Here is a 57,671-nt window from a genome sequence, read left to right as displayed (position 1 = left end):
ACCAAATTCCAGACGCTGCTTTTTCAGCAAGCAATTCTATTTGTTCACCGCCATTTAAATAAGCTTCAACGGTACCCTTTGAGTTGTTGAAGGTCATGTTCAGCACATCGCCTTTTTCGTTTTTTACCTCTAAATCCACTATATCATCGGCATATTTATAAATTACTTTCCCATCTTTTTTGAGTTCAATATCGTTGCCCTTTCCCCTTAATTCGTAGCGATCGTTTTTATACCAAATGCCAGATGCTGCTTTTTCTGCAAGCAATTCAATGGCTTCTCCGTTTATATTAACAGTTGCCGTTCCTTTGGTGTTATTAAACTCCAATTCCAATTTTTCACCGTCTTTGTTGGTCGACGTCGTTACTACAATATCGTCATTAATATGTTCAACGGTTTCTGTTATTGTCGAATCTGTATTTTCTTGTTTGGGTTTTTCTTTGCAAGACATTAAAATGAATGCTGCGAATAGTGTTGTCAAAATTTTTTTTATCATTTTTAGTTTGATTTTAATTATAAATAGTGTGTGTTTTATTGTTTTATTTGGCCTCGGAATGACCACAATAGGCTAATCAAAAACGTTGCCAAACAAGATGAAAAATTAATAAAAAAAGCTAATAACAAAAAAGGTTTGAGTGTGTACCCAAACCTTTTAATGCTACGTTTAAAATTGGTATTTTTATTTTAGATTTTTTATCTGAACAATTACCAATTAACGGTATGTATTCAACTTAAGATTGCTTAATGAATTGCACATCAACCACCAATTTTACCTTGTCTGAAACTACAATGCTTCCGGCTTCTGTTACGGCACTCCAAGTAAGATTAAAATCTTTTCTGTTAAGTTGTCCGGAAATTTCAAAACCTGCCTTTGTTTGTCCATAAGGGTCTACCGCTATTCCGTTAAAATCGGCATCTAACACAACTTCTTTGGTGACATCTCTTATGGTTAAATCACCAATTAATTTTTCGCCATCAAATGATTTTGAAACAAATTTAAGTTCAGGATATTTTTCGGCATTGAAAAAATCATCGGATTTTAAATGGGTATCTCTATCCTTGTTCTTGGTATTTATAGACCCCGTTTTTGCGCTAAATTGAAAATCAGCATTTACAAAATTATCGCCATCTGTTTTAGCAGTTGCCTGAAAATCTTCGAAATGTCCTGTTACTGTTGAAATCATCATGTGCTTTACCTTAAAAGCAATTTCTGAATGTGCGTTGTCGATTGACCAATTTGTGTTGTTACTCATTTTTATATGTTTTAATTGTTAATAATTATTGTTTTATGTTTTTTAAAGATACGTTTAAACTTTCGTTTAAAGCATTCTAGCATTTTTGCTGTTTTATATTAATGCTTTCGGCTTCCAGCTATCAAATAATCCAATGAATATTTACCTGCGCCCAAAACCGCAATGGCCATATAAATAGTCGTATAAACAAGTGGCAACTCTTGTCTTCCAAATCCATCGGCGCTATGTACTATAATTGCGGCAACCAACATGGTTATGAATAGTGGAATTGCTGCCAATCGTGTGCCCAATCCTATAATTAATAATACGGAACAAAACACCTCCGAAAATACGGTTAGCGCTAAAGAAGCTGTTGCCCCTACTCCAAGCGGATCTGCAAACTGAATGGGGCCATCGCCAAACAATCTTTCTAATTTGCCAATACCGTGCGTGAGCATAAAAATACCAACTACCAAACGGAGTATTAAAAGCACTAAGTTTATGTTGTTTGTATAAGTGCCTGGATTGAAAATGTTTTTTGTTATTTGATTCATTGATTTAATTGTTTATTTATACTTGTTTTAAAATGTTTATTTAATGTCCATTGCAGGGTTATTGCAATCTCCTTTTATAGACATTTTTGTTTTTACGTTTTTTTGATATTTGATTATCTGTGAAATAAATGCATGTTATTACACAGACATTGGCACTTCCATTAAAAGCACACGTGCATTTTCGGTAGCTTTAACGGTAATACTGTTTGTGTCCCAAATACCCATACCATCTCTTTTAGATAGTTTTTCGCCATCAATTTCCACATCGCCTTCAAGGATAAAAGCATACACTCCGTTACCTTCTTTTTTAATTTTATATTCGTCTGAATTTCCTTTTTCAAATTTCCCTATATGAAACCAAGCATCTTGATTTATCCATACGCCTTGATCATCTTTATTGGGCGACAGTACTTGGTAGAATTTATTTTCTTCTGATATTTCCCGTATTGAAATCTGATCGTAACGCGGTGTTAAATCCTTCTCTTTTGGAAATACCCAAATCTGAAGAAACTTCACTTCTTTATCTTTATTTTTGTTGTATTCGGAATGCGTAATACCCGTTCCTGCGCTTAAAACCTGCACATCACCTTCTTTAATAACGGCCACATTTCCCATACTGTCTTTATGCTCTAAATCGCCTTCCAAAGGAATTGAAATGATTTCCATATTTTGGTGCGGATGTGTTCCGAATCCCATTCCTGCCTGTACGATATCGTCATTCAAAACGCGAAGAACTCCAAAGTTCATTCGGTCTGGGTTGTGATAATTAGCGAAACTAAAAGTATGGTGTGAGTTTAACCAACCGTGATTTGCTACGCCTCTTGTTGCTGCTTTGTGAATTACTGTATTCATAGTTTTTATGTTTTTATTAGGTAAATGATTAAATCCTACTTGTTGCATCAATGTATCGTAAGTCGATGTTTTTGGTTTGCTGTTTTCCGCTTTTAATATTTGCGGCGCAACGGTACCAATAACACCTGTTAATAATGCTTTTTTTATAAATTTTTTACGATTCATATGGTTTGCTTTAAAAGTATGGTGCAAATATATAACCGATTAGTACCCTGTGGAATATGAAAAAAGGGACTAAGCTTATGAAAATCCGATATTTAACTTCAAACTAGGATTTAATCTCGTTTTGTTTGAAGCTCGAAGGCGATAATTGGGTGTGTTTTTTAAAAAAAGCACTAAAATTAGCAGGTTCGTTAAAGCCCAATTCATAGGCAATTTCTTTGTTCGATAAATCGGAAAAATACAGTAGCCTTTTCGCTTCGGTTACTATTCTAGCTTGAATGTAGTCTTTTGCGGTTTTACCTATTCTGGCTTTAACCGTACGGTTTAAATGGTCTGGGCTAATATGAAGCGCATTGGCATAAAACGTAGTAGAATGCTCTTTTTTGTAATGGTTTTCAACACCTTTTTTAAACGCTCTAATCAGGTTGTCTCCAGTAGTATCAACATCGGATTCGATGGGATTTATGGAACAAACATTATTACACTCAATAAGCAACAGCTTTAAAAACGCCCCTATGGATAGCAGCTTCATGTTTGCATCACTGTTGAAGAGATTGTATATCTGATTTGCAAAATCACCTATAGTTTTAAATTGGGCTGCATTTGGGATTAATGGCGGACTTTGACCATAATTTTGAAAAAGGTTTAAACTATCGATAAACGATAAACGGATAGAATTTTCAACCAAAAACTGATTGGAAAAAACCATGGAGAACCCAAAAGATTTTTCGGTTTCCAATACTTGGTGTACTTGCCCAGGAGCCACAAAAAAAATTTGATTATCGGATAACTCATAGGTGTTAAAATCTATTTTGTGTTGCCCCCTTGCTTTATTGATAATTAAAACTGTATAGTAATTGTGTCGGTGCGGTTCGTCAACTTTTCCATGTCGTTTTGTATAAATATCTTCCATTTTAGAGATTCCAAAACTCAGGCTCTCCTGTTCGACATTTACTTTTTGATATGTTTTGACGGTGCTCATTTTCAACTATTCTTCACTTATAAAATTACATGAAACGTTTTTCAATTTCGTTTTCCGGTGCCTTTGTATTTGCCCAATAATATAACAAATAGCACCGGCTTAAACATTATTGATTATTCGAAAAAATCCAATTCTGCAATGGCCGCTGTTTTTTTGCCACCTGCAATTACTTGTGATTCAATTCTTATGTATCGTGTGGTTATTGCGGATTGAAATTGGTGCGTACGCATTACGGGATCGTTGATTAAATTTCCGAATTCAAAACTTTCAAAAGCTTTCCAAGTTTTACCATCATTACTCACCTTGATAACGCCTTTTTCAATCATGCCATTTCCATTTTCCTTTTGAGGTGTGTACGCAAAAGCTTTTAAAGTATAAGCTTGTCCTAAATCCAACTCTAAAAAATGAGGACTTCCTTTTTCGCCAGACCTCCAATACGTATTTGGATTTTCGTCAATAGCCAATTCGCTTTTATGGTCAGAAGACCAACTATCTACTTTTATAATTTTCCAATCACTTTTAAGAATTCCTAATTTTTTAGACACCACACTTCCTTTTTGATCTTTTGAAAATGCCACTGCTTTAATGTCACCGGAGGTTGCCAAGAAAGATCCGTTAAATAACTTTGAGTCTTTTGTTGGTTCGCTACCATCGGTGGTATACCTAATTTCTAGTTCTGTATTTAAATTTCCAGCACTGTCTTCGCCATGAGGTTTCCAACCAAAATCGTGTTTTTTAGGCTGTATTGAAACTTGGCCATCAATAGTTCGTGTGATGCTCAATTGCGGGGGACGCGTATTGTAATAGTGCGCTGTAATATATGAAATGGCTGGATTTAAACGCGATTCCAAAACACGAATTCTAAATTTATTCGATGTGGTTTCCGGGAAACGCAAAATGCGTTTGTACCCAATATTGGTTGCTGAAACCAGCTCTTTCCACGTGTTATCAATCCATGCATCAACCGCATGCTTTTCAACACGTTCGCTATGTGTTGCAATGGCTTCCTGAATAACAAGCCTATTAATCGTTACAGGCTTTTTGGTTTCAATAATGATTTCTTTTATATCAGAATTTAACAATTCAAAAGTATTAACATCATCATCTAAAACATTTTTAAGCCCAGAAGCATCAGCAAATAAATTAGTCGAGTAAGTTTCGTTTATGCGCTCGCCTACTTCATTTAAAACACGAACATCTTCCGGCGAAAACTTGCCCTCTCTATTTGGTGGAATGTTCAACAAGAAGGTTGTATTGCCTCCAACTGAACGTTCGTACATATCAAAAACATCATCAACGCTACGCACTTTTTGCGAAGTATCATCTCTGTAAAACCAGCCTTCGCGAATGGAAGTATTGGTTTCTGCCTGTTGGTAGTGCAAATATTTAGCGTCGTACAATTTTTCCCTGCTTCCAATATCTTCGCCAGTGATATCCGCAAAACTATTCATTTCAAGCGGATTGCTTTGATACGGAATTACATTCCATTCGGTATCCCTAGTGGCTCCCGCTTCGTTACCACACCAACGTATGTCCTGTTTGCCAAATACCACGGCCTCAGGTGCCAATGCCGAAATCAATTCTTTCCAAGCTAAATAATTATATTTTTGTCCGCCTTTGCGTTTGGGGTGTGCGCCATCAAACCACACTTCGTGAATGGGACCGTATTCGGTCAACAATTCGAATAATTGATTTAAAAAATACTCGTTATAATCATCAACATTAAACGTAAAAGTAGTTTTGTTTTTAAACGGTCTGCCGTCAACGCGTCTCGGAATAACACGGTCTGAATATGTACTTAAATTACCGTACAAACCATCTTTATTTTCAATTTGAAATAAATCTGCTGGCGATAAATACACGCCTAATTTCAATCCGTATTTTTCGCAAGAAGCCGATAATTCCTTTAATATATCGCCTTTTCCATCTTGAAAACCAGTGGACATAATACCGTGTTCGGTGTAACGGCTTTGCCAAAGCACAAACCCATCGTGATGCTTAACGGTAAGAATCACCATTTCCATATTGGCGGCTTTCATGGCTTTGCACCATTGGTCGGTATCCAAATTTTTAAGGTCGAAAATTTTAGGGTCTTCAAAACCACTGCCCCATTCCATTCGGGTAAACGTGTTGGGACCAAAATGAATAAAAGCAATAAACTCGTTTTTTAGCGCCTCGTACTGGTTTTTTGTGGGCACCACATGAGCGGCTTTAACAATGATGGAATCTTTGGTATCATCAGCATCTATTTTAATAGTTGAACTGGTTGGCATTAATAGCCCATTGCCATTGCTGTTAGAGCATGAAACAATTAACAAAGCTAAGGTGAAATACGATAAAATGGTTTTCATATTGATTTTATAAACTATTTAGTGATTTTAATAACATACGCATATTCGTCGGTTGTTTTGAACAAATTGGGCTTGTATTCAGGCAAGGTAATTACAAAATCGTTACCTACCTGCTTACCTTTTAAATTTTGTTGTGTTGCCAACAATGTGATTTTTGCATCATTTGAAGCTTTGAAATCCCTTATGGTTATTTCGGGTTTCCATTGTGGTATTATGGTGAAATAAGCCTCGTTGTTTTGTGTAAAAAACAACTCTTTAACGGCAAAGTCCGGTTCTGGGTCTATGGTTTGTTTTAATATCACATCGCCCCCTAAATAATGCTGTTTTGGTTTATAGTTTTTCTCGCCCATTAAAGACCATTGAAAGGAGTTGTTCCATAATCTTGTACCATAAATGGCTTCTCCATTTGTGTTTAACCAACCGCCAATTTGCAATAGCCGTTCTTGCATAATTACCGGAATATTGCCACGTGCGTCTGGACCAATGTCCAACAATAAATTGCCGCCCGTACTTACAATATTTACCAAGGTCAGTACCAACGCTTTGGGCGAATTATAGTCTTGTGCATCCTCATTTTGATTGTATCCAAATGAAAACCCCATACCACGACATTCTTCCCACGGACGTTTGAATTCCGGGGCTTCAGTTTCGTATTCGGTTGTAAAATAACCGCCGTGGTGCTTTCTAACGCCTTTTCCCCATCTGTCGTTTATTACAATATGATCTTTGGCAGCCGACTCGTTGAATAACCAAGCTAAAAATTCTTTCGATTTCCATTTTTCAGCCTCCATATCCCATTCGCCATCAGCCCATAAAATATCTGGTGAATATTTGGTAACCAAGTCTTTTATTTGAGGTAAAAAATGTTCGTCTACAAAACGCTTTTTATCACTTTGCCACAATGGATGATACCATTCGTAAAGCGAATAATATAAGCCCATTTTAATATTGGTTTTCTTAACAGCCGTGGTTAACTCACCCACCAAATCGCGTTTAGAGCCTACTTCCATACTATTCCAAGCAAAACCTCTGTCGTTGGCTTCTTTATTGGGCCATAAGGTATAACCATCATGGTGTTTAGACGTTAATACAATATATTTTGCGCCCGCTTTCTCGAAAAGTTGCACCCATTCATCAGGTTCGAATAAATCTGCTTTAAACATTTCCCCGAAATTGTAATAAGGAAAATCTTTACCGTAAGTTTTCTTATGAAACTGAACTACCTCATCACCCTTAAATTTTCCATTGCCAAAAAGCGATTTGCTCTGTAACCAATATTGATACCATTCGGAGTAAGTCCCTTTTGGCGACCACGCAGGCACCGAATATGGTCCCCAATGAATAAAAATTCCAAACTTGGCATCTTGAAACCAATCTGGAATGGGGCGTGCATCCAATGATTCCCAAGTTGGTTGATAAGTGGTTTGTGCCGTTAGCAAGCCATTAAAAATGAGAAGAGATACTACAAATATTTTTACCTTCAAGTTATTCATATTTTAATTTTTATCAATCGCAAAAGTCCATGCATCATGCGATGGCATTTCTGAATACTTTATCGATTTTGTATCAATATGCATCTTTCCGTTGCTATATTTCCAAGTTAGGTTTTTGTCTAAGCCTAACAATTTAACCGTAGCCTTGTCACCCGGATTCAGAATACTTAAAATCAGTTCGTTTTCTGGCCATTCAAAACTAATGGCATAAATTTTACCGTGGTTTTGCGTGTAACACAGGTAGGTTTTTAATGATGAATAACTGCCAGTTATGCCATGTGCCAATTTTTCTTTATCTAAAAACAACGCTGAAGTTGGAACCAATTGCTTCGCTTCGTTTTTTGTATTCCAGAATAAAGAGATTGAAGCATTTTGCTTTTTCTCTCTGTATTTTATTTGAATAGGATACAATTCGCCCGCTTTTAATTTTATTTTTCCGGTTGATGACACGCTGGTATTGGCGCCCATAACTTCGGATTGCGATCCTTTTGCCGTATAGTTTTGATTGATAACCAATGTGTTGTTTATAAAAACTGCTGCTTCATCATCGGCTTTAACTTCAAAAGTATAAATATCGGTTTTTGGCGCTTCAATGTAACCGTTCCATTCTACTGTAAAATCATCTTCTTTGATGCCTTTCATTGGTGAATTTCTAACCCAATTAAAATCTATTTGATCATCAATTCGGTCAATCGTGATTTCTTTTTCTTCTTCTTTTATAGAAAAAGGTTCTGCGCCATAAATGGCATCGCCATTAATTTTTAACCAGTTGCCCAATTGAATTAAACGTTCTTGCTGAATAAGCGGAATTTGGCCATCGGCTTTTGGTCCCACGTTTAAAATCATGCCGCCACCATTGGCAACCGTTTGCACAAAGCGATGAATGAGGTCTTGCGAGGTGCCATAAGCCTCTAATTTTTCATTTCTATTCAACCCGAAAGAGCGCCCCAAACCACGCACTTCTGCCCAAGGTCTATCGGTTACTTTTATGCCCGAACTGTATTCTGGTGTTAAATAACCCACATCCAAGCCGTGGCCCCAGCGGTTGTTTACGATGGCCTCGTCGCCCACTAAATTGTAATACCAATCTATCAATTCTGCCGAGTGCCATTGTTTTGCCGTATTGTACCATTCGCCATCGGCAAAAAGTATAGATGGTTTATATGTGGAAACCAATTCTTTAAACTGCGGAATCATATATTCTTCAACATATCGACCAATGCTATCGTGCGGGTCGGTGTACCAACGGTGCAAGGGGTGGTTCCATTCCGCAAGCGAATAATACAGCCCCATTTTAAGTCCGGCCTCTCTAACAGATTTTGTTAAGTCACCAACCAAATCGCGTTTTGGTCCCACATCGACACTGTTCCAGTTTCTGTTGTACTTACTTGGCCAAAGTGCATAACCATCGTGATGCTTTGAAACAAACATGACATACTTTGCTCCGGCGTTTTCAAATAAAGTTGCCCATTCGTCCGGATTAAATAATTCCGCTTTAAACAATGGCGCAAAATCTTTGTATGTAAAGTGCTCGCCGTAGGTGTTTTTTACAAATTCCATACGCTCGGGGCTTTCGGTTTGCATACCGCGTAAAAACCATTCGGCATACGATTCCTTGCTTCCGTAAGATGGTACCGAGTAAAGTCCCCAGTGAATAAATATACCCAATTTGGCATCTTTAAACCATTGTGGATATGGACGTTCGGTAATATTCTTAATATACTCTGCTTCTGTTTTCTGTTGTGCAAAAGTTGATGCTGTCAATAAAAAACAAGCACAAATCAATAACATTCTATTTTTAATCATTACCCATTTAATTTTATAAAACCACCATCTATTGGGAAGTCTGTTCCCGTAATAAACGAGGCTTCGTTTGAACATAAATATAAGGCTAAATTTGCGATTTCCTCAGGTTTTCCCATTCTGCCTATAGGCTGGGTTTTTGATAGGGCTTCGAACATTTCATCTTCTTTTCCCGGATAATTCTTTTTAATAAAACCATCAACAAAAGGCGTGTGTACACGTGCAGGCGAAATACAGTTACAACGAATGTTTTCGTTTACATAATCTTTAGCCACAGAGTACGTCATCGTTAAAGCGGCACCTTTAGACATGGAATACGCAAAACGATCGGAAATTCCAACCGACGATGCAATGGATGCCATATTGATTATTACGCCACCGCCTTGGGCTTTCATTTTTGGGATGGTGGCATAAATGCAGTTGTAAACGCCTTTTACGTTAACGTTGTAAACACGGTCTAAATCTGATTCTTCGGTCTGTTCAACATTTCCAACATGGGCAATGCCTGCGTTATTGACCAATATATCGATATTATTATTTTTGGCAATAGCACCAATAATTTCCTGCACTTGCTTGTGATTGGAAACATCGCATGCGTAAAAATTTGCTTTCCCGCCGGCATTTTTAATTTCTTCAATCGTTTGCTCGCCACTTTCTTTATTAAATTCCAAAATATGGATATGTGCACCCTGTTGTGCAAATGTTGTGGAAATAGCTTTACCAATACCACTTGCGCCACCGGTTATTATAGCCGATTTTCCTTTTAAACTAAACTTTGACATTATTTATTTCCTTTTTATTTTAATGTAATTTCTATAATGGTATCAACAGCTTCCTTATTGTTTTCAGGAAGATGAATTGTTAATTGTTCTTGTTTTAATACATATTTTATTTTGCTTTTGTCTTTAAATAATACGACTTTTTTAATCCGTGCTTTAAAATTATCGATTTTAATCGTATCAACGTCATTATCTAAAACATGTAAATAGAGTGTTTTGCCTTTTTGTGTGGACACATAATTTTCGGTAGATGCAATAATACCACCACGAGTACCGTAAATGGTTTCGCCGTTTTCTTTTAACCAAGTACCAACGGCCCGTAACCGTTCTATGTGTTCTTCTTGAATTTTCCCGTTAGGCATCGGGCCAACATTCAATAAAAAATTAGCATTGTTCCCTGCCGCTTTAACCACATATTTAATTAAATCTTCTACAGATTTATGTTTTCCATCTTGCAAGCTGAAACCCCAAGAATGGTTAATGGTTTCACAGGTTTCTAAAGGTAGTTTTCCTATTTCCGCACCACCAAAACCTGTGGTGTTTTTTCCCGGCAAATCTTTTTCGAACATTTGAAAATCTTCTCCGGGAAATGGCAATTCGTGATGGTTATTACCAATTAGCAAAGCCGAATTTACATCGTGAATCATCTTATAAGTCTCCTCCAACTTCCACTCTGTGCCTTCTATCCTATATTTTACGGCTTTATGCCAGTCTTTTTTATCCGGCGCTTGATCCCACCACCCATCAAACCAAAACCCTGCAATATCATAGTTTTCGGCAAGTTCTTTAATTTGTGCGTTCTGATATTTTAAGTAATTATCCCAATTTCCAGACTCTGGTCGGTCAACGTTTCTGCCCGTCCATCCTCTTGGGTAATAATCTGGATGATGCCAATCGAGTTGCGAATAATAGGCGTATAATTTTACGCCCTGTTTTTTACACTCTTGCTCAAGTGCCCTAAAAATATCTTTACCATAAGGCGTTGCCTTTACAATATTATAATCGGATATTTTGGAATCGTACATCGCAAAACCATCGTGGTGTTTTGTGGTAATGGTAATGTATTTCATACCTGCATCTTTGGCGAGCTGTACGATGGCTTCGGCGCTAAAATCCTGAGGATTGAAAAACGTGGGCAATAATTCGTAACGGCTTACCGGTATATTTTGGTAGTGCATGACCCATTCGGCATCGCCTAAAATACTGTAAACGCCCCAATGAATAAACATCCCAAACTTATCGTCTTGAAATGCTTTTCTGGCTTCCAAATTTTCTTTTGAAGGCACATAATGGTCTTGGGAAAACATGAAATGAACACAGAACAGTAATATGACACAAACAAATAATTTTAACGTATTCTTCATTTGAACCTAGGTTTTATAAGGATTTATAGCGATACACCTCTTTTCCACGGAATAAAATCATCTTGACCTAATTTTGTGGCGCAAGTTAGATGTCTTCCGCTAGCCACTTCAATAATTAAATCGATGAGTTCTTCTGAAAGCTCTTCTTGACTGGCTTGTTCAGAAATTAACCGGCCCGCATCAAAATCTATAATATCTTTCATTTTTGCAGGCAACATCGAATTGGATGAAATTTTGATAACCGGACAAATGGCATTGCCCGTTGGTGTGCCCAAGCCTGTAGAAAACAAAATAATATTGGCGCCAAAACCTGCTAAACCTGTTGTAGATTCTACATCGTTTCCTGGCGTACACAATAAATTCAAACCTTGTTTTGTAGCATATTCGCCATAATCAATTACATCTGCAATTGGGCTTCGTCCGCCCTTTGTGGCTGCCCCAGCAGATTTTATGGCATCGGTAATTAAACCATCTCGAACATTGCCCGGAGACGGATTCATATCGAAACCCGAGCCCACTTTTTCAGCTTGGTCGTTATAGCTTTCCATAATATGGATAAACTTATTGGCTATTTCTTCGGTTGGACATCTATCGATTAAATCTTGCTCCACGCCGCACAATTCTGGAAATTCCGATAGAATGCTTCTTCCGCCAATAGCATTGATTTTATCCGATACTACGCCCATTAGCGGGTTTGCTGTAATGCCGGAAAACCCATCGGACCCGCCGCATTCCAATCCTATACTTAACTTGCTTAAAGGCGCTGGCTGCCTTTCAATTTTATTTACTTCTTCCAATGCTTTATAGGTGTCTTTTATGGCCTTTGAAAGCATGTCGTTTTGGGTGGCATATTGTTGTTGCTCAAAATACAGCACGGGCTTATCGGTTTTAAAACGTTCTTTCAAGGCCTCTTCCAACATGCTTATTTGTGCATGCTGACACCCTAAACTCATTACCGTTGCGCCTGCTACATTTGGGTTTTTAATGTAACCCGCCAATAAATTCACTAAGGCTTGTGCATCGTCTTTTGTGCCTCCGCAACCGCCTTCGTGGGTTAAAAATTTTATGCCATCAATATTTTTAAAAACTTTTTGCGACAGCTTTTCTTCTTCATAAGAAGCGTCGTCACCGCCGTGAACCAAACTCCTTAATTTTAGTCGGTACGGATTTTCTTTTTTAAAGCCCAACTCTGCTTCAAACGCTTCTTTTAACACCTTTAAATTTCGATTTTGGCAGAATACCATGGGTATAAATATCCAATGATTTGCCGTACCAACTTGCCCGTCATTTCTATGATAGCCTAAAAATGTTTTTTCAGATAATCCATCAATCGAAGGTTTTTCATATTGATAATCAAAGTTTCTAAATTTATAGGGCGCCGCACTATGTTTTAAATTTTCGGTGGTAATTAAAGCCCCTTTTTTTATGGAAGTTGTGGCTTTTCCAACGGGCACACCATACATGGTTACCTCATCGCCTTTATTTAGAGCATGTAAAGTAAATTTATGTTTTACGGGTATATCTTCAACAAGACTGACTTGTTTTCCTTTTATTGATAATACTTCGCCTTTATTAATATTGGATAAGGCTACCGCAACATTATCTGAAGGAGATATGATTAAATTATTTTTCAAAGCTTATAATTAAAGTATTCGTTTCTTTGTTTTGCTAATAAATAGAATGTATTAACATTTAGTGCATAAACAAAAATAAACATCTTGTATGCATCAAACTAGCATTTAAAACACCTTAACCAATACTTTTTTTGCAAGGAAACAGCCTTTAAACCTTTTAAATGATATTATTCTTCATAAGTTAAATAGGCAGATACCAACCAATGGTTTAATTTGTCGCCATCTACAGGTGTTGCCGGTATTTTTATTTTAAGCTGATGTTCACCTTTTTCTAAATCACCCAATGGAACAACCATAGGTTTTACCGATGATCCAGGGCACCAATTTGAGCGCGATAAATCGGATGATGCAATGCGTTCTTCAATCACTTTAATGGCCCGTTTTTGGGTTTTATACTCGTAGTATGCCGCCGAATCTTTTTTAATCCATACGCCAGCGGTTGGGTTGAATCTTCTAAACGATGCGCAATCATCTCGCCACGGAATGGTATCCAAAACTAATGCATTATCAAAATAAACACTGTTTTTAATTTTGATGAATTCGTCGCCACCACTATGTCCGCCATGGCCTGTCGTGATGTAATGCAACTTTACATTTTTTGCATTTTTATTCATATTGAAATTATGAATTAAAGGTTCTTTAGCAAAAATGTCCGGAATAGGCTGCCCATTTACATAAGGTATCGAATTTACCAATGGCAACACTTTAAGTGTTTTTCTCTCTCGGTTGGAATAGGATAATTGCAAGTCGAAATTATAACCTTCAGCCGTCCAAGAATCTATCCAAATACCGATGTAAAAGGTGTTGGAAACCAAATCTTTTAACTGCGAAATATCATGCTCCCAAACCACTTCCTTTTCCCAACTTGGGATATACACCGGTCGGCGGTATTTTACTCTATTATCGCTATAAAAACCAACGCCAAAAGGTGTCATAAACCGCATGAGTTCCACAACCGGCTGGTAAGTTTCCCCTGAAACGATACCCGCGTGATTTTCGGCTTTATAAGAATCTTGAGGAAACTCTTTATCACCTTTTGAAACATCTAAAATTGAAATAAGTTTGGGGTCTGCAACCACAAAACAAGACCCCGATTTATCCCAACGGTCGCCATTGGAGCGAACCGTTAGCTTTATACTTACATCGGTCCCGTTGGGGAAATTTGGTACGGTTACTTTTTTATAAACTATACGTCCGCTTTGCAGCATGTGCGCTTCGGTATCAGTACCTTTTTCACCTCCAAAATTTAAGGGTTGTTTGTTAAATACCTGAACAACGGTGTTATTATCTTGTGCAAACATACTGATGCAAAACACTAAAAAGCAAGCTTTTATAATACTTTTAAATTCCATTTTTTTATTAATTATTTTGAGAGGTTATAAATTTTAAATTAATGATAACGGGTAAATGATCGGACGGATATTTACAATCTTTTGAGTCGCTTAACACCGCATATTTTAATACTTTAATATTTTGTTTACTTGTAAAAATATAATCGATTCTATCTGAAACCGGTTTGTTAAACTTAAACCCATTAAAGGTTCCCGTTGGCCCAAAAGGTTTTGATATACTTACTTTTTCAGAATCATTTAAAGCCTTTGAAAGCAATTTTATAGGTTCTTCTTCAGGTTTTAAATTAAAATCCCCCATAACGATTACTGGCAAATTATCGGGATTCAGAGCTTTTGTTTTTTCAAGAATCAACGCCGCACTTTTTGCTCTTGCCAATTTTCCAATGTGGTCAAAATGTGTATTAAACACAAAAAACTGTTGCTTTGTTGCTTTGTCTTCAAACCAGCCGTACGTGCAAATGCGCTCCATGGATGCATCCCAACCAACCGAAACTTTATTGGGCGTTTCCGATAACCAAAATGTCCCTTCTTTTAAAATACTGAATTTTTCTTTATTATAAAAAATGGCGCTGTACTCACCTTTTGTTTTGCCGTCATCACGTCCAATTCCAATATAAGCATTATCAACAAAAAGACTGTCTAAAAACTGCACTTGATGATGCAAACCTTCTTGTATTCCGAAAACATCCGGATTATTGTACGCGATTTGATTACTTAAAAAATCCTTTCTTAATGACCATTTATTTTCGCCACCATTGGGGTCGTCGTACTTTATATTGTACGTCATTATTTTATAGGATTGCGCTATGGCTGTCTGAAAAAAACAAATCGCTATCACTATTATTACCTTTTTTAAAATCATCGCTTTTTAATTTACAATAACTTCATCTGCAAAAATCCACGATGGCAAACCTGCACCATGGTGCCAATACGGAGCATGTTTTAAGCTTTCTGCCTTAATTCTTAAATACCGCCATTGAGATGGTTTTATGTTCAAATCAAAATACTGAATATCGTTTATTTTGCTCTTTTTGTTTAGCGGAAATTGATTTAAAACCGTTCCTAATTTTGAATAGTTTTTCCCATCAACCGAACCGTAATAGGTTACTTCTTTAGGAAAAAACACGATATGATTGGTAACTTGCAGAAAGGCTGTTGAAATCGATTTCACTTCCTTTTTTTCATCCAAATCGATAATAGCCTCTAAATGATTGCCCTCGAAACCCAACCAATTGGAATAAAAATTACTGCCGCCCAAAGCGCCATCGGTTAATGCCTGCGGATCCTCATTGGCATACTTTTTAGGCTTGGTTAAAAGCGTTACTTTTTTGCCCGAAGCTATGTTGGGTTGCAAAGCCACTTCAATAGATTTTAAATAGGCATTGCCGTAATCTGTAACCGTGTAACCCATCTCGTTCATTAAGGTGATATTGGCTTCGTTACAAACAGACATGAAATTTTCAACCAAAGCTTTAGTGGTTTCGGTAATGGTAAAATCTTCAGAAACACTTTTTCTACACGCTTCTAAAACCGCATAATCAATGCTCAATCGTGCCACTTTTACTCGCTTTAAAATGTCTTGTATATTGGCTACCGCTTTTTCGGCATCATTAAAAAAAGTGACGTATTGCTTTAATAAATCAGGATTTAAATAGGCATCAAATGCTTGCGACGGATCGCCATATAAAAACAGGAAAAAATCCGGGTAATTTTTGAGTTCCATATGAATTAAATCGACATAAGATTTTACAAAAGGACCGGCTTCGTGATAATAGCCATTGGTGAATTCCGTGATGATATCATCGACATTGGCATCGGGATTCCAAAGCAGTTTCGCCATCACATACGACCGCAATTCGAACAACTCGCTCGGGTTGCTACTGTGCTGTTCAAAAACCCATTTGGTGTTATGGTCTCTAAAAAACTGAATATTGGGCTGTAGCGTATTAAAATTAGGAAATGGCGCTAAAAAATTGGTGAATTGTGTGGTGTAATCCCAAATTCTAATGTTATCGGTAAGTTTGCTCCAGCCTTTTAAATCATCAGCAAAATCGGTGCATTTTTGGGTAATTGGCGCGCTTCTGTCGCATTCAATAGAACATAAAGTAATCAATACATTTTTTAAAGGCTTTGTTTTACAAGGTTTTCTGGTGTATTGATAGGCTAAAGTTGAAATGGTTTTCTCTGGAAATGTCTTTGCAACCTCGTTTACAAAACGAATTATGGTACCGGCATGACTGCCTTCTTCGTCATCTATTTTTTTACAATTTCCGCATTCGCAAAATTGGGTATTGTCATTGCCACTTACCGAAATCACCGAAGCTTCAGGGTATTGTTTAAATAAACTCTGTACCGAGTCTTTAACCATATCCAGCACCTTGGCATTGGTTAAACACAATTGCGTTGGCAAGCGTTTGTTTCCGCGAAGCGCAAAATATTCTGGGTTCGATTTATAAAATTTTTCTTCGGGAATAAACTTATTAAACGTGTGCACTCTTGCCGATGGCACGTAATACGGAAATGCCTTTGTGGTTACTTTATGTTGCGCTGCAAATTTTTCGTTTTCGTAAAACAATCTGGAGTGAACTGTTCGGGTTGTTATTTGTGGTGTGTAGGTGTAGTTTAAATTTTTGTTTAAACTGATTGTTGATTTCTTTGGAACATCCTCAACATTTGGCGCGTACCATTTACAGCCTAAAAACCGTTCGAGAAATTCGTAAACCGCATTTCTAAGGGCTTCATCTGAACCGCCTGAGATAAAAATATTTTCTTTGTCGGATTTTATTTGAATTTGATGTTTGTTTAGATTTTCATTTGAATTATGGCCAACATATATTTTATGTTTATTCGTGTTTTGAGAACTTTCGTCAACAATGTCTACGGAAACATCTGAAATTTTTTGAATGTACTCTTGAAGAGTTTCGGCAGATTGATATGCGCTTTGAGTGGCTTCACCCAAAAAAACAATCTCATAATTGGATGCTCCATTATTGACTAAAGTGATGTTTTTGTCTTCGCAAGAAAACATAACAAACACAATCAACAAGCAATGAACAGCCTTCGATAAATATGCGTTAAACGATTTAAACATCCATCATTCTTTTAAATTAAACTGAATTTTTGGCGCATTGGTAAGCGCTTCATGGCTCACGAAAAAGGACTTATTGGTTTTACCGTTAATAGTATACGATTGTAATTTTCCGGTGCCGTTTTTCTCAATTATCAATGTGTTATTCTTGTAATATCTGGTATCTAAATGAATGGTTATTTTATCAAATCGCGGTGTAGTTATGGTGTACATAGGGTCTGCGGGCGATACGGGATAAATTCCCATCATGCTGTAAATTAACCACGCACTCATAGTGCCTGTGTCGTCATTTCCGGGTAAACCTGCGGCCTTATTGGTAAAATATTCATCAATTAATTGCGAAACGCGCTCTTGGGTTTTCCACGCGTAGCCGTTGGCATAATTGTATAAATACGGATAGGCAATATCGGGTTCGTTTGCCATATCAAACTGGTTTTTATCAAAAACCTCATCCAATTTTGCAACGTAGTTTTTTTTACCACCCATAAGTTTCATTAAATACTCGGTATCGTGTGCCACCATAAAGGTATATTGCCACGAATTGCCTTCAATAAAGCCTAAATTCTTTTCGAAATTGGCACCTTTATTCGGGTTAAATGGCGAAAGCCATGAGCCATCATCGTTTTTGGGGCGTAATAAATTGAATTCTTTATCAAACAGGTTTCTGTACGTCACCGAGCGTTTTGAAAACATTTTATAGTCCTCCTTTTTACCCAATGTTTTCGCCAATTGCGCTAGGGCAAAATCACTGATATTATATTCTTGCGTGGTAGAAACCGAGCCGCTTTTTGTGGTTTTTGTGGTTAAATAACCTTTTTCAATATAGTCTTTAATGCCTGGGCGCAATGGGTTATTTTCTAGTTGTGTGGCACTTTTTCGCATGGCTTCATAGGCTTTTTCAATATCAAAATCCTGAATACCGCGCAAATAAGTATCGGCCAAAACAATGCCCGCGGGATCGCCTACCATGGTTGTGGTTTCGGTGGCATTGAGTTCCCATTTAGGCAACCAACCGCTTTCATCGTAAATATTGAGCATGCTTTTTACCATATCCGATTGTTGCTTCGGATAGACCAACGACATCAATTGATGCAGATTTCTGTAAGTATCCCAAAATGAAAACACGGTAAATCGCGTACCATCCGTTTTAGCGGTTTCGCGTTTTGCCATAGTTGGGTATTCGCCATTCACATCATTCAAGGTATTTGGGTGAATTAAAGTGTGATATAATGCCGTATAAAAAATAGTTTTATCATCTTTTGTGCCGCCTTCAACTTCTATTTTAGACAATAAATCGTTCCATTTTGAAGCGGTATTTTTATAAATCTCGTTAAAGGTTAACGATTGGGTTTCTTTTTCAAGATTTTCCCGGGCGTTTTCAATACTTACGTAAGACACGCCTATCTTTACCTCTACTTCTGTAGGCTTTTCAAAATGATAGGTAAAATAGCTTCCAATACTATCGCCAATCACCTCTTTTCGATAGTTTTTGTACAAGCGCGTTTTTCCGTTGTAAGGCATCCACTGTGCTTCAACACCATCGTATGTTCTCGGGGTTTTCCAAACGCCAAAATCATCGGCAGGTTTACTGAATTTGGCCACAAAATACACCGGATAGGATTCTTCTGGTTTGTAATAACAAAATGATCCAACATTGCGCATGCCTTCAATTTCGGTGGGCGATACAATTTTAACCGTGGCGCCTTCTTCATTGGTCAAACCCAATCCTAAATTGATTAAAATATTAGATTGCCCTTTGGGGAATGAATACTTGCTCACACCAACACGTGTTGTAGCCGTAACCTCGGTTTTCACCTTATATTTTGATAACATAACGCTGTAATAACCTGGTTTTGCAAGCTCAAAATCATACGTACTCCCATACTCCAAATGATTGGTTTTAAGCTCGCCAGTGGTTGGCATCGTTAAAATAACACCCAAATCGGGGCAGCCCACACCACTTAAATTCACATGGGAAAAACCTGTTAAAAACGTGTTTTCGTTAACATACGGATTGGATAACCAACCGCTATCTTTTTCAAGTGGTAAATTTTGCGGTCCCGCCACATTAAAAGGCGATACACTTGCCATTCCCCTTGGTGCGATGGCACCTGGATTTGTGGCTCCAAAATTGGACGTGCCTATAAACGGATTGACATAATCGACGGGGTTTTGTGCTTGACTGCTTAACAAAAATCCGATTGCAAAAACCAATAGCCATCTGTATTTATTCATAATAATCTGTTATATTTTTTTATTCTTTAACTGATTTGCTCATTGAAAACGGCGTGTTTTCCGGCTTGTTGGCCCAGTCCTTATTTGGTGTACTATTCATATCAAATTCCAAATGACCGCCATTCTGAATATCTTCAAAATTGACAAAACTGTTGTTCCACGGTTTTCCGTTCAATAAAACACCTTCTATAAAAACACTGTCTTTTGAATTGTTAGGGGCTGAAATTTTAAAGGTATTTCCATTTTCCAATTGAAGGGTCGCTTTTTTGAACAACGGACTGCCTATAACATATTGATTGATTCCAGGCGTTACCGGATAAAAGCCTAAAGCGCCGTACACGTACCACGCCGATGTTTGCCCATTATCCTCATCACCACAATACCCATCGGGTGTAGCGCTGTATAATTTAGTTAACACATCCCGTACTTTTTCTTGTGCTTTATACGATGCATTGGCGTAATTGTACAGGTAAATCATGTGCTGAATGGGTTGATTACCGTGCGCATAATTGCCCATATTGGCTATTTGCATTTCGCGGATTTCGTGAATGGTGAATCCGTAATACGAGGCATCAAAATCTGGTGGCATATCGAAAACCTCATCTAATTTAGCTTCAAAATTTGCTTTGCCGCCCATTAAATCAATCAAGCCTTGGGTATCGTGAAAAACCGACCAAGTATAGTGCAAACTGTTTCCTTCGGTAAAGGCATCGCCCCATTTTAAAGGATTAAATGGTGTTTGAAATGTGCCATCTTCATTTTTGCCACGCATCAAGTTTGTTGACGGGTCGAACAAATTTTTATAGTTATTGGATTTGCTGTAAAAATCCTTAGCCAGATTTTGTTTCCCTAATTTTTCAGCCATTTTTGCAATGGTAAAATCGGCGAATGCATATTCCAATGTTCGTGCGGCATTTTCGTGAATACCCACATCGTAAGGCACATAACCCAACGTGTTGTAATAGCTTAAACCGGCACGACCAACAGAATTTTCCGGACGACCATCGCCCACATTTGCATTTTTTAAAACAGCTTCAAACAAGACTTCTACATCTTTTTTATTCATATTTCCTTTTAAAAAGGCATCGGCAACAATAGTGGCGGAATTTGAACCAATCATGCAATCGCGATGTCCGGGGCTTGCCCATTCTGGCAGCCAACCAGACTCTTTATAGGTGTTTGCCAAACCTTCCATAATTTGGGTGTTTAGCTCAGGATACATCATATTAAAGAATGGGAATACGGCTCTAAAAGTGTCCCAAAACCCGTTATCGGTAAACATGTAACCCGGTAAAACCTCGCCATTGTATGGGCTATAATGCATAATATTACCGTTGGCATCGTATTCGTAAAACTTCCGTGGAAATAACAAAACACGGTATAAACAGGAATAAAAAGTTCTGATATTATCGATATTATCGTCTTCAATAACGATTCTCTGCAACTCTTTTTCCCAAGCCGCTCTAGCTTTTTCCTTAGTGTTTTCGAAGGAATCGTTACCAATTTCGGTCTTTAAATTTAATGCCGCTTGCTCATGACTAATAAATGACGAGGCTACTTTTACATGAACCTGCTCGCCTTTTTTGGTTTTAAAACCTATAATGGCGCCCACATGTTCGCCTTCATTATTTATTGAGTTTTTAACGAGATTCCAATCGTCGCCCCAAGTGTGGTTTAGCTCAAAATCCTTATCAAATTCAGCTACAAAATAGTTGTGGAAATTATCTGGCACCCCGCCACTGTTGTTACGGCAATAACCAATTATTTTACGCTCCTCGGGGATAATCTTTACCATCGAGCCTTTAAAAAAAGCATCCAACAAAATAAAAGACGAATCAGATTCTGGGAATGTAAATCTGAAATGCGCCGCACGTTCGGTTGGCGAAACCTCGGCTGTTACATCATAATCTGCGAGATAGACGCTATAATAATTGGGCTTAACCACTTCTGCTTTATGCGAAAAATAAGAAATGCGCTCGTCTTCTTTATATTTTAAATCGCCCGTTACCGCCATTAACGAAAAAGCTGCGTAATCGTTAATCCAAGGACTTGGTTGGTGGGTTTGTTTGATGCCTCTAATGGTATAGTCGTCGTATTTGTAAGCCCATCCGTCGCCCATTTTGGCGGTTTGCGGCGTCCAAAAATTCATGCCCCACGGGGTTGCAATGGCTGGATAGGTGTTTCCGTTGGATAAGCTAAACTCTGAATCTGTACCCATAAGCGGATTTACATGGTCAATCAGATTTTCTGCTTGTTGGCTTTTAACTACAACAGTATTGGTTTTTTTATCGCATGCCATAAAAAAAAGCACACTTAAAATTAGTATAATTTTAGCGTTTAATCTTATCATTTTTAGTTCAATTATTAGTCCGTTTTCAATGTTACCAAATTATAACTTCATCAACAAATATCCAAGGTGGATTGCCAGAACCTTCATGCCATTTTGGTAATGTTTTAGGGTTTTTAGCAATCACTTTAAAGTATTGTGCCTCAGTAGGTTTTGGCATTTTTACCATAAACTGTTTTATTTTTGTCGAATCGTTTTTTTCATCTTCTTTAATCGACAAAGAGCCAACTAGTTTAAACCCAGAGGTTTTGTTTGAAGATGCAAAAACTTGAATGGTTTTTGGAAACATAATCCAATCTCTAGATCGTCCTAAACAATTAACCGAAATGGCGTTAACAGTTTTTTTATCGCCCAAATCTATGGTTGCGTTTAAGTCGTTACCAAGGTAACCATTCCATTTTTCATCTTTAAAGTTTTCAGACCCTAATTTAAAATCAAACAGCTTTTTTGGCCCGAAATATTGTTTTTCAGGATTGTGCAAAACGGCATAATCCACGACTTTATGGTTTACTTTTATAAAGTCTGTTTTTATTGTTTTACTGGGCAACCAACCATTTTTATAGGCTTTTATGGCGACACGTGTAGTGGTATCGATTAAAATTGGAGTTTTGTAAACCAAAGCCGTTGAATCTGGCTCGGTACCGTCTAGGGTATAGAAAATTTTTGTAGCTTTTAATTTTGAATCCAACCGAACGGAGATGGTATCGGTAAACAAGGTGTTTTTGGTTAGTAATTCTGGTGCTTTTAGATGCGTAATCTCTACAAAATCTTGAGCTATACCGTTATTTAAATTGACCTTGAATTTATCTTGAATTTGCCTTGCTTCGGTTTTGGTTACGCCTGTTTTCCATACAAAAATATTTTCCAAAGGATTGGATGAAAGTAGTTGATTCAAACCCTTTTCACTCACCGCTGTGTTAACTAAATTTAATGTTTTAAGCGCTTTTAAATCCTTTAAATACGATAAAGTTTTATCGGTAATTTGAGTGGTACTCGCATCGAGCTTTTCCAAATTATTAAATTTTGTAATTTCCGATGTCATGGCATCCGTTAACGCAGAGTTGCTCAAATCCAATTCTACAATTTGTTCTTTTAAATTTGCCAAGGTTTTAAACGCTTTTTTGGATATACTGTCTTTGTTGAATTTTACCCATAATTCCGGTTGATTGGGCACTAATTTCCGAACTAAAAACCCAGCGGTTTCAACCGTTTGAATATCACTCAATGTAGCCTCTTTAATTTTCTTTTTATTGAAAACCAAATAGTTGTTGAGCAGTATATTTAAAGTATCGTTTTTTGGCATAGCGACCACCTTAGTATTAAAGTTTTTGCTCTTATTTAACCAATATTCAATAAGCCAAATTTCGTCTTTAGTTAGTTGAGGCTTTCCTTCGGGCGGCATATGTTTTTCATCGGTAATTGGCAACAAAAGATGTTTATACAACATGCTTTCGCCTGCATTTCCTAGTGTGATAACATCGCCAGATTCACCACCTTTTAATATACTTTCTTTGGAATGCAATGCCAATTCGCCCTTTCTTTTTGAGGTATTATGGCATTGAATACATTTATCATCAAATATTTTTAAAACCACATCTTCATACATATTCAAACTATCAATATGTGTGATGGTTTTTGCTTTTGGCAAAGGTTTTATATGTTCTGTTATAAAATTATCGCCATGTGTTAAAACACTACCGTAATGCCCCGCGACACTTATTAAAACCAAAGTGACTACAAAAAAAGGAAAGAATAATTGCTTGATGAGTTTTCCTTTTTTGTCGGCCAAGAGAAATAACATGGTAATTAAAACAGCTGATGTTATTCCGGTCCAAAAATGAACATCCAATACATCTTCTGAATAACCACCTTCTAAAGATAAAAAGTAGCCTAAAATACAGGCTAAAATTGAAAAAAATGATGAAAACCCCAAAGCGTATTTTATGGTGGTTTTGGGATAGTTTTTTCGTAATCTTCCCATAACATCCAAGAAAAAAGTAAGCAATAATGCGCCAATTGGCAAGTGTAAAATTAATGGATGAAAGCGCCCTAATGCCAACACAAATCTTGGAACTTCTTCGGCATTATCGGCATAAGTCGCATTAAAAACAAATACGCATATAATAAAAATAATTTGTGTTTTAAAGTTTTTAATCATCCTCAAATTATAAGTATTAGTTAAAAATAAATTCGTCTATAAACAACCATGCTTTTTGTCCTTTTCCTTCGTGCCATTCTGGTATGGATTGCCGGTTATTCACTTGAATTTTTAATGATGAAACTTCAGCTTCAACAGGAATTATTACCGTTTCGTTTTTTCTGTCAACAAGTTGGTTTAACGGTTTTATAACGTATTCTTTTTTTAAATCGTTATTGATAAACAGTATAATTCGTTCTGGAGGAAATATCCATGATGCCGCATCGTTCAAATAACTTATTGTAACAGATTTTACATAGGTTTTTTTGTTGAATTTAACGGTCGAAATTGCGGTGGTGTCAAATCCAACCCATTCATTATCCGTAAAATTCAATGATGCTTTGGTTTGATTGATTAGTGTTTTTTCACCTTGTCCATTATACTTTTCCGAGGCTTTTGAGTGCCATAAAATACCATCGGCTGATAGGCATTTTTTAAAGAGTTCAACCTCGGTAACCTCGCTTGGTTTCCAATGGTTATGAAAGGCTTTAAATTTATAAACTCCAGGATTTACAGCTTGAATGGGCTGCGTGTATTTTTCCGAATTCAAACTGGGTTCCTCTCCATTTGAGGTGTAACGGATAACCACATCATCTACCTTTAACTGCGCTTGAATGGTAACAAAAGAATCAATAAACGTTTTGTTGGTTATAACGCGGGGTTGTGCTAAACTAATGGTGTTTTGCTGTAAAAACTTGGTTTCGGTTGGCTGTTTGCAACTAAGCATCACAAAAAACACAAAGCATAATTGTATTAACAATCTCATACACGCGTTAGTTTTATAGGATAGGTTTGACCCGAATTCCATTGTGCCACATAAATATTTTCGTCGTCATCAATACATACATCGTGCGGATGCTGGAACAATCTTACGGTTTGATATAACTCTTCTAAGGTATTGTTTTTGTATTCTGGCAAGGTTGCTCCGGGACACGAAACAACCTCGTTTTTTTCGTTCATAATCAATAAAAAACCAGAATCGCTATTAGGTGCGTTCTTAGATTTTAGCACCGCAAAATAAATATCGTTTTTATGAATTACCGGTCGGCAAATTAATGCACCCGGAACTGGAATGGATTCCAAATAGTTGCCCTTTAAATCGAATCGTTTTAACACATTCATTTCCCTGGCCGAAATTAAAAGTGATGGCTTGTTTTTATCCCTATTATCATAGCAAATTCCGTGGGCGTTTAAAAACTGACCGTTTTCTGTGCCGCGTCCGCCGAAAACATTGAGCAGTTCCCCTTTGTGATTATAATGCAATATGTACTGATTTCCGTACCCATCGGCCACATAAAAATCCCCGTTTTCCAAAACGGTTGTTTCGGTAGGTTTAAACTCCGCTTTGTCATTATATTTTCCTGTTTCCGCAGGATAATCAATTTCAAAAACCACTTTTCCGTCTATAGTTGTTTTTATCACTTGGTGCCTTTCGTAATCTGTAATCAGCAAAAAATCCTCGCCGTTTTCTTTCATTAAAGTCAACCCATGACCACCCGGATATTGTGTTCCCCAAGTTGAAACGAGTTTACCGGATTTATCGTAAATAATGATATTGTTTTTTGTGTGGTTGGTTAACAAAACGATGCGCCCTTTTGAATCTTGAACCATTTCGTGGCAATCTTTTACAGGTGTTTTTAGTGTATCGAGATTTCCCCAGTTCATATTGACTTTATAGCGGTGCGTATTGTGCCCAATAATCACATCGTTTTTAGAAAATTCCAATGCATTACCAGACATGGGATAAGTTAATATGCCCAATGAAAACAATGACGACTGCTTTAAAAATTGTCTGCGGCTCATAGTAAAATCTTAGGATAAAATATCGTGAACCACGTGCCCCGAAACATCGGTGAGCCTAAAGCGTCTGCCTTGGTGTTTGTACGTGAATTTGGTGTGGTCAACCCCCATTAAATGCATTATCGTGGCCTGCAAATCGTGTACATGCATAGGGTCTTTGGCAATGTTATAACCAAAATCATCGGTTTCTCCGTAAGTAAATCCGGGTTTTACACCGCCGCCGGCCATAAACATGGTAAAGCATTTTGGATGATGGTCCCTGCCGTAATTCATATCGGTTAAAGTCCCTTGGCTATAATTGGTTCGTCCAAACTCGCCACCCCAAACCACTAAAGTATCTTCAAGTAATCCGCGTTGTTTTAAATCCATAATGAGTGCCGCCGTAGCCTGATCAATATCTTTAGCCTGTTTTTCTATTTGTGAAGGTAAATCGAAATGCTGGTCCCAACCCATGTGATACAATTGTATAAACCGCACATCGCGTTCGGCCATGCGTCTGGCCAACAAACAGTTTGCTGCATAAGTACCGGGAACCATGGCATTTGCACCATACATTTGGATGATGTGCTCTGGTTCTTCTTCAATATTCATGGTTTCTGGAACCGAAGTTTGCATGCGATATGCCATTTCGTATTGCGCAATGCGACTATTGATTTCTGGGTCACCAAATTCGGCCTCTTGTTTTTGGTTTAATTCGCTAATATGGTCGAGCATGGCGCGCCGTTGGGCTCTCGACATGCCATCGGGGTCTTTTAAATAAAGTACCGGATCTTTACCCGACCTAAATTGAACCCCTTGATGTAAAGAGCTTAAAAACCCATTGCCCCAAAGTCGAGAATACAGCGGTTGAGAAAAAGGGCGACCGGTGCCTCTGGATAATAACACTGAAAATGTGGGCAAATTATCATTAAGGCTTCCCAATCCGTAACTCATCCACGACCCTAAACTTGGTCGACCGGGTTGTTGGGAACCTGTTTGAAAAAAAGTAATGGCCGGATCGTGATTTATAGCTTCGGTGTGCATTGATTTTATAAAACACAACTCATCTACAACCTTGGCCGTGTAAGGCATCAAACTACTTACCCACGCTCTAGATTCGCCATATTGATCGAATTTAAAGTTGCTGCCAACTAACGGGAAACTTTCTTGGCCCGAGGTCATTCCCGTTAAACGTTGCCCTTGTCTAACGGAATCCGGAAGGTCTTGTCCGCGCATTTTATTTAATAGTGGTTTGTAATCGAAAAGCTCTAATTGTGAAGGGCCACCACTTTGGAATAAGTAGATAACACGTTTTGCTTTTGGTGCAAAATGGGGTAAATTTAAACCCGTTGGATTTAGTTGACTATTATTTCCGAAGGAAGGAAAAGGGTCTAATAAAGATGCCGCCGCTAATCCGCCAATGCCCAAGCCCACTTTTTTTAGAAAATGCCTTCTATTATTATTTATAAAATGTTTTGATAGTTCTTCCATGATTTTATCCTTTAATAATGGCTTCGTCCAAGTTGAAAATCATACTCGAAAGCAAGGTATAAGCATATTCGGTTTTTGAGGTGTTTTCAGTTTTATTAATATCTGAATTATTTTCAAAATCAGTTTCAACGGTTTCAACATATTGAATGAGTTGATCTAATTCTACTTCCGTAGGGAAACGAGAGGTTATTTTTCTAAATATCAGTTTTACCCTTTCATCTTCCGACAATGTTTTGTCTTTTAATGTTTTTTTAGCCAAATGCGATGCAGCTTCTATGAGTTGTGGGTCGTTAAGCATTACCAAAGCCTGTAATGGCGTACTTGTTTTTTGACGTTTAACTTCGCAAAAATCCCGGGTTGGCGCATCAAACGTCATCATTGATGGTGGCGGAACGGTTCGTTTCCAAAAGGTGTACAAACTACGTCTGTATAGGTTTTCTCCAGTATCTGGAATGTATTTTGTAAGGCCTTGTCCTGATGTTGTTTCTGCCCAAAGTCCGGGTGGCTGGTAGGGTTTTACACTAGGCCCGCCAATTTTATCAACCAACAAACCGCTTACCGCCAAAGCATTATCACGTATCATTTCTGCGGTTAATTTGCTTCTTGAATATCTTGCCAATAACACATTACTTGGGTCTACCTCCAATAATTCGGGCGTTATTTTAGATGTTTGTTTATAGGTGTTTGACATGACCATACGCTTGTACATTTTTTTCATATCCCAGCCTTCTTCTCTAAAGGTTACGGCCAACCAATCCAATAATTCCGGGTGCGATGGTAAGGCTCCTTGATTTCCAAAATCGTCTGAAGTTGACACAATACCAACACCAAAAATGTGTTGCCACATACGGTTTACTGCAACTCTTGCTGTGAGCGCATTATCTTTATCAAACAACCAATGTGCTAACCCCAATCTGTTTTTTGGAAGCGAATCTGAATATTTTAAAATGAAATTTGGCGTGCCCAACTCAACTTCTTCGTCCGGTGCATCATACTGTCCGCGTTTTAAAATATAGGTTTTTCTATCGGGTGCATTATCTTTCATCACCATTAGCTTAATGGCTTTTATGGAGTCTGGCAAGTTTATAAATGCCAGGGTTTCATCGATTTCTTTTTGGGTGATTTCAATGTTGGGTTGAGGAATTTCGCCATAATCAATTTGTCCTTTTTCATCTACTTTATTGAAAAAACCATAAAACCCATAAAACTCTTTTTGCGAAATCGGGTCGTATTTATGGTCGTGGCATCTAGCACATTCCATGGTTAAACCCATGATGGCTTTTGATGTTGTATTGGCCCTATCCATAACATATTCCACACGATATTCTTCATCAATCACACCGCCTTCTTGCGTTATTTTATGATTTCTGTTGAACGCCGTAGCCACAATTTGCTCTGGTGTCGCATTGGGTATTAAGTCGCCTGCCAGCTGCCATTTAACAAACTCGTTATAAGGAATATTTCTGTTAAAAGCACTAATTACCCAATCGCGCCAAGGCCACATAACACGCTCTAAATCATCTTGATAACCGTGTGTGTCGGCATATCGGGAAATATCCAACCAAGTGGCTGCCATACGCTCGCCGTAGGCCTTTGATGCCAATAGTTTATCAACTACCTTTTCGTAAGCATTGGGTGTCTCGTCATTTAAAAACGCATCCATATCTTCTATAGATGGCGGTAGCCCTGTAAGATCAAAATAAACTCTTCTAATCAACTGCTCTTTTGAAGCCTCTTCAGATGGTTTCAAGCCCTCTTTTTCCAATCGTTTTGCGATAAAACGGTCAACGGCGTTACTTGCCCATTCTTCATTTGTTACTTTGGGAAGTTCTTTCTTTACGGTTGGTACAAAAGACCAATGTGATTTCCATTCTGCACCTTGCTCTATCCATTTAATTAAAACTTGCTTTTCGTATTCCGATAAGGTTAAATTAGAACTCGGTGGTGGCATGACTTGCTGTAAATCGGTATTGGTAATTTTATACACCAATTTACTGTTCTCGGGGTTCCCGGGCACGATAACGTGTTTATACAGATCATCTTTTTCAATGGCCTTAAAAGCACCAACTTGGGTGTCTAGCCTTAAACCTGCTTCGCGCGTACCTTCATCGGGTCCGTGGCACAAATAACAGCGATCTGATAAAATGGGCTTAACATCAAATATATAATCAATGGTATCCGGTAGATTATTTATTTTTTCGGTGGAATCTGAATTGGATTTCTCGGTAGAATTTGCTTCACCAATAGATTGGTACGAACTATCTGAAATAGATAAACCATACTTTATTAATAAAACAATGGCAAAAGGCACTAAAAAATAGAGCACTAAAACAAAACGATTATTTGAATATTTGCCTTTTGCCATTGTTGCCGATTTTTTTTAGTAAAACATTTATATTAAGTAGAATATAAAGTTAATCAAAAAAAATTCGACGAATAACACTATACCATAGCTTGATAGATGGTTTTAGCGCACAATGATTTCGTCAATAAAAATCCATACACCATCATCCCTATCGGTTCTGTTATATCTTTTAGCTTTTACTTTAACAAATCGCACTTTTTGCGTATCGAAATCAATGCTAAAATCTTTAAGTGTAATTCCTGGATTGTTTTTATAAGGTCGGTCTATTTTTCCAACTCTTGTAAATGTTTTTCCGTCGTTAGATACCAATACTTCAACCTGCGTTGGAAAATAAATACTTGGGCCTTGGCTTTCCATGGCACCAACAGAAACATTGGAAATTTCGGTTTCATCTTCTAAATCTATGGTCAATTCCATGTCTTTGGCTATCCACGCTTGCCATTGGCCATCGTGGAAGTTTTTAGTACCACGAACAATATTTACCATATTTGCAGCACCTTTTCCTTGGTAACTATCACTGTACATATTGTTATAAATTACTTTTTTACCAACCGCTTTATGGTAATTAAACGTTTTTTCGAATACTTTTCCAACGGGCTTATCATCTTCAAAAAGCGATGCTTTTATGGTTGTAGTCGAATTGATTTCAATGGGTTTCGTATAAGTTGTTGCGGTTTCATCTAGGGGTGAATCATTTAAGGCATATCGAATATCGGCCACGGGAAACTCATTTTTCAACGACACGGTAATCGTGTTTGTGGCTTCGTCAACTTGCGCATCCGAAGTTAGGGTGTACGCGCTTTTAGCGTAATTGATGCCTTGAAGCTCGTAACGCTCAAATAGGTGTTCCATACGAGATGAAAAATCATCCCAATCCCGACTGGCTTTCGGACTCCAAAGCGCTTCGGATAAGGCTGCCAATCTTGGAAAAATCATATATTCCGAATGGGACTCGGTCGTAATATGTTCTGCCCATAAATTGGCTTGACCGCCCAAAACATGTTTGGCTTGTTCTTCACTCATGGTGTCAACAATAGGATCAAATTGATACACTTTACTTACTGGCGTATTACCACCCCATGCTAAAGGCTCAGTATCCATTGGCCCTTGATAATGGTCGAAATAACAATGTGTTCCCGGGGTCATTACCACATCGTGACCTTGTTCCGAAGCTTCCAATCCTCCTTTAACACCACGCCAGCTCATCACTGCAGCTCCGGGTGCCAAACCGCCTTCTAAAATTTCATCCCAACCTATAAGCACACGTCCTTTTGAGCTAATAAAACGCTCCATGCGCTTGATGAAATAGCTCTGTAATTCTTCAACAGATTTAAGCTGTTCATCCCGCATGCGCTTTTTACAATGCGGACATTTTTCCCAATTGGTTTTTGTAGCCTCATCGCCACCAACATGAATATATTTTGAAGGGAATAATTCCATGACCTCAACCAAAACATCTTCTAAAAACTCGAAAGTAGAATCTTTACCTGCGCAATAAATATCGGTAATTGGCCATAAACCACCCGATGGTACAGGCACTGGTTTTTCCAAACACGACAGTTCCGGATACGAGGCAATGGCACTGGTAACGTGCGCTGGCATTTCTATTTCTGGCACAACGGTAACACCACGGGTTTCGGCGTAAGCCACAATTTCTTTAATATCTTCTTGGGTATAAAAACCGCCGTATGTTGCCTTTTCGTCTAATTCTGGCGTGTATCGACCATCCCATGGCTTATCTTCCTGATCGACTCTCCAAGCACCAACCTCGGTAAGTTTCGGGTATTTTTTAATTTCGATACGCCAACCTTGGTCGTCTATCAAATGAAAATGAAAGGTGTTCATTTTATGATACGCCAATCGGTCAATCGTTTTTTTAATATATTCCTTTTGAAAGAAATGACGCGACACGTCAAGCATCAACCCACGCCATTCAAAACGCGGTTTATCAGCTATTTCAACATTAGGAATTACCCAATGTGCATCGGCTGTTTTTGTTTCCGATTCAATTGCTGGTGGCAGCAATTGCCTTAAGGTTTGAATACCGTATAGAAATCCGTTAAAATCGTTGGATTCAATCGTTATCACATCATTTTCAACCATTAATTTATATCCTTCGTCTTCAATATCTTCGGAAGTTTTAAATTGAATGTAATTTGATTTTGGCTGAGTATCAACCGTTTTTAAATCCCATCCTTGGGCCACTTTAAATCTGTCGATTAAAATTTGTGCCGCAGCAGATTGTGCGTCGTCGGCAACATAAAATGTCGTGCTTTCGTTAAACTGAAAGTTCCCTTCATTTAATTTTAGGCTTTCAGGTTTTGGAATAACCTGAATATCACTTTCGGTAAACACCTTGGTTTCCTTGGTATTACAACCAAAAAAAATCAAACTTAATGCGCATACTAATACTACTTTTAATTTCATCAGTCTATTTATTTATTAATGCTTATTGGGCGTTTTGTTCATTTTAAAAACCAACGTTCCGCCGTTTATTATTTCTTTGTGGGTGATGTAATTTCTATTGATTTCCTTACCGTTTAATGTAATGGATTCTACGTATTTATTGGTTTCGGTATTGTTAATGGTTTCAATTTTAAATTGTTTTCCATTTTCCAGATTAATGGTGGCTTCTTCAAAAAGCGGTGAACCGAATTGATACAAACCTTCCGCCGGATTTACCGGATAAAAGCCCAAACTACTAAAAATATACCACGACGACATCTGTCCGCAATCCTCATTACCGCAATGGCCGTTCGGTTCATTTTTATATTGGGTCTCAAGGATTTCGCGTATCCTGCTTTGGGTTTTCCAAGGTTTATCAATGTAATTGTACAAATAGGCCACGTGGTGACTGGGTTCGTTGCCTTGTGCGTATTGCCCAATCATGCCTGTGCTGAAAATGGGCAATTTATCGGTTGGCAACGGATTTAACGTAAACATCGAATCCAGCTTTTGCTCAAATCGCTCGTTGCCACCAACGGTTTTAATGAGCCCGTTTACATCGTGTTGTACCGACCAAAAATATTGCCATGCGTTGCTTTCGCAGAAATAAGCCGAATAATCCTTGGGCACAAAATCTTTTATAAACGTACCATCTTCTACTTTCGGACGCATAAAAGTGCTCTTTGCATCGTACATGTTCTTCCAATTTTCTGAGCGTTTTAAAAAGTACTCGTAATCATCGGTTTTATTTAAAGCTTTTGCAAATTGCGCCACACACCAATCGCCATAAGCATATTCCAATGTTTTGGAAACCGACCAGTTTTCGTGCGCTTCATCAACAGGAATAAAGCCTAGTTTTTTATACACATCAATCTGCCTGCCATCATCCATCGCGCTTGCTTTACAAGCTTCGTATGCGCGTTCAGCATCAAAATCGATGCCTTTAAAATAGGCGTCAACAATTACCGGAATGGCATGATAGCCAATCATCATATTGGTTTCGTTACCCTGCATGGACCACACGGGCAACAACCCGGTTTCGTTGTAGTGCGCCAATAAAGATTCTATCATATCTACCACGCGTTCAGGATGCATAATGGTGTACAGCGGATGTGCCGCTCTGTACGTGTCCCACAACGAAAAGGTGTCGTATCGCTCGTAACCATCGGCATACATCATGGTATGGTTGGCACCTTTGTAATTCCCATGATGGTCGCTTAAAAGCGTGGGCGCCAACATGCTTTGGTAAAGCATGGTATAAAAAATATGTTTTTGGGTTTCGTTTGGGGTTTCAATCGTTATTTTTTGCAATTGATTTTCCCAAATACTATCGGCTTGTTTTCTGTAAGTTTCAAAATCAAAATGAGGGGCTTCGGTTTTTAATGATAGTTTTGCACCTTCAATATTCCCTGTTGAAAGTCCCGTTTTTAATACAATTACCTCGTCTTCATTTGTATTGAAATTTAAAATGATTTTGGTGTTTTTCGCTTTCGCGGAATTTTGAGTTAGCGTATCATTTTGATACAATTGATGGGATTTAAAAGGTTTTGAAAATTCCATTTGAAAATACACGCGCTGGTCTGTAGCCCAACCTGTGGATTTGCGATAGCCTTCAATTGTGGTATTGTTTACAACTTTAATATAGGTGTCGGTTGGCGCGTCCCAATTAAGTGCATATCCCAAATCGATATGGATTTGCGACAGGCTATCTTTCGGGAAGGTGTATTTATGGATGCCCGTGCGTTTGGTGGCGGTAACTTCGGCCTTAATGCCATAATCCAATAAATCGACGCTGTAATAACCGGGTGATGCCGCTTCTTTATCGTGCGAATAATTAGAAAAAGGCCTAAAACCATTGGCTTCGATACGCTTATTAAACTTGCTATTGGTAGGCATGACCAAAATATCGTATAAATCGCCTGCTCCGGTGCCCGTTAAATGCATGTGCGAAAAGCCAGAAATAATGGAATCCTGATAAAAATATCCCGCAATTCGGTCCCAACCAGGAATACCAATATCGGGACTTAGTTGCACCATGCCAAAGGGTACTGTTGCTCCGGGATAGGTGTTTCCGGGGCCATCGGTTCCTATAAACGGATTGACATAATGGGTTAATTTTTTAGCGGTAACGGATTCATCTTTATCCGATGCACAGCTAAAAAAGAACATGCAAACTATGATTAAAACGAAACTATTTTTAAACATGATTACTTGTTGATTAAGGCTTTGGTTTCTTTTATCGTATTTAAATAAGCATCGGTTAAGGTTGGGCCATCAAAAAACGTAACGCCTTTTGCACCGTTGTTTTTGGCATACATAATAGCCTGTTTCAACTCGTCAACCGATTTGAAATCTGGCATATAAATACCCGTATTTATCACGATACCTTCATTCCTTACATCGGTAACCCCTTGTTTTGTAGCGTAACCAATCCAATCGATTTCTTCGTTGTAAAACCCGTGGTAAATCATCGGATAAACCTCATCGATATCCCATTTATCCCAACGTTGGCGCACCATATGGTCTGCCATTTCCGGATACGGAAACACTGCCGCCGTTAACAGTTTATTATTGTCGTGTACAATTTTATAAGCATCGTTAACCAAGGTACGAATAGCGTTTAATCGGAAGTTTTTCCACTCCATATCAATAGCCGTGTTTTTACTTTCTCTTGGGTTTTTATGATGGATTTTTTCGAATTCGCTCACACAAACATCGCAATAGCAAAAATCGTATTCCGGTAGTTCTTCGTCTTGAACAAGGTTATATTTTGGCAGTAATCCGATGGGTAAAAAGATGTCCGGAAAACGAATGTAATCTAAATGCACACTTGCTATACCTTCAACTTTGGCCAATCCTTCAACCAAAGCTAATATGTGGTTTCGAGATGCCTCTCGTGTTGGACACAACCATTGGTAATAGCCCACATACGGACGCGTATCGAAGCACGATTTTCCATCGCGACTCACTTGGTACCATTCCGGATGCTTTAACGCTTCCTTATCTCCCGGCCTGTTTACGGCCATTATCCACGCGTGCACTTTTAAACCTTCGGCTTTTGCAATGGGCACCAAACGCTCTAATTCCTTGGGGTCTGTGCCTGTATTTATTAAAAGTTCATCAATACCACCAGCCTTGTAACGTTTAAATTCTTTGGCATAATCGACGTCGGATTTATTTTTGTTTGAAGTTATCCAAGTACCAAACTCAAACGAAGATTCGGTGACGCTTTTTGTAGCAAGTTCCGAATTGGCATCGGTTATTTCACTCTGCTTTTTTTCTGTTTGATTACAAGCCAATGTGTTACATAAAATTGCGAAAATTAAAAATAATTTTAGTGTTTTCATTTTGTTTCGTTTTAAATCTTGTTGAGCGACTACTTGATATTTTTATAAAGCGCATTGAGCAACTCTTGGTCTTTATCCAAGCTATATTCCCAAAACATGGCACCGCCCAAACCTTTTTCTTTTATGTATTCAGCCTTTATTTGTACATCTTTTGGCGTATCGTACGAAATAAAAATGCTGTCTGTGGCATTCCATAAATAAGACGCTTTTGCAGATTCATCATAGCCTTTTTTGTAGTTGCCAGATTTTATTTTTTCTACAATATCCCAATACGGAACAATCATTCCGCCTTCGTTAGCTGGCTCGTACAAACCATCTTTTGTAGAACTTACTTTGGCCCATTGGCGTCCGTAAAACGGAATGCCCATAACCAATTTGTCGGCAGGAACACCCGCTTTTATATGTCTTTCAACAGCTTGAACTCCACTGTTTACATCGTATTTATCTTTTTCCGATGGATGTAAATTAGCATGATGCCCCGTTTGATGCATCCAGCCATTAAAATAATCGTAACACATAATGTTGATAAAATCCAGATGTTTGTGGGCATTTTCCAAATCGGTATGGTTAATGTACGCTTGGTCTGCACCGGTGGCAATGGTTAACAAATAATGGGTGTTGTCATTCTTGCCTTGAGCATCCAAAGCTTTACGAATGTCGCCTAAAAGCAAGGTGAAATTATCTTTATCTGACGGACGAAAAATATTGTCTTCCGCACGCTGCCCCGGATATTCCCAATCTAAATCCACACCATCAAAACCGTGTTCTTTCAACAAAACCACACAGCTTTCGGCAAACTTTTTTCTTGATGATTCAAAAGCAGCCATGGTTGAAAATTGATCGGACCACACCCAGCCCCCAACAGAATACAATACTTTTAAGTCTGGATTTTGTTTTTTAAGACCGATTAAAGTGGCAATTTTTGCGGCATCGGTGTCCAATTCGAATGCTGCTTTACCTTCCACAATATTGGCAAAAGCAAAATTGATGTGTGTTAGTTTTGTAGCATCGATTTTTGAAAAATCATAATCTTCGTAACCAGCCGCGTAGCCAATTATTTTATAATTTTTATTTGATTTTTTTTCGGTTGATTCAACTTCTTTTGGAACTGATTTTTTTTCAGCGCCGTTTGAGCATGCCAAGAAAAGAGCTGCTAATACGATGTATGCTAACTGTTTCATTTATTTACTTATTAAAAAATAATCCGTCTTCTTTTATAACTAATAAGTTGTTTGAAAATGGACTTTTCACGGAAATCGTCCATCCAAAGCTGTGGTTTTCGATAGTTGGTTTTATTTCATGGCCATCAATACTAATTTTAGGCATTTTTAAGTCATTAACTGATGCTGCCGAAACTTTATTGGCTCTGTAATACGCCTTGTTAGCGCGAAAAAGCTCGTATAACTTCCATTTGATTTTTTCATCATTTGGCATTGTGAAGGTGGTTTTGCTACCAACTTCTTCCGAAGAAAAATACACATAACCCCAAGTTTCCGGTAGATGCATATTGATAACCCCCGTTGGTGACCACACCCAATTGTACTCGGGCAAAAATTTACCGTTTTCATCTTTTTTACGAGCATAATTGCCATTTGTAATGTCGTGGTCCCAATTCACTCTTGAAAAATTTACTCGATAAAACTGGTCTCTCGGTACATTATCTTGATGGTACGCAGTTCGTAAATCCTTAAACGGAATAGCGATTTCCATCGTCCAACTTTTATCGATATCATTTGGATTGTTTAGTGTGCCATCAACAGTTACAGCCGATTTTAAACCGGTATAATTCCAATCGTTTAAGGCTACATTATCAGCTTCGCGATAAGGCTTGTTAATAAACAAATCCCAAACCGTGTTGAGTGTATTTATTTCTAATTCGTAATAGTTATGTGTATCGCCGTTAGTGTCTATAAACACTTCAAAATCGTTGTTAAAAAAAACAATGGCATCACGTTCGGTAATATCGCCCCAAACGTGTGGTTCTTTCATTTCGACTAAAATGTAATAGTAGTTTTCATCCCAAAGCATTTTTACATTGGTTTGATATTTCGGGATTTTATCGCCTTCAATATCAATAAAATTTTCAGTCCATTCTGCTTTTTCCCAAACGGCTTCATCTCCTTTACCATCAATAGTTATAGGCTCCGAAATTTTATGCGCCACATAAGTTTGTGGGATAATTTCTTTTTTGGGTTGTGCATAACTCAACATGCTCCAACAACTAAAAATCACCGTTAAAAAGTTAAATTTCATATTCATTTTAAAAACTTTAGGCACTTTTAACTTTAAATACTACACGCACTTTTTTCTACAAACTATTGTCTTTTGTAAACTGAATCACTTCGCTTAATTTCCCGTAAGCCAATCCTACAACGGTATCGGCTGCTCCGTAATAAATAGCCAATTTATCTTCTTTCTCATCATGCAAAGCGGCGCACGGAAATACAACGTTTGGCACATCGCCCATCAATTCGTAAGGTGCTGCCGGCCCTAATAAATAGGGTTGTGTTCTGTATTTAACTTTATCGGGTTCGTTTTCATCCAACAGTGCCGCACCCATAGCATAGCGGAATCCGTTACAGGTTGTAATAACCCCGTGGTAAATCATTAACCAGCCTTCTTTGGTTAAAATAGGGATTGGGCCTGCGCCTATTTTGGTGCATTGCCACGCGCTATCTTCAAAAGCGGTTGCCTTCATCACGCAGCGGTGTTCGCCCCAATATTTCATGTCTGGGCTGTAACTAACATAAATATCGCCAAATGGTGTGTGCCCATTATCGCTTGGGCGACTTAACATGGCGTATTTTCCATTGATTTTCTGAGGAAAAAGAACCCCATTTCTGTTAAAAGGTAAAAAGGCATTTTCGCATTGAAAAAATTCCTTAAAATCGAAAGTATAACCAATGCCAATAGTTGGCCCGTGATAGCCGTTGCACCAGGTAATCCAATAACGGTCTTCAATGAATACCACCCGCGGATCGTACTTATAGTCCGATTCAATCATATCGGTATTTCCTGCTTGCATTTTAATGGGCTCGTGATTGATTTCCCAATCGATACCGTTTTTACTAAAGCCCGCAAAAATATTCATTTGTACCGCTTTATTATCACACCTAAAAACACCGGCATAACCATCTTCAAAAGGCACTACGGCACTATTGAATATACTGTTTGAGGTTGGAATACTATATCTGTCTATTATAGGGTTTTCGTTATGGCGCCATATAACATCTTGACAATTTTCGGGTTTATCCTGCCACGGAAAAGGTCTGTTTTGCATTTTTTAATTTTTTATATGAGAGAATTCTTTTTTATAATTTGTTTACCGTTCATTCGATTGCCTCGAATTAATATAACAAAAATACAACCCCTAAATTTAATTCTTATACTTTTTTACTTTATCTAACCAAGTGAATTTTAATATTATGGAGGTTATGGCAAAAACCAACAAAGCCCACAAAGTTTTTGGATAATCTCTTACTATAAAATAAATAGGCAGTAAAATCATGCTAGACTGCCAGACTACACCAACAATACAATTCATCATATCGCTTATAAAACCCTTGTTTTTTGTAAACGATTCGTCTTCTTTTTTAAGTGCTTTATATACGGGATTCCACCAACCCCATGGCCTTACATTGCTGTAAAAACTTTTTAAGATTTCCATATTGGTTGCTGGCGTAAGCCACGTGCCTAAAAACGACCCTAAAAGCGATACAAAAAATATAATAGGAAATATATAAATAGCTGGTATTTGTGCTAAATCGTGAAGCCAAGTACCAACTTCAAAATTAGCCTTGTTTTGATCTAATAAAAACTGAAGGGTTGCAATAATTAACCCCGCTAACATACCCCAAAAATAGCCCCATCCGTTAAAACGCCACCATATCCATTTTAAAAAATTTGCCGCTACATAACCGCCAAAAAGCGCACTGGTAATCCATAAGGTTAATGAATTTATGGAGTCTGCGAAGAACCCCATGATCACACCAACAATTACCAAAGCAAATGATGCCAAATGGCTTGCTTTTATATAATGTTTTGGCGAGGCTTCGGGTTTAAAGTATTTTTTATAAATATCGTTTACAATGTAGGCAGGACCAGAATTTACAAATGCTGAAAAGGTTGACATAAACGCCGCTAAAAGTCCGGCCAACAACAAGCCCTTTACGCCCACAGGCACATGAAAATTAATTACTTTTGGAAGAATAATTTCCAAATCGTTAGACCCTATACTTTCCAATGCACCCAATTCTGGGGTTAAAAAAACCAAAGCAATAACAACAATACCACCAATTAATAAGTAACGTGGAATAAAAAGCACTAAGTTGGTAAAACCACTCATGTAGGCCGCTTCTTTAACCGAGCGTGTCGATAAAATACGTTGCATATCGTAACTTGGTGTAGGGCCCGCAATACTTGCAAAAATGCCCTTAAATAAAGACATTCCAATAAATGCCCCAAACATTTTATAACCTTGGGAATCTATTAAATCGTTAAAAGCCTGTAGTTTCCCGTCCCAGAAACCTTCAAGTTCCATCCCAAATGCCAGTGAAGTCCATTCATCTGGAATAACCGCTGCAATTTGCGCATCAGAAATGGTTACAAAAGCGTAAACAGCTACCAAAATACCAGCCAAAACCATAATGCCGTATTGTAAAACCTCGGTGGCAACAACCGAAAACATACCACCTTTTATGGTGTAAATTGTGGTTAGGAAAATAATAATCAAGGCATAGCTTTGTTCGGACAGCAAGAGGGTGCTATTGCCCATGTTAAGCGTTAAATCCCAGGGTAAAATAATGGTCATAAATTTACCAACGCCCTCAAAGAAATACGCGATAAAACCAATCGATGCCACAATGGCAAAAATCGCGACTATTAGATGTGATGCTCTACCGGCTTTATCATCGCCAAAACGAGTTAAAATCCATTCGGAACCCGTCATAATATTCGAGCGGCGAATCCAAACGGCAAGAAAAATCATAATAAAGATTTGGTTCCAAATAGGCCAAATCCACATAAACATAAAGCTTTTGGCACCGTATAAAAACAGGATGCCCACCATCCACGCTGTTCCCGAAACATCGAACATTCCCGAGCCATTGCTCAATCCTAAATAATACCATTTGATACTATTTCCGCCTAAAAAATAAGAATCTAATCCTTTTGAGGCCTTTTTAGAAATCCAAATACCTACACCTAAAGTTAATACAATGTAGATTACAATTATTGATACATCAATGATATCCATTTGAGATTGGTTGTTAGTTGGTTAGTTTTTAGTTATTGGCCGTTCCCCAGTTTTTATTGGGCTCGCTTCCCATAACAAATTTCAAGGTACCACCTTCCATAATTTGGCTATGTGAAATTGTGGTTTGATTAAAATCTGTGCCATTTAAGGTTGCCGATTGTATATATATGTTTTTATCTGAAACGTTTTCTGCTTCAATTACAAACGATTTCCCTTCGGAAATAGCAATGCTTGCTTTTTCGAAAATCGGGCTTCCAATTTCGTATTCCGCTGAAGCGGGATTCATAGGATACAATCCAATAGAACTTAAAGCATACCACGCGCTCATTTGTCCGCAATCCTCATTACCGCTCAGTCCGTTTGGCGTTGTGTTGTACTGCGTATCCATAATATGACGTGCCCAATATTGAGCGCGCCAAGGTTGGTTGGCATGATTGAACATGTAAGCGATATGATGACTCGGCTCGTTACCATGGGCGTATTGCCCGATAAGTCCCGTAATATCTGCGGAGATATTATCGCCTGTAATTTCAGAGCTTTCGGTAAACAGTTGCTCTAATCGGTTGGTGAAAGTGTCGTTGCCACCATGCAAGGTAATCAAATCATCTACAGCATGTGGCACAAACCAACTGTGTTGCCACGCGTTGCCTTCAGTATAATCGGTTTGTTCTCTGTGGTTGGAGTGTTTGGGGTCGAAAGGTTCGTTCCACGATTTTCCATCTTCAGATTTTCCACGCATAAATCCTGTTTTGTTATCAAATAAATATTCGTAAGCCTTTGAGCGATTCAAGAAAAACTCGTAATCGTCATTTTTTCCTAAAGCTTTCGCCATTTGCGCCACACACCAATCGTCGTAAGCATACTCCAAAGTAATGGTAACCGATTCGTCTATTAAACTATACGGAATGTATCCGTGCTTTTTGTAATGATTCAATCCGCGTTCGTCTTGCATCATTGTGGTTTTCATGGCTTCAAAAGCTTTTTCGGCATCAAAACCACGAATGCCTTTTAGGTAGGCTTCAACAATAACCGGAATGGAATGGTAGCCCGTCATCGTATTGGTTTCATTGGCATAGAGCGTCCAAACGGGTAAAATATTTTTGGTTTCGTAATAGGCCAACATGCTATTGATGATGTCTGAAACCTTACCGGTTGCCACAAACGTTAACAGCGGATGTTCGGCCCGAAACGTATCCCAAAGCGATAGTGTGGAGTAAGCGGTGTAATTCTCGGCTGTTACAATCTCATCGTTTTCTTTTCTGAATTGTCCGTTTTTATCGCTAAAAGTTACCGGTGCCACTTGTGCGTGGTACATAGCGGTGTAAAATATGGTTTTTAGCGAGTCGATTGGAGTTTCAACTTCAATTTTTGTTAAGGCTTCATTCCAAGTATCTTCGGCTTCATTTTTAACCGTATCGAAATTAAAATCGCCTGTTTCCAGATTGTCTTTAGCGTTTTCAATACTTACGGAAGAGAGTGCTACTTTGGTGAATAATTCAGATGAATCTTGAGCATCAAAAAATAATTGGGCTGATGTTTTTATGCCTTCGGAAGTTGTCTTCTCAACACGATTTCCATCGGTATAAATATGATGCTTTGTTATGGGTTTTGAAAACTTAGCCACAAAAAACACTTTTTGGTTTGCCGCCCAACCTTTGCTGAATCTATATCCGCTAATGGTATGTTCGTCTTCAATAGTTATCGAGGTTTGTAGCGCTTTGTCCCAATTAATGGCAAAGCCTAAATCGATCACCACAGATTGTGTATCGTTTTTATCAAAAGTGTATTTGTGGTACGCCGTTCGTAAGGCGGTTGTTAACTCCACATTTACGTTATGGTCTTCTAAAAACACTTGATAATAGCCCGGTGATGCTTTTTCGTTTTTATGACTGTACTTGGATTTGTAGTTTAAAGAATCGCGCGATAATGGTGTAGGCGACAAATCAACCTCTTTATTTATGGGCATAAACAGTATATCGGCCAAATCGCCAATACCCGTTCCGCTTAATGCCAAATGGCTAAAACCAACCGCAATGGAGTCGGAATAATGATAGCCCGAGCACCAATCCCAGGCACTAATACCATTTACGGGCGTTACCTGAAGCATCCCAAAAGGCACAGTTGCCCCCGGATAGGTATGCCCATGACCGCCCGTTCCAATAAACGGATCGACATAAGCGGTGTTTTTCAATGTGTTCTGAACTGGCTTTCTATCTTCTTTTTTACAAGAAATAAAAGCAACGAAAACAAGAATTATAACGGTGTATTTTTTCAACATTTTAAATCGTTTTTATAAATTAAATAAATATCTTCAATTTTAACGGCGTGGTTAAGTATTTTAGACTAATAACAGCGTAGCATAGCTAAACAACAAAAACATGCGCTCTTTTGATTTACCACTAAAATAGACATATTGCTTTTTTCTTTAATAAAACCCGCTTTTTAAAAAGAATTAAATGGCTGCTATTTTTTACAAGATAATTAAAACTAACCACATTTTTATTTCAAAAAACCATAAATAATTAATGCTTTTGATGCAAAAAAAGTATTGGTTGTGGTTTGATTATTAGTAGATTTCAAGCAAATATATCCTTAATTTTGGTGCGTAGTTTATGATTATGTTTTGAGTTAGTCACATAATTTAATCAAATTAATTATGAGTTTTTCATGTAGTTTTTAAAGGGCAAAAATCTTCTTATTTTTTGCCCTTTATTTTTTATTCTTCAATTAATTCCAATACACTTAAAACAGGCCTGTGGTCTGATGCTATGTCCTCTTCTATAACTTTGGTTTCAATGACGCGCCATCTATTTGCTGGTCTGTATAAAATATAATCTATTTTTATTTTTGGATTTACCGCCGGATACGTTGGTGTGTTTTCCGAAAATGAAGGCGTCCACGCTTTATAAAGAATCTGCATGGTTTCGGTTTCCGGAGTTGCATTTAAATCGCCTGCTAAAATGGTGGGCACCTCATCTTTGGTGAAAATAGCATTGATTTGATTGGCTTGATTTATCCTGTCGGTTTCATCGTTGGTGTGATCTAAATGTGTACCCACAAACCTAATGGTATCGCCGCTTTTAATTTGCACATTCACTTCCAATGCGGCGCGGGGTTCTTTATTCTCTCTCGCGTTCAAGGCATGGTTTTTTGTACTTACAAATGAACCTTTAGACAACACCCCTTCGCCGTATTCGCCACCATCAAAAGGCATGGCTTTGCCAAAAATACCTACCATTTTTGTACGCCAACCCAACTCGGTTACCAAATCCATTTTTAAAACGCGGTTGGTTTTAAAATCCACTTCCTGCAATGCCACTAAATCGGGTTTGGTGTCACTTATAATTTTGGCCAATAAATCTAAATCAAACTGTTTTGAAGCAGCTACCGTTTCGCCGTGGTAAATATTAAAGGTTAGCACTCTTACAACGCGCGACGAATCGACACTGGTTTGCGCATAGGCCGCGGAAAACAAGATGGTGCATAAAAATCCTAAAATATATCTTTTCATTTAAATCGTATTTGTAGTATTCATATTATACCGATTTTCTGTTTAATCCGTAACTCTTTTGGCCAAAAGATTTAATGTGCTTTTGGCATCGGTCAATACTTCTTCTAAATTATCGGGACTTGTTGTAATGTTAAATTGGGCTACCACATTGTTTAAATGATCTAATTCATCCAACATGCCTTTAGCTTGTAAGTCCTCTCTAAGAATTCTAATTTTTTCGGCATCTTCAATACCATCACGAAGTGTTTCGAAACGAATGGAACTTCGATTATCGGGATACACGATGTAGGTATCGCCCGCTGGCCATGTTCTAAAGCGTGAATCCTGCAATGGGTTTTCTACCCAACTATTGTATGCCCAACGTAAGAATCCGTCAAAATCGGCAGCCATCGTGTACCAACCAATAAACACACCTTCTGCGGGCGGTGAAAAGGTAAAGGTATTAGGGAACGCATCCGAACAGCACACATAATGCGTACTGATGTGGTTTTTCGCTCTGCGACTAACCAAATCTTCTTCGTCAACTGGGTGTCCAAAAGCAACCGACATATCCTTTAATTCGTTAGGGTAAAGTTTATAGCTTTTATGGTTATCGGCAAACGATACCCCAAATTCTGGTGCGTGTTCATTCAGTAATTTTAGCATCGCCTTCATCTCCTTTGGTCCGCGTTCGTCCATGGCAATTCGGGTTATGCTGCTCCAACCTTTTGTTTCTATATGGCCTTTAAAATCTTTTAAAAATGGCACCCAAATATCCTCATAAGCTTTTGTACCGGGTTCGGCTTTTATTTTAATTTCCTTGTTTTCGGCTTCATCAAAATAATAAAACTCATTGCCCCAGGGCACCATCGAGTAACAACTTATTTGCTTCTTTACGCCCAAATCCATCATAAATTGCACCCAATTGTCAAAAACGGTAAAGTCGTACTCCCAAGTACCATCGGATTTCTTTTTCCAATCAATCATCGCTTCAAACTGGTCAAAGGTTTGTCCGCCCCAAGGCCTCTTGTTTAAAGACACGGTAATAACTTTTTGCCCTGCATCGGCCAATCGTTTCATCAATGGTTTCAACACATCCCAATGTGCTTGAGACCACAATTCAACATTGTGGTAACGTGCCAAAGCAAATGGGTTTTGCCATAAATCTAAATGAAACTTCCAATCGGTTGCCGGTGGCAAGGTTTTGTCGATCACATTTAAAGTAAATTCGAATTTTTTAGAATCTTGTCCGTCTATTTGTAATGTGAATACGCTTTTATATGTCCCACTTTTCGCATCGGCAGGCACATCAATAGTAACCCAAATAGGTCTGGTTTCTTGGGCTTTTATGGCATAAGAAGTTATGGGCTCTAAAACATCGGCAGCTAAAGACGCATCAAAATCTTCGGGTTTTCTATAGCCACAACCGTTTGCAAATTCATCAGTAATCACGTATTTCACAAAACTGGTTTGTGCTGTATTTGAAGGCAAAATATCACCAGAATCGGATTTAAACTCTGAAATTTCGGTAAACACATTATGTGTGGAATCGTTGCTCCAAAGCACCAATTGCGCTGATAAACGCTCGCCTTTCCAAGCGGTTCCCGTCCAAGTATTTTTTTGTTGAATTTTAGGAATGACACTTTTTACAAAACGATGGTTTGTTGATGCTATCGATGCCTGTAGTCCTTTTGGTAATTCCGACCAATTTTCGGTGGTGCTAGGCGATGGATCAATAGGCTCTTGATAGGTTTGAGCTATTAAAACCTCCTTCTTTTGACAACTAAAGGAGATTAAAGCAACACTGAACAAAAATAGTATACGATTCATTATAATAATTTTAGAAATAAACTTTTAGTACGGTTTCGTTATCCGGCCAAGGCACCATTTGATTGGTGTTGGTATTTGTAGGCATTTGAGCGTTTACCGCTCGCAAATAGTTTCCTAATTCGGCAGCCAATTCTTTAAGTTTTTTAGTTTTTTTGAATGCTAAATTGGAAGTTTCCCCAATATCTTCAGCAATATTAAATAACTCGAAACGGCTATCTAAATGATAATAAATGAGTTTCCAATCGCCTTTCCGAATGGTGCTTGTTGCACCAATTCCCGGTCCCGTTGGCCCCCAATTATTTGGATAATGCCAAAACAAAGCCCTGTTATTGTTATCTTGTTTTTCGCCTTTTAAAATAGAGGTGAAACTTTTTCCGTCGGTGGTTTGAATTGTTTTATAATCTTCAACTCCAGCGAGTTCAATAATGGTTGGAAAAAAATCTTCTATAATAACAAAATCATCGGTTTTGGAGTTGGCTTGGGTTACTCCCGGCCATTTTACAAGCATTGGTTCTCGAATACCGCCTTCGTGCACAGATCCTTTTCCGCTCGACAAAGGTTTATTATGGGTATGCTTTTCGCCGCCTCGGGCTACAGCGCTTAAGCCGCCATTGTCTGACATGAACAAAATAATAGTGTTATCTGCAATCCCCTTTTCCTCCAAATGATTCATAATATCGCCCAGACTTTTATCCATACCTTCTATTAACGAGGCATATCTAGCTTCAATGGGGTGCAAGCCTTTGTCTATGTATTTTTGCTCGAATCTCGGGTCGCCTTGAATGGGCGTATGCACCGCATAATGCGACAAGTAAAGGTAAAATGGTTTGTTGTTTTCAATAGCCTTGTCCATAGCCAAAATGGATTCTTGGGTTAAAGCTTCGGTTAAAAAAATATCTTTACCGTGGTATTTTTCTAAACCGGGGACGTCCCAAACACTATTTTTATCAAGTTGTTTTTTAAAGTTTTTAGTACCATAATAACTCCCTGGTGCGCCGGCAGCGTGTCCTGCGATGTTAACTTGAAATCCCAAATTTAAAGGGTTTTCCCCTGGTGTTCCCAAAGCTCCAAAGTGTGCTTTACCACTGTGGATAGTAAAATAACCGTGAGCTTTTAAAATTTGCGGCAAAGTGGTTACATGGACAGCGCGTTCAATACTGTCTGTTGGCTGAATCCCATTTAGATTCCATTCCGGCATAGCCAAACCTTTTGGTGGATTTACTGCTGAAACACCTCTGTTTAATGTCCAATTAGTTACACGATGCCTCGCAGCGTTCATTCCGGTCATTAAGCTTACTCTGGTTGGTGTACAAACAGGTGTTGCGTAGGCTTGGGTGAATTTCATTCCTTGGCTTGCAAGCCGTTCCATGTTTGGGGTTTGGTAACGGTTGTTGAATGCTGTTTTTTCTTTCCAAAACGGTATAGATGTGTCTTGCCACCCCATATCGTCTATCATAAATAGAATGATATTGGGTTTTTCTTCAACAATTAGCGTTTCTTTTTTATCCGATTTACAGGCTGTAAAAACAGTTAAAAATAAAATACATAATACTGCTTTTTTCAACGAATTAATCATGCGCTATAACATCACCTTTTAATATTTTCTTATCGATATTTGGTGCATTATACCAAACGGTTAATTCATTTCCACCTGGAGATTCGTGGTATTTTACAGTTAGCGAATGCCAGCCTTTTTTTAGGGCAACCATACCGTTTCTTAAAACAGCAGCGTGGTTTCCGCCATTATCAACCACTAATTTATCGCCTAAAAATAGCAAACTACCGTCATCAGATTTTGTTGCGAACTCGTACAAGCCATCAGTTTCGGCATTAAAATAGCCTTTAAAAATCATGGAAACATGATCGCTGTTTTCATAGCCCTCCAAATCGATATTGCTTACGGCTTTAAATTCTGCGGATTTAGGCTCGGTAATATCATCGACAACCTTAAACATTTTTTCGCCCACCCAACGTTTTAAAGCACCTGTTTTTGGGCTTACATTTACGGGTTGTAAATAGGTTTGTTTTTCTATGTAAGCAGTTTTAATTTCGCTGGGGTTATCGCCACGATACGCAATAGTGTTTAGCGTTTTAGTTTCTGTAAATTGAATTGGAGCCGTATATTTTGTCGATGCTTTTGATGGTTTACTGCCGTCTAAAGTATAGTAAATATCCATGCTTTCTAGCGGTGTTTTTAAGGTGATGGAAACCGTATCTAAAAATGCCACTTTGTTTTTTAATCCGACAACGGACGGAATGTAATATCTAATATCTAAAGCATCCAAACGTTCGTACTGCACATCCATTCTATTTTGAAAATCATCAAAATTCTTATCTTCTTTTGCAGTCCAACCTGTTTCGGCCAAAGCCAACATTCGTGGAAAGGTTTGATACTGTAAGCGTTTAAAATTAGGAATGCGCTCGGACCATAAATTAGCTTGTACGCCAATAATTTGTTTTGCCTGCGCCTCGGTAAATTCTTCCGGAATGGGTTCGTAATTATACACTTTATCTAAGGGCGTGGCATCGTTTAAGAAATCGAAATAGTATTCAAAATCCGGACAAATGATGATATCATTCCCGTTATCGGCAGCAATATTTCGCATTGTTGGAGCCCAATTGCGCCACCACATCATGGTTGCATCTTTGGTTAGACCGCCTTCAACAATTTCGTCCCAACCAATTAATTTTTTGCCTTTCGTTTTTAAAAAGGCTTCAATATCCCTGTTAAAAAACGATTGCAATTCGTGCTCGTTTTTCAGATTGTTGTCTTTAATGGCTTTTTGGCAACGTGGGCAGTCTTTCCAAGATTGGATATTGACTTCGTCGCCACCAATGTGGATGTAATCGGACGGGAATAAATCGGCGATTTCTGATAAGATATCTTTTGCAAATTCATAGGATTTTTCTTTTCCTAAACAAGCTGGCATTGAAAAATGCTCGCCCCAGCCCGCCTCGTCGGTACACGATAAAAAAGGATAATTATCGATGGCCGACTTAAAATGCCCCGGCATATCAATTTCTGGAATCACTTCAATTTGCCTTTCTTCCGCGTAAGCGATAATTTCTTTAATCTGCTCTTGTGTAAAAAAACCACCGTACATGCGTTTCCCATCGCGCTCGTGATAATGCTGCTCGTCTATAATAAATGAAGGATCGGTTTTTGCGAGTTCCTTACACTCTTTGTCGTGCGAACTTTCAATACGCCACGCGCCTTTTTCGGTTAACAACGGATATTTTTTAATTTCAACACGCCACCCTTGGTCGTCGGTTAAATGCATATGATATACATTCAATTTATACAGCGCCATATAATCCAAAAAGGTTTTAACCTCATCGATGCTAAAAAAATGTCGACTAAAATCCATGTGCATCCCACGCCAAGAAAAACGAGGTTGGTCGTTAACCGTAATGGTCGGTACCAACCAGTTTTGTTCTGTGTTATTTGTGGTTTCAATTGCTGGTGGCAATAATTGGCGCAGCGTTTGCACGCCATAAAAATACCCCGCAGCATCGCTCGCTTGAATAATGATTTGTTTGGGAGTGACTTCCAAATGATACGCTTCGGCCTTTAGATTTTCATCTTTTACAAAAACAACCGTTGCTTTTTCTTTTGAAATGACTGTTGCCAATGGAAAACCTGCAGCCTTTTCAAACAAATCTGACAGATAGGTTGCTGCCGGTTTTTGCTCTTCACCTGCAACAAAAATCGACGTGTTTTTTGAAAACAAAAATGATTGTTCACCTAAAACCAATGAGGATGGTTTTGGCACAATAGAAATCTGATTTGCTGTGAACGTTTTTGATGTTTGCGTACAACCAACCGACATTACTGCTACTAAAGTTAACAATAAAAAATGGCGCATGTCTTTACTTTTTAATATGTAAAAATACTAGATACTTAAAACGATTACTACAAGTTTATTACCCTTTTGTAATACTTATTTTACTCTGTGTCGCTTGCTTTTGCAGCATAATCTTTACTGATTTTTATCAAATCTTCTTTTGAGCTATTTTCAAAAGGAATTAAATAAAAGCCGTAAACATGTCTCTCATAACTTTTTAACTGATACTTTTCTTGTGGTTTAGAGTACCAACTGTCGTCTCCAGCGACACCGCGCTGATCGAGGTCGAGATTTAATTGAATTAAATCTTTTTCTTTAATGTCGTTAATGTGCTTTGAAGCGTTTATTTTAGGAATACCATCTATTCTGTATTTCTCGTCAATGCTTCCTGTACCGGCGTACTCCAAACCTTCGGTGGTATCAAAATCTTCATTTTCCATGTGCAATGCACTTATGCCCAAACCTTCAAATGTATTGGTTGCCACAGCCAACAAACCGTTGTTGTTACTGTTTGAAAAGGCGGTCCAGCGCACATCGGTTTTATAGCCGTTGTCTTGCGGACGAATGTACGGCACGTATTGATCTGAAACTTTAGATTGGTACAAATCTATAAACGCCGAAGCCTTTCTGTCTTGATAATTTTCCCATGGGCCACGACCAAAATACGTCATATTATCGTATTCCTTTTTAATTTGCATGCGCATGCCCACACGCGGAATATCGCCCTTGTATTCGCTTTCGTTTAGCGTGTTGTCTATTTTTACAACGCCATTGCTGTAAAAGGTGTAATTTGATACAAAAGTGGTTTCCACTCCCGGTAAATTATAAGTAACCAATAGTTGCACCTCACCATTTTTTAATTGCGAAAGCGCTACTTTTTTAACTTCTGAAAACAAGGATGCCTTTTTCCACTCAATATTTCTTATTTGCATTTTGTTACCAAAATCGTTGTCGGTTACACCACGCCAGAAATTCGGCTTAGGACCTTTCCCGTCTTTTAAAAGCTCGTTTCCTTTATAATTATATGAAGTGATTCTTCCTTTTGATTTATCAAAAACAACTTTAAAATCAGAATTTGAAATGGCAATTTCATCTGCTTTTTGCTCAACTTTTATTGATGCGGTTAAAGGTATATTTACGGTTTCCTTTTGATATTTACTGGTTAGCGGAATTTGCTCGCGTGCTACCTCAAACCCTTTTGGCAATAGACTCCAATCGGTTTTGGTGGTTGCCGACAAGTGTATAAAATACTCGGTATTTTTATTAAAATCAATACCGTCCAGACTTACACGGATAAGTTTTCCGGTATTGGGTTCAATACTGATGGTTTCAAATTCGATGGTTTTTAGAATGTCGCCATCGGCCTTTATGGTTGCAGTAATATCAAAATTTTCAAGATCGGTAAAGTCGTATAAATTTTCAACTAAAACCCGTAATTCGTTGTGTCTATTTAATCCTTTGCTTTTAAAATTGATGAATTCGTGCGCCTTTTTCACTTCGTGCAAACCGGGTTGTGGCGTACGATCAGGAAACACGATGCCGTTGTTTAAAAAGGTATTATCAGATGGCATATTTTCGCCATAATCGCCACCGTAGGCATAAAAACGTTCGCCATTTTCATCGGTTTTCCAAATGGATTGATCTACCCAATCCCAAATAAATCCACCTTGTAAATTATCGTAAAGCTCGATAATATCCCAGTAATCTTGAAAATTACCGGTGCTATTTCCCATGGCATGCGCATATTCGCTTGGGATAAACGGTCTATCGGTTTTAGATTTTCCTATTTCCTCAAATCTTGCCGGACTTGGGTATTGCGGCACGATAATATCTGTGTTGGTATCCATATCGTACAAACTACCGTCGTAATCTTTATAAGGACGCTCGTACTGTACCGGTCGTTTTTGTTTATCGGCAGCTTTCATGGCATCGTAACCCGCAAAAAAGTTGATGCCGTTTCCGGCTTCGTTACCCATAGACCATATAATAACAGACGGGTGGTTTTTATCGCGTTCCACCAATCTCACCATTCGATCTACGTGTGCTTTTTCCCAACTTTCTTTTTTAGCCAAAGAATGATTTCCGTAGTACATACCGTGCGATTCGATATTGGCTTCATCAACCACATACATACCGTAAATATCGCAAAGTTCGTAAAAGCGTCGCTGTTGCGGGTAATGACTTAAACGTACTGCATTAATGTTATTTTCTTTCCAAAGCTTAATGTCTTTCATAATGAGTTCTTCAGGCACCACATGACCCGTTTCGGGGTTTGTTTCTTGGGTATTCACACCTTTAAGGGTAATACTTTTGCCGTTTACAAGCAGCAGTCCGTTTTTAATTTCAACGGTTCTAAACCCTATTTTAGTTGGAATAACTTCGAGAACATTGCCTTTTTTATCTTGAACTTCTATGATTAATTCATACAAATTTGGATGTTCTGCACTCCATGGTTTAACAAGCGGTATTACGGCATTATAGTTAACCTCCATTCTACCATTTGAACCCACGAGTACTTTTAAATCTTTTGAGCTGATTTGTTTTTGGTTTTCGTCGAGCAATTGAAAACCGACTTGAACATTTTGATTTTTTGAAAAATGATTTTTTAAAGACACGCTAACATCAAGCAAACCATTTATGTTTCCTTTATCGAGTGTTGCCGCAGCTTCAAAATCCTCAACCCTCACTTTTGGCTGTGCATACACATACACACTGCGCTCTATACCGCTAATTCTCCAAAAATCCTGACACTCTAAATAGCTTCCATCTGTCCATCTAAAAATTTGGATGGCAATGGTATTGTTACCCACTTTTGCTGCTTCAGTAATATTGAATTCCGCAGGTAATTTACTGCCCTGTGAGTAGCCAATATACTCACCATTTAACCAAACAAAACCGCCCGATTTCATGGCACCGATATGTAAAAAGAGCTCTTTATCGCCCCAGGAATCATCAATTGTAAAATCTCTGCGGTAAGAGCCTACCGGATTGTAGTTGCTTGGTACTTTACCAGGGTATTTAGGATAAATATTATCAACCAACTCCATATCGTCTGCAATGGGTGCTTTATAATCGGCAAACTCGTATTGGTGATTAACATATATGGGGATGCCGTAACCTTCTACCTCCCAATTGGATGGCACTTTAATATCGTCCCAACTTGAAACATCCTCCGAAGGGTTCATATAGGTGGTTGGTCGGTCGTTCGGGTTTCTTACCCAAATGAATTTCCATAAACCGTCTAAGCTTTGCCATAATCCATTCGCTCTGTTTAAAGCATCTTGTTTGGTGGCGTACGATGTGAAAGACGCATGAGCATCTAGTTTGTTTTCACTTATAACCTGCTCGTTTTCTATATAATACTTATAATCTGTTATAGGGTTTTTACTTTGGCTGTTTAATGAAAAAGTTAAAAAAAGAACAGCAATAACTAAGGTGTTTTTTAAATTCATAAATTAGGGTTTAATTTAAAATTACAATATAAAAAAGAGAATATAATTGGTGTTTTTATTAATTTGTAAAGATACCACTTATGTATAAAGTTTACCACAAGTTTTTTCACCTTATATGGTACTATTTTATATCTCTTTAGTTAAAATATAATGTTGCCCTTTGTTATTATTTAGAATTATACAATTCGAAAGTGGTTACAACAAAACCATGATCTGAAGGATACATTATTTTTTTATGGTTAATTACAATAGGCTTGTTGAAGAATACGTGATACGTTTCAGATTTAACCGCTTTTAGGTTTGTACCCTTATAAAAAATATAATCGATTCTGTGCGAATCGTCTTTATCCTCTGTGTCCCACGTAATTCCGGGATGTGTTATAGGATTTGGATGTAAGGATCTGTAGGAATCAATTAATCCTAATTTTTCTAATGCTACGGTGGTATTCCATGGCACTACCAAATTATTATGAATGGTTTTGGTGTTTTCGCCCCAATCTAAATGTGATGGTGTATTCATATCGCCACCAAATATCATGGGTACGGAATCGCTGTCTTTGGCATAATTCTTTAAATAGGGCAATACATTTTGAAACATGGTGTAACGCGTTTCCGTTTTTTCCCATTCAAGAATCTCTTCGGCCGTTTTACCCATGTTTTCTGGTGCATCATCCCAAGGTAAATAGTGAAACCAATTGGAAAAAAATCGAATCTTTTGATTGTTGATTATGATTTCACGGCCACCTAAATAAAAGGGAAATTTAGTGTCAATTCGATTTCCAAACGGGTATTTTGAGAAAATTGATAGGTTAGTTCCTTTGTCATCTAAAGGCGTTCTTTTTGGCGCAATTAAATGAAAATTATATCCTAAAGCATTAGCGATATCTTTACCGGAACCATAAGTTTCTACCATTAAAATAACATCCGGATCAATTTCTTTTATAATCGCAATAGCGTTTTCCTTTCCATTGGAAATATCGTTGGCACCATGTAAGATATTCCAGGTCATCACTTTAAAGCTATGTGGATGTTCTTTTTTACAATTAGTAAATAAAGCGACTAGAATAAGTATGAAAAGTATCCGCATAATGATATATTTTATTTTAAAATACCACAAAAATGGATTTTAATTAAAAAAAACCCAAAGTAACAAAAAACCACTGTTCATCAAGTATTTATCAAAAAACATCGATGAAAAACATGCATTTCGTCCGATTTTTTTGCATTTCATAGAGTTTTTTTAAAATATTATTTTATATTAGCCACGTAAATTCATTAACTAACCCCAAATCTAATGAAAAAAACTACTCTCATTATTGTGCTGTTTACATTAATAGCGCAATTAACTTTCTCTCAAAACATTAGCAAACTTAAAGCTGAAAAGTATTTAAAAGAACGTGGCGAACTCGTTTTTACTTTTACTGCTAATAACTTAAATGAAGTTAAACAACTAGCCAATATTGTATCTTTTGACCATGGTCAAAATCCTAAAACACCTTTAACAATAAAGGCTATAGCCAACGAAGATGAATTTAATCACTTTTTAAATTTCAATCTATCTTATACAATTGGCGATTCAGATAATGAGCCCAAAGAGAGGTTAATGTCGAATCAAATTAAAAAAAGCAGTAAAACAGGAAAAGCATTTGCAACCCCTTTAACCTTTCCTTTAACCGCTTATCCTACCTATCAAGATTATGCAGACCAAATGGCACTATTTGCATCAAACAATCCAAGTATTTGCGAATTGGTTGATATTGGTGGTACTACCGAAGGTGTCGGTGGCGGAGATAAAAGATTGTTATTTATTAAATTATCAGATAACGTTACCACTGATGAACAGGAGCCAAAAATGATGTACACCTCATCAATGCATGGAGATGAAATTGCAGGCTACCCTTTAATGCTTGATTTAATTAATTATTTTATTACGGTATATAATGATATAGGGCATTCAGATCATTCAAGAGTAAAAAATTTAATAGACAATTCAGAAATTTGGATAAACCCTTTGGCAAATCCTGATGGCACTTACTATAATAATCCATCAAACACTTCTGTTGCCAATGCGAGAAGGGCAAATGATAACGGTTTTGATTTGAATAGAAACTATCCCGATAACTTAGCTGGTCCACACTCAAATGGGCATACCGCGTATGAACTGGAAACTCAACATTTTATGAATTTTGCCGATGCCCATCATTTTGTATTATCGGCCAATTTTCACGGAGGTGTGGAGGTAGTAAACTATCCGTGGGACAATACATACGACAGACATGCAGATGATGCTTGGTTTCAGTTAATAAGCAGAGAATACGCAGATAATGCACAAGCGGACAGTAATGGTGTAGATAATGGATATATGGATGACCTTACTAATGGTATTACACATGGCGCAGATTGGTACCGTGTAGACGGAGGTCGTCAAGATTATATGAACTTTTACCATCAATGTAAAGAAACCACCATTGAACTATCAAATGATAAAACTCCACTTGCATCCGAATTAAATAATCTATGGAATTTCAATAAAGAAGCTTTAATCGAATATCTAATTCAGGGAACATACGGATTTAGAGGTGTTGTAAAAGATGCCAATACCAACAGCCCAATTGAAGCAACTATAACGCTTGTAGGCCATGATGCAGTAGGTTCTCACACAGTGTCAGAAGCTAATATTGGTGATTATTACAGACCTGTAAAAGCTGGGACTTATGATATACTATTTGAAGCAGATTGTTATCAATCATTTACACTTACAAATCAAACCATTACTGATTACGAAACTAAAATACTATCAGATGTTTTGCTAACTCCAATTGCAGTTTCTCCACCAAGTAATTTAACCTCTTCAAATATAAGCTCAACCACTGCAACACTTACTTGGGATTCAACAATTAGTGGATCATATGACTATCGATATAGAGTAGTTGGCTCGCCTACATGGACAACAACTAATACAACCAATTTAACAGAAATAATTTCAGGTCTTGCTCCAACAACTCAATATGAAGCTCAGATAAGAAGTACTTGCAGTGGAACCAACTCATCATCTTATAGTAGTTCAACGCTTTTTACAACTACCGCTTTACCTCCTTGTACTGGACCACAAGTTTCTTCATTCCCATATTCAGAAAATTGGGATAATGGTATTGGAGATTGGTCACAAGGTACTAATGATATTCCTGGTACAAATTATGAAGATTGGACTTTAAACTCAGGTACAACAGGTTCATCAGGAACTGGACCAAATGATGATTTTACTGGAAGTCAAGAATACTTTTATACCGAAGCATCTAACACAAACACAACTACTAATGTTGGTCAAAATGTATCAGTTACACTTATAAGCCCATGTTTTGACTTAACAGGACATGAAAATGCTATTTTTTCTTTCTACTACCATATGTTTGGTTCTGGAATGGGGTCATTGGAATTAGAAGTCAGTATCGATAATGGTTCAAACTGGATAAATTTAGCAACCATCTCTGGGCAACAACAAGGATCTAATGGAGCTGCCTGGTTACAGCATACAGAATCATTAAGTGCTTATGATGGACAAGTCATCAAATTAAGATTTGTAGGAAACACGGGCTCGACTTATCAAAGTGATATGGCTATTGATGAAATTGGGTTAACTGCTAATACTGTTTCGCTTACAACGTGGTATCAAGATGCAGATTCAGATACCTTTGGAAACCCATCAGTAAGTCAAGTTGCTGCCTCTCAACCTGCAGGCTATGTGGCAGATAATACAGACTGTGACGACAACAATGCCAACATAAACCCAAATACCGTATGGTACCTGGGCGTGGACAACGACAGCGACGGGTTCTTCGGGAGCCAGATTACAGCAACCCAGTGCACATCGCCAGGAGCCGGCTACTCCACCGATGCGCCGACCGTGGACGACTGTGACGACAACGATGCCAACATCAACCCAAATACCGT

General features: G+C 38.0%; 36 protein-coding genes (1 of these 36 running past the window's edge). 1 reads left to right on the top strand and 35 read right to left on the bottom strand.

What is annotated here, in order from left to right; translation table 11 throughout:
- From ACN5J7_RS05910 to ACN5J7_RS05740, 35 genes are all read right to left on the bottom strand, one after another.
- A protein-coding gene (locus ACN5J7_RS05910) for an MliC family protein (protein ID WP_418603179.1) crosses the window boundary here: on the bottom strand, positions 1–493 show its 5' portion. 83 nt of this gene lie to the left of the window's left edge; 493 of the gene's 576 nt are visible here — the first part of the coding sequence; its start codon is at positions 491–493; its stop codon lies beyond the left edge, outside the window.
- 235 nt (positions 494–728) lie between these two features.
- The gene (locus ACN5J7_RS05905) at positions 729–1,250 is read right to left on the bottom strand and encodes a YceI family protein (RefSeq protein WP_418603178.1); all 522 of its coding nucleotides are present in this window, start codon (positions 1,248–1,250) and stop codon (positions 729–731) included.
- A gap of 98 nt (positions 1,251–1,348) precedes the next feature.
- A complete protein-coding gene (locus tag ACN5J7_RS05900; protein ID WP_418603177.1) occupies positions 1,349–1,783 on the bottom strand; it encodes a DoxX family protein in 435 nt (144 codons plus the stop codon).
- Positions 1,784–1,921: 138 nt separating this feature from the next.
- Positions 1,922–2,635 carry a pirin family protein gene (locus tag ACN5J7_RS05895; protein ID WP_418603237.1) on the bottom strand — a complete coding sequence of 238 codons (714 nt, stop codon included), beginning with the start codon at positions 2,633–2,635 and terminating at the stop codon, positions 1,922–1,924.
- Positions 2,636–2,903: 268 nt separating this feature from the next.
- The gene (locus tag ACN5J7_RS05890) at positions 2,904–3,779 is read right to left on the bottom strand and encodes an AraC family transcriptional regulator (RefSeq protein WP_418603175.1); all 876 of its coding nucleotides are present in this window, start codon (positions 3,777–3,779) and stop codon (positions 2,904–2,906) included.
- 113 nt (positions 3,780–3,892) lie between these two features.
- The gene (locus ACN5J7_RS05885) at positions 3,893–6,130 is read right to left on the bottom strand and encodes an alpha-L-fucosidase (RefSeq protein WP_418603174.1); all 2,238 of its coding nucleotides are present in this window, start codon (positions 6,128–6,130) and stop codon (positions 3,893–3,895) included.
- A gap of 14 nt (positions 6,131–6,144) precedes the next feature.
- Entirely contained in the window at positions 6,145–7,623 is a 1,479-nt protein-coding gene (locus tag ACN5J7_RS05880) for an alpha-L-fucosidase (protein ID WP_311942075.1), read from the bottom strand.
- A gap of 3 nt (positions 7,624–7,626) precedes the next feature.
- Positions 7,627–9,429, bottom strand: a complete 1,803-nt coding sequence (locus ACN5J7_RS05875) for an alpha-L-fucosidase (protein ID WP_418603173.1) — start codon at positions 9,427–9,429, stop codon at positions 7,627–7,629.
- On the bottom strand, positions 9,429–10,208 hold the full coding sequence (locus tag ACN5J7_RS05870) for an SDR family NAD(P)-dependent oxidoreductase (protein ID WP_418603172.1): 780 nt from the start codon (positions 10,206–10,208) through the stop codon (positions 9,429–9,431). Before ACN5J7_RS05870 ends, ACN5J7_RS05875 begins: the two co-directional genes overlap by 1 nt.
- A 14-nt stretch (positions 10,209–10,222) precedes the next feature.
- Complete coding sequence (locus ACN5J7_RS05865) at positions 10,223–11,569, bottom strand: alpha-L-fucosidase (RefSeq protein WP_311942066.1); 1,347 nt, start codon at positions 11,567–11,569, stop codon at positions 10,223–10,225.
- Positions 11,570–11,592: 23 nt separating this feature from the next.
- Positions 11,593–13,203: an altronate dehydratase family protein gene (locus ACN5J7_RS05860; RefSeq protein WP_311942063.1), complete on the bottom strand. Its 1,611-nt coding sequence runs from the start codon at positions 13,201–13,203 to the stop codon at positions 11,593–11,595.
- A gap of 167 nt (positions 13,204–13,370) precedes the next feature.
- Positions 13,371–14,555 carry a PNGase F N-terminal domain-containing protein gene (locus tag ACN5J7_RS05855; RefSeq protein WP_311942060.1) on the bottom strand — a complete coding sequence of 395 codons (1,185 nt, stop codon included), beginning with the start codon at positions 14,553–14,555 and terminating at the stop codon, positions 13,371–13,373.
- Positions 14,556–14,562: 7 nt separating this feature from the next.
- Positions 14,563–15,342: an endonuclease/exonuclease/phosphatase family protein gene (locus tag ACN5J7_RS05850; protein ID WP_311942057.1), complete on the bottom strand. Its 780-nt coding sequence runs from the start codon at positions 15,340–15,342 to the stop codon at positions 14,563–14,565.
- 81 nt (positions 15,343–15,423) lie between these two features.
- Positions 15,424–17,646 (bottom strand): DUF4838 domain-containing protein, encoded by a 2,223-nt coding sequence (locus ACN5J7_RS05845; RefSeq protein WP_311942053.1) that lies wholly within the window; start codon positions 17,644–17,646, stop codon positions 15,424–15,426.
- A 3-nt stretch (positions 17,647–17,649) separates the two neighbouring features.
- Positions 17,650–19,878, bottom strand: coding sequence for a GH92 family glycosyl hydrolase (locus ACN5J7_RS05840; RefSeq protein WP_418603171.1), 2,229 nt, complete (start codon positions 19,876–19,878; stop codon positions 17,650–17,652).
- Between the two features lie 19 nt (positions 19,879–19,897).
- Positions 19,898–22,228: a GH92 family glycosyl hydrolase gene (locus tag ACN5J7_RS05835; RefSeq protein ID WP_418603170.1), complete on the bottom strand. Its 2,331-nt coding sequence runs from the start codon at positions 22,226–22,228 to the stop codon at positions 19,898–19,900.
- Between the two features lie 31 nt (positions 22,229–22,259).
- On the bottom strand, positions 22,260–24,383 hold the full coding sequence (locus ACN5J7_RS05830; protein WP_418603169.1) for an FN3 associated domain-containing protein: 2,124 nt from the start codon (positions 24,381–24,383) through the stop codon (positions 22,260–22,262).
- Positions 24,384–24,399: 16 nt separating this feature from the next.
- A complete protein-coding gene (locus ACN5J7_RS05825; protein WP_418603168.1) occupies positions 24,400–25,188 on the bottom strand; it encodes a chitobiase/beta-hexosaminidase C-terminal domain-containing protein in 789 nt (262 codons plus the stop codon).
- A complete protein-coding gene (locus ACN5J7_RS05820) occupies positions 25,185–26,225 on the bottom strand; it encodes a 6-bladed beta-propeller (protein WP_311942041.1) in 1,041 nt (346 codons plus the stop codon). The genes ACN5J7_RS05825 and ACN5J7_RS05820 overlap by 4 nt, the downstream gene beginning before the upstream one ends.
- Positions 26,226–26,234: 9 nt before the next feature.
- Positions 26,235–27,692: a DUF1501 domain-containing protein gene (locus ACN5J7_RS05815; RefSeq protein WP_311942039.1), complete on the bottom strand. Its 1,458-nt coding sequence runs from the start codon at positions 27,690–27,692 to the stop codon at positions 26,235–26,237.
- Between the two features lie 4 nt (positions 27,693–27,696).
- Positions 27,697–30,057 carry a PSD1 and planctomycete cytochrome C domain-containing protein gene (locus tag ACN5J7_RS05810; protein WP_418603167.1) on the bottom strand — a complete coding sequence of 787 codons (2,361 nt, stop codon included), beginning with the start codon at positions 30,055–30,057 and terminating at the stop codon, positions 27,697–27,699.
- 102 nt (positions 30,058–30,159) lie between these two features.
- A complete protein-coding gene (locus ACN5J7_RS05805; RefSeq protein WP_418603166.1) occupies positions 30,160–32,484 on the bottom strand; it encodes a family 20 glycosylhydrolase in 2,325 nt (774 codons plus the stop codon).
- A 15-nt stretch (positions 32,485–32,499) separates the two neighbouring features.
- Positions 32,500–34,707: a GH92 family glycosyl hydrolase gene (locus tag ACN5J7_RS05800; RefSeq protein WP_418603165.1), complete on the bottom strand. Its 2,208-nt coding sequence runs from the start codon at positions 34,705–34,707 to the stop codon at positions 32,500–32,502.
- Positions 34,708–34,709: 2 nt separating this feature from the next.
- Positions 34,710–35,849 (bottom strand): putative glycoside hydrolase, encoded by a 1,140-nt coding sequence (locus ACN5J7_RS05795; RefSeq protein WP_418603164.1) that lies wholly within the window; start codon positions 35,847–35,849, stop codon positions 34,710–34,712.
- Between the two features lie 29 nt (positions 35,850–35,878).
- On the bottom strand, positions 35,879–37,030 hold the full coding sequence (locus ACN5J7_RS05790) for a glycoside hydrolase family 18 protein (protein ID WP_418603163.1): 1,152 nt from the start codon (positions 37,028–37,030) through the stop codon (positions 35,879–35,881).
- 4 nt (positions 37,031–37,034) lie between these two features.
- The gene (locus ACN5J7_RS05785; RefSeq protein ID WP_418603162.1) at positions 37,035–38,108 is read right to left on the bottom strand and encodes a carbohydrate-binding family 9-like protein; all 1,074 of its coding nucleotides are present in this window, start codon (positions 38,106–38,108) and stop codon (positions 37,035–37,037) included.
- A 49-nt stretch (positions 38,109–38,157) separates the two neighbouring features.
- Positions 38,158–39,129, bottom strand: a complete 972-nt coding sequence (locus ACN5J7_RS05780) for a glycoside hydrolase family 130 protein (RefSeq protein ID WP_311942020.1) — start codon at positions 39,127–39,129, stop codon at positions 38,158–38,160.
- A gap of 96 nt (positions 39,130–39,225) precedes the next feature.
- Positions 39,226–41,103: a sodium:solute symporter family protein gene (locus ACN5J7_RS05775; protein WP_418603161.1), complete on the bottom strand. Its 1,878-nt coding sequence runs from the start codon at positions 41,101–41,103 to the stop codon at positions 39,226–39,228.
- A 28-nt stretch (positions 41,104–41,131) separates the two neighbouring features.
- Positions 41,132–43,378 carry a GH92 family glycosyl hydrolase gene (locus ACN5J7_RS05770; protein ID WP_418603236.1) on the bottom strand — a complete coding sequence of 749 codons (2,247 nt, stop codon included), beginning with the start codon at positions 43,376–43,378 and terminating at the stop codon, positions 41,132–41,134.
- Between the two features lie 441 nt (positions 43,379–43,819).
- Complete coding sequence (locus ACN5J7_RS05765; protein WP_418603160.1) at positions 43,820–44,614, bottom strand: endonuclease/exonuclease/phosphatase family protein; 795 nt, start codon at positions 44,612–44,614, stop codon at positions 43,820–43,822.
- A 42-nt stretch (positions 44,615–44,656) separates the two neighbouring features.
- On the bottom strand, positions 44,657–46,423 hold the full coding sequence (locus tag ACN5J7_RS05760) for a glycoside hydrolase domain-containing protein (protein WP_418603159.1): 1,767 nt from the start codon (positions 46,421–46,423) through the stop codon (positions 44,657–44,659).
- Positions 46,424–46,433: 10 nt separating this feature from the next.
- Positions 46,434–47,987 carry a sulfatase gene (locus tag ACN5J7_RS05755; RefSeq protein WP_418603158.1) on the bottom strand — a complete coding sequence of 518 codons (1,554 nt, stop codon included), beginning with the start codon at positions 47,985–47,987 and terminating at the stop codon, positions 46,434–46,436.
- A gap of 4 nt (positions 47,988–47,991) precedes the next feature.
- Complete coding sequence (locus tag ACN5J7_RS05750; protein WP_418603157.1) at positions 47,992–50,289, bottom strand: family 20 glycosylhydrolase; 2,298 nt, start codon at positions 50,287–50,289, stop codon at positions 47,992–47,994.
- A gap of 80 nt (positions 50,290–50,369) precedes the next feature.
- Positions 50,370–53,720 carry a glycoside hydrolase family 2 TIM barrel-domain containing protein gene (locus ACN5J7_RS05745; protein WP_418603156.1) on the bottom strand — a complete coding sequence of 1,117 codons (3,351 nt, stop codon included), beginning with the start codon at positions 53,718–53,720 and terminating at the stop codon, positions 50,370–50,372.
- 166 nt (positions 53,721–53,886) lie between these two features.
- A complete protein-coding gene (locus tag ACN5J7_RS05740; RefSeq protein ID WP_418603155.1) occupies positions 53,887–54,807 on the bottom strand; it encodes an endonuclease/exonuclease/phosphatase family protein in 921 nt (306 codons plus the stop codon).
- 207 nt (positions 54,808–55,014) lie between these two features.
- Here ACN5J7_RS05740 and ACN5J7_RS05735 point away from each other — a divergent pair.
- The coding region (locus ACN5J7_RS05735; protein ID WP_418603154.1) for a M14 family zinc carboxypeptidase at positions 55,015–57,671 on the top strand (2,657 nt) is incomplete at its 3' end.

This window comes from Hwangdonia sp. (genome assembly GCF_048381975.1).
In the GTDB taxonomy this organism is placed as follows: Bacteria; Bacteroidota; Bacteroidia; order Flavobacteriales; family Flavobacteriaceae; genus Hwangdonia; species Hwangdonia seohaensis.
The sequence above is the reverse complement of the archived record's forward strand: the minus strand, read 5'-3'. Positions and strand labels throughout refer to the sequence as shown.

Coding starts and splice junctions, on each gene's coding strand:
- ACN5J7_RS05880 (WP_311942075.1), bottom strand. CDS start 7,623: ATGAATAACTTGAAGGTAAAAATATTTGTAGTATCTCTTCTCATTTTT.
- ACN5J7_RS05855 (WP_311942060.1), bottom strand. CDS start 14,555: ATGGAATTTAAAAGTATTATAAAAGCTTGCTTTTTAGTGTTTTGCATC.
- ACN5J7_RS05835 (WP_418603170.1), bottom strand. CDS start 22,228: ATGATAAGATTAAACGCTAAAATTATACTAATTTTAAGTGTGCTTTTT.
- ACN5J7_RS05790 (WP_418603163.1), bottom strand. CDS start 37,030: ATGAAACAGTTAGCATACATCGTATTAGCAGCTCTTTTCTTGGCATGC.
- ACN5J7_RS05895 (WP_418603237.1), bottom strand. CDS start 2,635: ATGAATACAGTAATTCACAAAGCAGCAACAAGAGGCGTAGCAAATCAC.
- ACN5J7_RS05850 (WP_311942057.1), bottom strand. CDS start 15,342: ATGACGTACAATATAAAGTACGACGACCCCAATGGTGGCGAAAATAAA.
- ACN5J7_RS05885 (WP_418603174.1), bottom strand. CDS start 6,130: ATGAAAACCATTTTATCGTATTTCACCTTAGCTTTGTTAATTGTTTCA.
- ACN5J7_RS05830 (WP_418603169.1), bottom strand. CDS start 24,383: ATGATTAAAAACTTTAAAACACAAATTATTTTTATTATATGCGTATTT.
- ACN5J7_RS05775 (WP_418603161.1), bottom strand. CDS start 41,103: ATGGATATCATTGATGTATCAATAATTGTAATCTACATTGTATTAACT.
- ACN5J7_RS05750 (WP_418603157.1), bottom strand. CDS start 50,289: ATGCGCCATTTTTTATTGTTAACTTTAGTAGCAGTAATGTCGGTTGGT.
- ACN5J7_RS05890 (WP_418603175.1), bottom strand. CDS start 3,779: ATGAGCACCGTCAAAACATATCAAAAAGTAAATGTCGAACAGGAGAGC.
- ACN5J7_RS05805 (WP_418603166.1), bottom strand. CDS start 32,484: ATGAAATTAAAAGTAGTATTAGTATGCGCATTAAGTTTGATTTTTTTT.
- ACN5J7_RS05875 (WP_418603173.1), bottom strand. CDS start 9,429: ATGATTAAAAATAGAATGTTATTGATTTGTGCTTGTTTTTTATTGACA.
- ACN5J7_RS05740 (WP_418603155.1), bottom strand. CDS start 54,807: ATGCGGATACTTTTCATACTTATTCTAGTCGCTTTATTTACTAATTGT.
- ACN5J7_RS05745 (WP_418603156.1), bottom strand. CDS start 53,720: ATGAATTTAAAAAACACCTTAGTTATTGCTGTTCTTTTTTTAACTTTT.
- ACN5J7_RS05795 (WP_418603164.1), bottom strand. CDS start 35,849: ATGAAAACACTAAAATTATTTTTAATTTTCGCAATTTTATGTAACACA.
- ACN5J7_RS05765 (WP_418603160.1), bottom strand. CDS start 44,614: ATGAAAAGATATATTTTAGGATTTTTATGCACCATCTTGTTTTCCGCG.
- ACN5J7_RS05900 (WP_418603177.1), bottom strand. CDS start 1,783: ATGAATCAAATAACAAAAAACATTTTCAATCCAGGCACTTATACAAAC.
- ACN5J7_RS05800 (WP_418603165.1), bottom strand. CDS start 34,707: ATGTTTAAAAATAGTTTCGTTTTAATCATAGTTTGCATGTTCTTTTTT.
- ACN5J7_RS05810 (WP_418603167.1), bottom strand. CDS start 30,057: ATGGCAAAAGGCAAATATTCAAATAATCGTTTTGTTTTAGTGCTCTAT.
- ACN5J7_RS05870 (WP_418603172.1), bottom strand. CDS start 10,208: ATGTCAAAGTTTAGTTTAAAAGGAAAATCGGCTATAATAACCGGTGGC.
- ACN5J7_RS05905 (WP_418603178.1), bottom strand. CDS start 1,250: ATGAGTAACAACACAAATTGGTCAATCGACAACGCACATTCAGAAATT.
- ACN5J7_RS05785 (WP_418603162.1), bottom strand. CDS start 38,108: ATGAATATGAAATTTAACTTTTTAACGGTGATTTTTAGTTGTTGGAGC.
- ACN5J7_RS05815 (WP_311942039.1), bottom strand. CDS start 27,692: ATGGAAGAACTATCAAAACATTTTATAAATAATAATAGAAGGCATTTT.
- ACN5J7_RS05840 (WP_418603171.1), bottom strand. CDS start 19,878: ATGAATAAATACAGATGGCTATTGGTTTTTGCAATCGGATTTTTGTTA.
- ACN5J7_RS05760 (WP_418603159.1), bottom strand. CDS start 46,423: ATGAATCGTATACTATTTTTGTTCAGTGTTGCTTTAATCTCCTTTAGT.
- ACN5J7_RS05865 (WP_311942066.1), bottom strand. CDS start 11,569: ATGAAGAATACGTTAAAATTATTTGTTTGTGTCATATTACTGTTCTGT.
- ACN5J7_RS05825 (WP_418603168.1), bottom strand. CDS start 25,188: ATGAGATTGTTAATACAATTATGCTTTGTGTTTTTTGTGATGCTTAGT.
- ACN5J7_RS05845 (WP_311942053.1), bottom strand. CDS start 17,646: ATGTTTAAATCGTTTAACGCATATTTATCGAAGGCTGTTCATTGCTTG.
- ACN5J7_RS05780 (WP_311942020.1), bottom strand. CDS start 39,129: ATGCAAAACAGACCTTTTCCGTGGCAGGATAAACCCGAAAATTGTCAA.
- ACN5J7_RS05820 (WP_311942041.1), bottom strand. CDS start 26,225: ATGAGCCGCAGACAATTTTTAAAGCAGTCGTCATTGTTTTCATTGGGC.